The following is a 57,671-nucleotide window of genomic DNA, read 5'->3' as shown; positions in this document are numbered from 1 at the left end:
CTCCTCAGCCCCGCGGGCTCGTCTCGTTTCTGCCCTTCGGGAAGGAAAACAACCCGTAACTGTGAAGGTTCCGGAGTTGGCGGCGCGATAAAACTGTGTGGTTCTTCCGTTTGCCTTGGAACAGAACTACATCAACGAAATCCACGGAGGAGTGCATCGCAATGTCGGCGCCGCTGATCGTTTCGATACCCCATAGCCTCGGCCGCGACGAGGCGATGCGCCGCTTGAAAACGGGCCTGTCGCGCGCGACGGCGAACCTGCCGGTGCTGAGCGTCGACGAGGAGCGCTGGGACGACAACCGGATGAGCTTTCGCGTCCGGGCGCTGGGGCAGGTCGCGGCCGGGCATGTCGATGTCGAGGATGCCCATGTGCGGGTCGAAGTGACGCTGCCGTGGCTGCTGCAACGGTTCGCCGAGGTCGCGCAGGTGGCGATCCAGAAGCGCGGGAAATTGCTGCTGACCAAGCGCTGACGCATCAAACTAGAGCGTTTTCGAGCGAAGTGGACACCGGTTCGCGTGAAGAAAACGCGACAAAACAAGAATCTAGAGCTTCGGTTCTGATTCAATCAGAACCGAAAATGCTCTAGGCGTGTGAGCGCGCTCGCCTCGAGGTTGGTTTCGACGCCGTTGCGGCCTTGGCCTTTAGCACCGCGACCGGAAGATTGGCGAACAGCGCCGAGAGCTGAATCCTGGTTGCTCCATCCCTGAGTGCATATCCAGCCGCGTCGATTTCACCCTCAAAAGTTTCGGGGCGCGGCCAGCTGCGCCCGCCCTGCGTGAACGGGGCGAATGATCTTGCCACCGCAACGATGGCCGCCTCGCGGCCATGGCGCCGCGCGAAGGCAATGACGTGATCGCGGTGCGGGCCGCTGACCGCGAGCGGCACGTAGTCGCCGCTGGTGAACACATCGGCCATCTCGTTGCGGAGCCGCAGCAGATGCCGCGTCCATGCGAATTTGAGACGGCCGTCGCGCCAGTCTTGCGCCAGCGCATCCCAATCCGGCGTCTCCAGTGCGGCGAGCATTCCTGTCCGTTCGGCAAAGTCGACCGGGCGGCGGTTGTCCGGATCGACCAGCGAAAGATCCCAGCTTTCGGTGCCCTGGTAGAAGTCCGGCACGCCCGGCATGGTTGCCTTCAGCGTGATCTGGCTGAGCGAATTCAGCGCGCCGATCAACGCCGTGCGCTGCGCCAGCGTCCCCAGCGCATCGAGGAATTCCGGCGAGGTCTTGCGATCGAGGATCCGCTCGATAAAGGCTTTCACGCCGGCCTCGTAAGGCTGGTGCGGATTGAGCCAGCTTGTTTCCTGCTTGCCCTCGCGCGCTGCCTTCAGCGCGTAGGCCTGGATGCGGGCGACGAGCGAGGCATCGTCGGGATCCCAGGCGCCGAGCAGGGCCTGATACAGCATGTATTCGAACGTCGCCGATGGCGCGCGCATCTTGCCGTCGAGCACGAGATGCGGCGCATTCAGCACCTTCCAGCGCGCCACCGCGCTGGTCCATTCGCCGGGGATTTCCGCAAGCGCCATGATGCGGGCGCGGGCGTCCTCGCCGCGCTTGGTGTCGTGGGTCGCGGTCGCCGACATGCCGTGCGGCCATTCGCGGGTGCGGGCCTGCATCATGGCGTGGAAGGCCTCGGGTGCGATCGCGCTCGCCGCCGGATCGCCGCCAACCTCGTTGAGCGCCAGCAGCCGGTGATAGCGATAGAAGGCGGTATCCTCCAGCGACTTCGCCATCATCGGTCCGGTGAATTGCTGCACCTTCAGCGCGAAGCGCCGGACCCGCGGCGCGCCATGCGGCGGCCGGCCGGGCTGCAACAAGTCCATGGTCAAGGCGTCGCGCAGGAAATCGAAGATGCCTTCGTCGGCGGCGAACCAGTCGGCGCGGGCGCGCTCGATGGTCTCGCGGATCAGTGCGCGGTCATGCGCGGCTGGTCCCGAGGCGGTGAGATAGGTGCGATAGACCGGAAAGTGCAGCACATAGAGCTCGAGCGCCTGCCGCAGACTGTCGCCGGAGAAGTCGCGGGTCGAGTAGTGTCCGCTGGCAATGCGCGCGAGCAGCCGCGCCAGCACGGTAAATTCGCTGGTGAGCAGCGTCTCCAGCACGCGCTGCTTGGCCTCGCGCAACACCGGCGTCAGGTTCGGCGACTGGTTGCTGATCTGGCGCCAGATCTCGTTGAGCGGATCGAGGCCGCGACCGTCGACCAGTGCCTGGCTGATCGTGTTCATCCATTCATAGCCGGTGGTGCCGTGAACGCCGCTGAATCTCGGCAGCTTCTCGTCCTCGCCGAGGATCTTCTCGATCACCATGTAGAACGGTCTGGCTTTCGCGCCCTGCGCGGAGCGGATCAGGCGGCGCAGCCGCTGGAAGTACTGCGCGGGATCGCGCAGGCCGTCGATATGGTCGAGCCGCAAGCCCTGCAGCCGGTCCTCGGCGATCAGCCGCTTCACAAGGCTATGGCTCGCCTCGAAGGTGGCGGCGTCCTCGACCCTGAGGCCTGCCAGCGTGTTGACGTCGAAGAAGCGGCGATAGTTGATGTCGCTGGACGCCAGCCGCCAGTGGCCGAGCTTGTAGTGCTGGCGTTCCAGCAGATGATGCAGCGCCAGCGTCTGGGTCGGGCGGTCCTCGCCGGTGCGATAGGCATCGAGCCCGCGCCCGATGATGTCGGCGCCGCCCTCGATCGCCTTGATCGCAGCCTTCAGCGCCGGCGCCTCGACGCGATTGGGATGACGCAACCCCCGGTATTGCGCGGCGAGCTCGAGCATCGCGCGTCCGGCGGCGCTCTGTTCGGCAGCGGCCTCGCGGACGACGGTGCGCAGCACCTCGCCATAGCGCTCCGGCGCGATCGGCAGGCGGTGCTCGAAATACCAGGCCGAGAAGCTGCCTTCGTTCGCGTCATAGCGCAGCTCGATGTCGCCGCGCTCCAGTGCCTGGCCATAGGACGAGCCGAGGATCGGCAGCAGCACGCCGCCGCGCGCACGATAGGGCAACTGGTCCCAGTCGATGTCGAAGGAGACCGCGTGCGGCGACACCGGTCCCCATTCCAGCACGTCGAGCCACCATGGATTGTCGGCGAAGTGAACGCCGACATGGTTCGGTACGAAATCCAGGATCAGGCCGAGATCATGGCGCTTCAATGCGTCGCTCAGCCGCGCAAAGCCCGCTTCGCCCCCGAGCTCCGGGTTGAATTTGGTGTGGTCGACGACGTCATAGCCGTGGGTCGAGCCCTTGCGCGCCTTCATGAAGGGCGACGCATAGACATGGCTGATGCCGAGCGCCTTCAGATACGGCGCCACGCCGGCGGCGGCATCGAAGTCGAAATCGGCAGTGAGTTGCAGACGGTAGGTCGCGATCGGGATCGCCGGAGGCATTGTGCTATCCGATGTGCCAGCGCACCGCCCAGCCGGGGAGGTCGCTCGACAACGCGCCGCCCCAGATCGCAGTTCCCTTCGGCTCCGGTCCATCGGGGATATCGCGATCGGACAAATTGGCGGTCAGCCGCAGCGTGCCGCCGTCGCCCATCTGCCAATGCGCCGTCAACAGGTCGCCGGCCACGGTGGCGTCGCCGAAGCGGCACCCTCTGAGCCGGGGCATGATCTCCTGCCGGCGCACGGCGAGCAGGTCGCGCACCAGCGCAAGCCGTGCGCGCGCCGGATCATGGCCGAGCGCTGCCCAGTCGAGCACGGCCGAACGCACCGTCGCCTCGGCGAGCGGGTCGGGAATGTCGTCGCCATATTTGGCATAGGCCCAGGCGAATTCCTTGCGCCGGCCGGCGCGGACGGCATTGGCGAGGTCGCCCTTGAAATCGCAGAAGAACGGGAAGGGCGTCGTCGCGCCCCATTCCTCGCCCATGAACAGCATCGGCGTCGTCGGCGCGATCAGCGTCACCGCCTGCGCCGCCGCGACCGCCTCCGGCCGGGCAATGCTGACGAGACGATCGCCGAGCGGCCGGTTGCCGATCTGGTCGTGGTTCTGCAGGAAGTTGATGAAGCAGGTCGGCGATAGCATGCCGCTCGGTTCGCCGCGGGCCTTGCCGCCCCAGAACTCCGAGACTTCACCCTGGTATATGTAGCCGGACGACAGCGCGCGTGCGAGGTCCTGCTTCGGCGTCCGGTAGTCGCCATAGTAGCCCTGCGTCTCGCCGGTCAGCAGCACGTGCCAGGCGTGATGATAGTCGTCGTTCCACTGGCCGCGGAATTTGCCGTGCGGCGGATCCTCGGCGGCATCGAGCAGGCTTGCAATGTTGTCGCCGTTTTCGAGCACGAGGTTGATGTAGCGGCCGGTCTGGGTGGCGAGCTTGCCGGCGGCCTTGCTGAAGTCATGGATAACGGCGATCTCGCCGGCTTCGACGATGGTGTTGACCGCATCGAACCGCAGCCCGTCGAAGCGATAGTCGCGCAGCCAGCTCATCACGCTGCCGATCGCAAACGCACGCACCTCGGGCACGCGATAGTCGATCGCGCTGCCCCACGGAGTATGCGCGTCACTGAAGAAGGCGGGCGCATAGCGGCCGAGATAATTCCCTTCGGGGCCGAAATGGTTATAGACCACGTCGAGCATCACCATCAGCCCGCGCAGATGCGCTTCGTCGATCAGGGTCTTGAGGTCGTCGGGACGGCCATAGGCGCTGTCGGGCGCGTACCACAGCACCCCGTCATAGCCCCAGTTGCGCTTCCCGGCGAAATCCGCCAGCGGCATCAGCTCGAGCGCGGTGATGCCGGTCGCGACCAGATGATCGAGCTTGTCGATCATGGCGCGATAGGTGCCCTCTCGGGTGAAGGTACCGACATGGGCCTCGAGGACGACGGCCTCGTGCCAGGGACGTCCGCGCCAGTCAGTCGCGCGCCATTTGAAGGCCGCGTGGTCGATCACTTCGCTCGGGCCGAACACGTCGTCCGGCTGAAACGCGGAGGCGGGATCCGGCACATCGACCTCGTCATCGATGCGGAATCTATAGCGCGTGCCGGCGCGCGCGCCCGGGATCTCGGCGACGTACCAGCCGGCTGCATCGCGCGTGAGCGCATGCGCATCCCGGCTCCGCGTATGCGCATCGCGGCTTCGCGCATGCGGCTGGTCGATCAAGAGGTCGACGCGCTTGGCCGCCGGCGCCCACAGCCGGAAGCGCGTGCTGTCAGGTGTCAGCTCGGCGCCGAAATGCTGTCTATTCATGTGGAGCCTGCAAATGCCAGCACCGAGCGCGGGGGTGCCTTGGTATCGGCGCCGGATGCGAATTGCTCAGCCGTTTGCTCGGCCTTGGTTGTGTTCAGGACCTGCAGCCAGTTCCTGTATTCCGCCATCCTCGGCATCCTGAACACGATCTCCTGCGGTGCGGCATTGAGCACGATAAAGATCGGCGCCTGTCCTGGTTCCATCGGCCCCAGCACATAGGCGAGGAATCGGCTCTCCGGGAATTTCCAGTCGGATTCCTTCATCTCTTCCGCCGCGGGCGTCAGCCAGAGCACGCCGTAGCTGCCGTCGGTGCGGCGGCCGTCGAGCCAGCTCTGGCAGCGGATCTGGCCGAAGCGACGCCGCAGCGCGGTCAGGTGGCCGATGAAATCGATGGCGTCGTCGTCCGTGCCGAGGTTCTCCCAGCCGATCCAGCCGGTCTCGTTGTCCTGGCAATAGGCGTTGTTGTTGCCGTCTTGCGTGTTCGCGACCTCGTCGCCGGCGAGGATCAGCGGCGTGCCTTGCGCCAGCAGCAGGCAGGCCAGCGCATTCTTCCTGAGCTGGCGGCGCAGCGCGATGATGGCAGGATCGTCGGTCGGGCCCTCATGGCCGCAATTGTTGCTGTGATTGTCGTTGGAGCCGTCGCGATTGTCCTCGCCGTTGGCCTCGTTGTGCTTCTCGTTGTAGCTGAAGAGATCGGCGAGGGTGAAGCCGTCATGCACCGTGATGTGGTTGACGCTGGCGCGGGTCGCGCGGTTGTCGTGGTGAAACAGATCCGAGGACGCGGTCATGCGGCCCGAAATATCGCCGATCAGGCTGCCTTCGCCGCTCCAGTAGCGCCGCATCGCGCTGCGATAGCGGTCATTCCATTCCGACCATTGCGATGGAAACGCACCGACCTGGTAGCCGCCGAGACCGAGGTCCCAGGGCTCGGCGACCATCTTGGCGGTTGCCAGCACCGGGTCCTGGCGGATCGCGGTGAGGAACGGGTGGTTGCGATCGAACCCATTCGGCCCGCGCGCCAGGGTCGTGGCGAGATCGAAGCGGAAGCCGTCGACATGGCAGACCTCGACCCAGTAGCGCAGCGAATCCATCACCATCTGCAGCACGCGCGGATGGGTGAGGTTGACCGAGCTGCCGCAGCCGGTGAAGTCGTCGTAGAAGCGCGGGTTCTCGCGATTCAGCCAGTAATAGGAGGCGTTGTCGATGCCGCGGAAGCACAGCGTCGGGCCCATATGGTTGCCCTCGGCGGTGTGGTTGTAGACGACGTCGAGCAGCACCTCGATGCCGGCATCGTGCAGCCGCGCCACCGTGGTGCGGAACGAGTCGAGCGCATTGTCCTGGGCGTAGCGTGCCTCCGGCGCGAAGAAGGCGATGGTGTTGTAGCCCCAGTAATTCGCCAGCTTCTTCTCGACCAGGATGCGGTCATCGATCAGGCCGTGGATCGGCAACAGCTCGATGGTGGTGACGCCCAGCCGCTTGAGGTGGTCGATCATCGCCGGTGACGACAGGCCGCCATAGGTGCCACGCAGGTTCGGCGGCACGTCCTCGCGCTTCTGCGTCAGGCCCTTGACGTGGGCCTCATAGATGATGGTATCTTCCCAGGGAATGTGCGGCCGGATCTCGCGGCGGCCCCAGTTGAAGCTCTCGTCGACCACCACCGCCTTCGGCATGCCGCGGGCATTGTCGCGCCGGTCGAAGGAGAGGTCCTCGCGCGCGCTGCCGGTGCGATAGGCGAAATGCGCATCGCTCCACACCAGCCGGCCGGCGAGCCGCTTGGCGTAGGGATCGAGCAGCAGCTTGTTGGCGTTGAAGCGGTGGCCGCGCTCCGGCGCGTAGGGCCCGTAGACGCGATAGCCGTAGAGCTGGCCCGGCGAGACGTCGTTGAGGTAGCAGTGCCAGACGTCCTCGGTGCGTTCCGGCATCTCGATCCGCTCGAGCTCGCGGCGACCCTGGCCGTCGAACAGGCACAGCTCGACCTTCTCCGCATTCGCCGAGAACAGCGCAAAATTGGTGCCTCTGCCGTCCCAGCTTGCACCGAGCCGCGCGGACGTACCCCCGGTCAGTCGCATCAATCAGCTTTCCGGTACGAGGAAGATCGCAGCCAGCGGCGGAATCGTCAGGCTCAGTTCGGGCGTGGCGCCCTCCGACGCGCGGACCTCGCCGACATTGCCGACATTGGTGCCGCCGTAATGCGCGGAGTCCGAGTTGAACACCTCGTGCCACTTGCCCGCGAACGGCACCCGGACGCGATAGTTGCGGTAGACGTTGGGCGAGAAGTTCGCGACCACGAGGCAGCGTGCGCGCTCAGCATTGCCCTTGCGGATCCAGCCGAACACATTGTTATTGGCATCGTCGGTGATGACCCACTCGAAGCCGGCCTGGTCGCAGTCGAGCTCGTGCAGCGCCGGCAGCGCGCGATAAAGCTGGTTGAGGTCGCGGACCAGGTTCTGGATGCCGCTGTGCCTCGGCTGTTGCAGCAGATGCCAATCGATCGAATAGTCGTGATTCCACTCGCGCTCCTGGCCGAATTCGCAGCCCATGAACATCAGCTTCTTGCCGGGGTGACCGAACATGAAGCTGTAGTAGGCGCGCAGATTGGCAAAGCGTTGCCAGTCGTCGCCGGGCATGCGGCCGAGGATCGAACGCTTGCCGTGCACGACCTCGTCGTGGGACAGCGGCAGGATGAAATTTTCCGAGAAGGCGTAGTGCAGGCCGAACAGGATGTCGCCGTGATGGAATTTGCGGTGGATCGGATCCTTGCCGATATATTTCAGCGTGTCGTGCATCCAGCCCATGTTCCACTTGTAGCCGAAGCCGAGCCCGCCATATTCGACCGGGCGCGACACCTGCGGCCACGCCGTGGATTCCTCCGCCGCCGTGGTCGCCTGCGGGAAGTGCGCGAACAATTCGGTGTTGAAGCGGCGCAGGAAGTCGATCGCCTCGATGTTCTCCCGGCCGCCATATTTGTTCGGAATCCAGCCGCCGGCGGGACGGCTGTAGTCGAGATAGAGCATGGAGGCGACGGCATCGACGCGCAGCCCGTCAATGCCGTAGCGATCAAGCCAGAACAGCGCGTTCGACACCAGGAAGTTGGTGACCTCGGTGCGCCCGTAATTGTAGATCAGCGTGCCCCAATCGAGGTGACGGCCCTGCAGCGGATTGGCGTGCTCGTAGAGCGCGGTGCCGTCGAAACTGCCGAGCCCGTGCGGATCGTCGGGGAAATGCCCGGGTACCCAGTCGAGCAGCACGGCGAGCCCGGCGCCGTGGCAGGCGTCGATCAGCGTGGCGAAATCGTCCGGCGAGCCGAAGCGGCTGGTCGGCGCGAACATGCCGGTCGGCTGGTAGCCCCAGGAGCCGTCGAACGGATGCTCTGATATCGGCAGGAATTCGACATGGGTAAAGCCCATGTCGCTGGCATAGGCTGGCAGCTGCTCCGCCATCTCGCGATAGGTCAGCCACTCGTTGCGGCCCTTGCGCCGCCACGACCCGAGATGGACCTCGTAGATCGACATCGGCGAGTTCAGCGCATTGACGCGATCCGGCGCCGGGCGCGGATGCGGGATCCTGCGCTCGTCGATCACGATCGAGGCGGTCTTCGGGCGCACCTCGGCGGCGAACGCCAGGGGATCGGACTTCAGCGGCAGATGCTGGCCGTTGCGCCCGATGATCTCGAACTTGTAGTGGTCGCCGACCCGAGCACGCGGGATGAACAGTTCCCAGTAGCCCGGGCCGCGCACGCGCATCGGATGGCGCCGTCCGTCCCAGAAATTGAAGTCGCCGACCACGCTGACCCGCCGCGCATTCGGCGCCAGCACCACGAAGCCGATGCCGTCGACGCCGTCGAGCGTCATCGGATGCGCGCCGAGCGTATCGTAGACGCGCTGATGCGTACCCTCGCCGAGCAGATAAAGATCGAAATCGCTCAGGATCGGCGGAAAGCGGTAGGCATCCTCCAGCTCGACGACGTTGTCGCCGAAGCGGGCGCGGAGCTGGTAGCGCGTCGAGCCGTTCGGCAGGGGACCTGCGAACAGGCCGGCGTCATGGATCCGCGCCAGCGGCGCCGTCTCGCCATGCTCGCCGATCGCCTCGACATTACTGGCATCGGGCAGGAAGGCTCGCACGACGTTGCGATCGCCCTCGGGGTGAAGCCCGAGATAGTGGAAGGGGTCGGAGTGGCGGCCCTCGATGATGGCATAGGCCTCGGCGGGCAGTTTGCTCATGCAACCTCATGCGGTTGTTGCGCCAGGATCCTCAGCAGGCCGGTGAGCGGCACCCGCAGCCAATCCGGCCGGTTGGCCAGCTCATACTCGATCTCATAGAAGGCTTTCTCAAGCAGGAAAAAATTGAGCAGGCGATCGGCCGTCTTGGTGTCGGCGGGCCACAGCCGCTGGCCGGCCATCGTCTCGCGATAGGCCGCCAGCAGGGTATCCGCGGCCTGGTCGCGCCATTCGGCCAAGGCGAGGCTCAGCCGGCCGCTCTCGTCGGGGGAGACCTTGAGCGTGCGTTCCAGCGCGGCGGTCGCTGCATAGTCGATCGAACGGATCAGGCCGGCGACGTCGCGCGCCGGCGGTGCCTTGCGCCGCCGCTCGGCGATGGTGCGGCCCGGTCCGCCGTCGAAATCGATGATGAAGACGTCGTCCTTGACCACCAGCAACTGACCGAGATGCAGGTCGCCGTGATGGCGGATGTTGAAGCCGTCGGTCTCGCGCGGCAGCAGTGCCTTGAGCCGTTCCGGCAGCGTGTCGTGCTGGGCCTGCAACTGATCGGCCAGCAGCCGGTCGGCCTCCTTCAGGGAGCCGCGCCGCTGCTTTAGCGTATCGAACACGCGCTCGGCCCGCGCCATGATCTCGTCGGCCCAGCGCTGCAGGTCGTCGGGCTTGGTCGGCTCGGGCGCGAAGTCCGGCAGGTCGCGGTTGCTGGCGAGCGCGATATGCAGCTCGGCGAGCCGCTTTCCGCTATGCGACATGTGGCGCAGATAGGTCGCCTGGTCGCCGTTCTCCACGGGGTGCTCGCTCACCGTGAGCAGGCGCTGCCGTTCGACCAGGCGGTCGAGGTGTGCGCCTGCGATGGTCCAGAGGTCGCCCTGGTTGACGACCATCGTATGCAGGACGGCGATGGCACTGCGCTTGTCGCCCTCGATCAGCTCGGCGGTGCCGAGCAAGGCAGGGGTGTTCGGAAAATTGACCACTTCGGTGAGGAAGCGGCCCATCTCGATCTCCGGATTGATGCCGACCTCGAGCTTGCGGTAGATCTTGGTCACATATTCGTTGTCGACCAGCGCGGTCGAATGCGGCTGATCGTTCTCGAAGACCCGGATGCGCTCGGGCTGCCGTACCGGCCGGTCGGAGAAGCGGCTGGTCGGCCGGAATTCGAGCTTGAGGCCTTGCTCGCCTTCGTCGACCGTGAGGTTTTCCCGCAAGTTGCGCAGGAACAGGCCGGTGAAGATCTGGTCGGTGGCGACATCGAGCAATGTGCCCTCGCGCGCGCCCTGGCGCACGGCGGCGAACGCGCGCGGATTGTAGCGCTCGCGGTCGAAGCGCACCCACTCGATCTGCATCGGCAGCACGTAGCGGCTGGTGGTGCCGCGCTGCGTGGTCTCGAAGAAGGCAAGCCACGGCCGGTTGTCGCCGATGTCGCAGAACGGGATCGCGGAGACCAGCATCGGCTGGATCGCGCTGGCCGAGCGCTCCGGATACCAGCGCGTGCGGGCGAGATGACCGGGCAGCACGTCGTGCTCGAACACGCCGCGGGTGCGCGCCAGCGACATCCAGGTCGAATTCATCGGCACCACCAGCGTCTCGAATTCCGGCACCGCCCGCGGCGTCACCGGCTCGGACTTGTCGCGCTCCTGCAGCTGGAACCAGTAGAAACCGTAGGGCGCCAGCGTGATCATGTAGGGCAGCTCGCCGATCGCCGGGAAGCGCGTGCGCCCGAGCATCTCGAGCGGAATGCGGTCCTTGAAGGCGGAGAGGTCGAGCTCGGTGGCCTGCGCCGACCGCGACAGATTGGCGACGCACAGGATCGCCTCACCCTGGTACTGGCGCACATAGGCCAGCACCGAGCGGTTCTCCGGGCGGATGAAGGTCATGGTGCCGCGCCCGAAGGCAAGCGTCGATTTGCGCACCGCGATCAGCCGCTTGGTCGCCGAAAGCAGCGACGACAGGCTGCGCGACTGCGCCTCGACATTGACGGATTCATAGCCGTAGACCGGGTCCATGATCATCGGCGCGTAGAGCCGCGCCGGATCGGCGCGCGAGAAGCCGCCGTTGCGGTCCGGCGACCACTGCATCGGCGTCCGCACGCCGTTGCGGTCGCCGAGATAGATGTTGTCGCCCATGCCGATCTCGTCGCCGTAATAGATGATCGGCGTGCCCGGGAACGACAGCAGCAGCGAGTTCATCAGCTCGATCTTGCGCCGGTCGTTGTCCATAAGCGGCGCAAGGCGGCGGCGGATGCCGACATTGATGCGGGCGCGCGGGTCGTCGGCGTAGGTCGACCACAGATAGTCGCGCTCGACGTCGGTGACCATTTCCAGCGTCAGCTCGTCGTGATTACGCAGGAACAGCGCCCACTGGGCAGCGGCGGGAATGTCGGGCGTCTGCCGCAGGATGTCGGTGATCGGAAAGCGGTCTTCCTGGGCGATCGCCATGTAGATGCGTGGCATCAGCGGGAAGTGATAGGCCATGTGGCATTCGTCGCCATGGCCGAAATATTCCTGCACGTCCTCCGGCCATTGATTGGCTTCGGCCAGCAGGATCTTGCCCTTGGCATAGGCGTCGAGCTCCTGGCGCAGCCGCTTGATGATGGCATGCGTCTCCGGCAGGTTCTCGTTGTTGGTGCCGTCGCGCTCGCACAGATAGGGAATGGCGTCGAGCCGGAAGCCGTCGACGCCGGTGTCGAGCCAGCGCTTCATCACCTGCACGATGGCCCGCACTACGCGCGGATTGTCGAAATTCAGGTCCGGCTGGTGCGAGAAGAAGCGATGCCAGTAGAACTGACCGGCTTCAGGATCCCAGGTCCAGTTCGACTTCTCCGTATCCGTGAAGATGATCCTTGTATCGAGGTATTTCTGGTCGGTGTCGCTCCAGACATACCAGCTGCGCGCGCTCGAATTCGGCGGGCTGCGGCGCGCGCGCTTGAACCACGCATGCTGGTCCGAGGTGTGGTTGACGACGAGCTCGGTGATGACGCGCAGGCCGCGCCTCTTGGCCTCCTGGATGAAGCGCTTGAAGTCCTTCATCGTCCCGAAATCGGGATTGATGTCGCCATAGTCGCCGATGTCGTAGCCGTCGTCGCGGCCGGGCGAGGGATAAAACGGCAACAGCCACAGCGCGGTGACGCCGAGCTCCTGCAGATAGCCGAGTTTCTCCGTCAGCCCCGCGAAGTCGCCGATGCCGTCATTGTTGCTGTCGGCAAATGCCTTGACATGCAGCTGGTAGATGATCGCGTCCTTGTACCACAGCTGGTCCGCAGTCTCGGTTGCGACCTTCTCCTTGATGTCGACGTTGGAGAATACGTTCATGACGGCTCCTTCAGGCGATACAGCGTAGCAGCAACGCGGGATCGCGCGCAGGATCGATACGTAGGCGGATGCCTCCCCATTCGAGCGCGTGGCGCTCGCCGGTGACAAGGTCTTCCACTGCCGAGACGGGGCGGCGGGCATCGCCACGGCCGACCATGACGTCGCCGAGCGGCAGCCAGACGTCACGCAGCTCGGCTGACAATGCAATCGCGGCCGCGATCACATTGCTCTGATCGACCGCCTCCTTGATGAAACCGATCACGCCGCCGTCATCGACACTGATAAAGCGCAAATTGGCGAATTGTTGCAGGGCCGGATTGCCGCGCCTGATCCGGTTGAGAGCCGCGACATAGGGCTTGATGTTCCCCGGCTGCTCCCAGTTGCGAACCCTGATCTCGTACTTCTCGGAGTTGAGATATTCCTCGCGGCCAGGGACCGGCGTGTGCTCGAGCAATTCGAAGCCGCTGTAGATGCCATAGCTGCTTGAAAGCGTCGCGGCCAGCGCGAGACGCGACTTGAACATCCAGGATTCGCCGCTTTGCAGGTGGAAGGGCAGGATGTCCGGTGTGTTGACGAAGAAATTCGGCCGAAAGAAGTCACGCTCGGGATAGGAGGTCAACTCGCCGAGATATTGTTCGAGCTCGAAGCGCTGCGTCCGCCAGGTGAAATAGCTGTAGGATTGCGTGAAGCCGAGCTTGGCGAGGCCCTTCATCAGTTTCGGGCGCGCGAAGGCTTCCGCAAGGAACAGCACGTCCGCGTCGCGGTCCCGCACCTCGCGGATCAGCCATTCCCAGAACGCCAGCGGCTTGGTGTGCGGATTGTCGACCCGGAAGATCCTGACGCCCTGCTCGACCCAGAACAGCACGACTTCGCGCAGCGCGCGCCACAAGGCGCCGGCGTCTTCGGACCCGAAATCCGGATTGACGACATCATCCCAGCGCTGCGGTGGATGCTCGGCCGTGCGCATCGATCCGTCCGCGCGCCGCTTGAACCAGTTTGGATGCTCGTTCAGCCAGGGATGATCGGGGGAGCACTGCACGGCGAAATCGAGTGCGACCTCGAGGCCATGCGCCTGGCATGCCGCCACGAAGGCGCGGAAGTCGTCGAGCGTGCCGAGTTCCGGATGCACGGCGTCGTGGCCGCCCTCGGCTGCGCCGATCGCGTAAGGGCTGCCGGGGTCGCCCGCCTGTGCGATCGCGGCATTGTTGCGGCCCTTGCGGGGCTGCCGGCCGATCGGGTGGATCGGCGCGAGCAGGACGACGTCAAAGCCCATCGCGGCGATGTCGGGAAGCCGCGCGACGCAGTCGTTGAAGGTCGCATGCATGCCCGGTGTCTTGCCCTGGCTGCGCGGAAACATCTGGTACCATGCGCCGCTGCGCGCCCGCGGGCGGTCCGCGGTCAGCGGGTAGAGCTGCGATCGCATCAGATCGCGGCGAAGCTGGCTGCCGGCCATCGCCTCCCGCAATTCGGGCGCGAGCAGCGCGCCTGGTTCGCCGGTCTGCAGAAAGATTTCGCACTGCCTGATGATGACGGCGGCCGCTGCCGGGCTGCCGGCCTGCGCCTGGGTCAGCATGCCCGCGCCTTCGAGCGCGTCCAGCGTGTGGTCGCTGCCGTCGCGCGGCCTCTGCTCGAAGCGATGCCGCCAGCTGGCGAATTCATCGGTCCAGGCCTCGATCGCGAACGCGTAGCGGCCGGGCCTGTCGGGCACGAAGGCGCCGCCCCAGCGGTCGTCGCTGTGCGGCGTCATCGGCGCGACCTGCCATTCGCCGTCGCCCTCGCGCCGCCACACCAATGCCGCCGATATCACGTCATGTCCGGCACGGTAGATGTCGGCCCACACCTCGACAGGTTCGCCCACAATGCGCTTGACCGGAAAGCGGCCGCCATCAACCGACGGATAGACATCGGTGATATGAAAAGTGCCATGGGCACTCTCGACAGGCCGGAGGGTTTTGTTCACGGTGATGCCGCCATTAAAAATGCAAATGACGTCCCGGCGCCGGGAAGGAGGCGCGCCAGACCCATATAGAAAGCCGCTCGCCGGGCAATGGTTCCCGGCGGGAACGCCGGATAGGGTAGAGCGTTGAACATCAACTATCCCTTTCCCGTATCTGTACAATTTAGCAACGATACACCTACCGTTGCGAGCAGGCAGCGTGCCGAATGGACCTTTACGCCAAAGCCCAGACCCTGGGAATCCAGACCGAGTATATCGATGGCAGCGGTCACCGCCGTGTGACAACCCCCGAGGCGCTCACGGCGATCCTCGACGCGCTGCCGCCGCAGGCGCCCCGTCGGATCATCGCCGATCCCGTGGTGATCAGAGGCGGCCAGGCCGCGCAAACGCAACTCTCGGAGGCTGCCCGGCTTCCGGTGCAATGGAAGCTTGCGAATGGGACCGGGGTGCTCGCGCAGGGCGAGGCGCGTGAGCGCAGCGTGACGTGGCCGTCCGGTCTGCCCGAAGGCGTGCATCGGCTGCAACTGTCGGACGCATCGGGCGCCAGCGAGGAGCTGCCGCTGCTGGTGGCGCCGCACGGCGCCTTCGGCGGCGAGTTCGACCGCTGCTGGGTGATCGCGGTGCAGCTCTACGGCGTGCGGTCAGCGCGCAACTGGGGCATCGGCGACTTCACCGACCTGCAGCACCTGCTCGAATTCGCCCACCGGCTCGGCGCCGACGGCGTCGGGCTCAATCCGCTGCATGCGCTGTTCGACGATCGGCCCGGCGATTGCAGCCCGTATGCGCCGAACAGCCGCTTGTTCCTCAACGGGCTCTACATCGACGTCGAGCAGATTCCGGAATTCCGCGTCGATGCCGAGACCAGGGCCGCGCTGGCACAACTCCGCAGCCACGACATGGTCGACTATGTCGGCGTCGCCGCGCGGAAATGGCCCGCGCTGCGCGCGGCGTTCGCGGCCTTCAAGGCCAATCCCGGCCTCGGCCGTTGGCAGGATTTCGAGGCCTATCGCAACGAGCAGGGCACACTGCTGTCGCGCTTCGCCTGCTTCGAGGCGATGCGGCGCAAATTCAACACGCCGTGGTGGGAATGGCCGGACGAATGGCGGCAGCCGAGCGATACAGCTTGCGCCAAATTGCGCCGTGCGCGCGACTCGGCCGCCGAGGTCGAGTTCGTCGAATTCGTGCAATGGACCGCGGACCGTCAACTCGGCGCCTGCCAGGCGCTTGCGCACAAGCGCGGCATGCGGGTCGGGCTTTATCTCGACGTCGCCGTCGGCGTGCAGTCGGACGGGTTCGACGCCTGGAATGAGCAGATCGCGATCTCGCGCCATCTCGGCGTCGGCGCGCCGCCTGACCCGCTCAACACGGCGGGCCAGGACTGGGGGCTTGCCGGCTTCAATGCCGCGGGTCTTGAACAGCGCTCGTTCGAGCCGTTCAGGCAGATGCTGCGCGCCTCGATGCACCACGCCGGCGCGATCAGGCTCGACCACGCGTTCGGGCTGAAGCGGCTTTATCTGGTGCCGCGCGGCTTCGGCCCGGCCAATGGCGCCTATGTGCTGATGCCGTTCGAGGCGCTGCTGGCGGCGACCGCGCAGGAGAGCGTGGCGAGCCGCTGCGTCGTGATCGGCGAGGACCTCGGCACCGTACCTCCGGGGTTCCGCGAGCAGATGAACGGCTGGGGCATCTGGTCCTATCTCGTGATGATGTTCGAGACCGACGACCAGGGCGTCTTCCGCAATGCCGACTACTATTTGCCGGATGCGTTGGTGACCTTCAACACCCACGACCTTTCGACCTATGCGGGCTGGCGCTCGTTCAGCGACCTCAAGACCAAGCGTGCGCTCGGGATCGATCCCGGCGAGACCGACGAGGGCCGCTGGCACGCGCTCGGCCAACTCGACGACGTGCTGCGCCGGCACGACATCCACGCCAACGATTTCTATTCGGTGGCGAGCTTCCTGGCACGGACGCGGTCGCGGATGATGGCGGTGTCGATGGAGGACCTGCTCGGCATTGTCGAGCAGCCGAACATCCCCGGCACCGTCTACGAGCATCCGAACTGGAAGCGGCGGCTCCCGGTCTCGATCGAGCATCTCGCGTCGGCGATCGACGTCGACGCGCTCAAGCGCGCGACCCGCGAGCGCTCGCACACCGGGTAACGCGGAGCGCAGCGCGTGGCCTCTCGTATCGAAGACTATGGGCTGATCGGAGATTGCGAGACCGCAGCCCTGGTCGGCCGCGACGGCTCGATCGACTGGCTGTGTTGGCCCGCGTTCGATTCCGACCCCTGCTTCGCGGCGCTGCTTGGCACGTCGAGGAATGGCCGCTGGCTGCTGGCGCCCGCCGGAGAGATCAGGCAGACCGCGCGGCGCTACTGGGACGATACGCTGATCCTGGAGACCCGGTTCGAGGCGGAAGGCGGCGCGGTCGCACTGATCGACTTCATGCCGCCGCGCGGCAACGCCTCCGATGTGGTCCGCCTCGTTCGCGGCATCAGCGGCCGCGTCAAGATGCGCATGGAGCTGGTGATCCGCTTCGGCTTCGGGGTCGATGTCCCTTGGGTGCGGAAGAATCCGGATGGCGACGGGCTTCTGGCGATCAGCGGGCAGGACATGACCGTGCTGCGCACGCCGGTCGAAACCCGCGGCAAGGACCTGACCACGTTCGCCGATTTCGAGATCGGCGAGGGCGACACCGTGCCGTTCGTCCTGACCTATGGACCGTCCTATCACCCGGTGCCGGAGGCGATCGACCCTGAGGCTGCGCTGAAGGACACCGAGGAATATTGGCGGGAATGGTGCAGCCGTTCGACCTATGACGGCAGCTATCAACGCGCGCTCGTGATGCGCTCGCTGATCACGCTGAAGGCGCTGACCTACAGGCCGACCGGCGGCATCGTCGCGGCACCCACCACGTCGTTGCCGGAAAAGCTCGGCGGCGCGCGCAATTGGGACTACCGGTTTTGCTGGCTGCGCGACGCCACCTTTACGCTGCTGGCCCTGATGAATTCGGGCTACACCGAGGAAGCGGCGGCCTGGCACAACTGGCTGCTGCGGGCCGCAGCCGGCGCGCCGGCCAACATGCAGATCATGTACGGCATCCTGGGCCAGCGGCGCCTCCTGGAATGGGAGGCCGGGTGGCTGTCCGGCTATGAAGGGGCGCAGCCGGTACGCGCCGGCAACGCCGCGCATGCGCAGCTTCAGCTCGACGTCTATGGCGAGTTGATCGACGCCTTCCACCAGTCCCGCATGGCCAGGCTGAAGCTCGACGAAGAGAACTGGTCGCTGGAATGTACCGTCGTCACCCATCTCGCCGATGTCTGGGATCAGCCGGATCACGGCATCTGGGAGCGCCGCGGCACTCCCAGACACTACGTGTTCTCCAAGGTGATGTGCTGGGTCGCTTTCGACCGCGCCATCAAGAGCGCGGAGCGGTTCGGCTTCAAGGGGCCGCTGGTCAAATGGCGGGTGCTGCGCGAGGCCATTCATCGCGACGTCTGCCAACGCGGCTTCGACCCTGGCCTCAACAGTTTCGTCGAGAGCTATGGCTCAAAGCTGCTCGACGCCAGCCTGCTGCTGCTGCCGTCGGTCGGCTTCCTGCCGCCGGGCGATCCGCGCATCCGCGGCACGATCGACGCGGTCGAGCGGCACATGATGCGCGACGGGTTCGTGCTGCGGCACGATCCGCGCGAGGTGTCCGATGATGAGGTCCAGCCGATCGAGGGCGCGTTCCTGGCCTGCAGCCTGTGGCTTGCCGACGCTCATGTGCTGGCAGGAGATGTCGACAAGGCGCAGACCATGTTCGACCGCGTGGTCGCGGTCGCCAACGATCTCGGACTGTTGGCCGAGGAGTTCGATTCCGGCGCCGGCCGGCTGACCGGCAATTTCCCGCAGGCGCTGACCCATATCGCGTTGATCAACACCGCGCACAATCTCAGCGCCGCCAGGGCCGACGCCGAGAAGCCTGCGGTGCAGCGGTCGACCTAAACCACCGCGGCGATGCCGCCCTCCGTCTTTCGCTTGCGGGACCGCCGCAGGTCCGCGCCGCCAAAATATCGAAAACAACCCCATGCAAAGGAGCCGGCAGCTGCCAGCGTTCGACGAGTCAACTTGACATGTCGGGCAAATCAGGAGTATATTTCCAATATTCCGAAATCGTGCAGGCGGCGATCACGCTGCGGCCCGCGCTCGATCACGGGTGGGGCGATCGTCCGCACGCCTCAGCGAAGCTGCAACACCGTGTCCATCGCGCGTGCGAAACCGTCCTGCTCGTTGGTCTCGGTGACATGCGTGGCGCGCGCTTTCACGTCATCGCTGGCATTGCCCATCGCGAAGGAGACGCCGCTTCGCGCGAACATCGGCAGATCGTTCTGCATGTCGCCGATCGTGGCGACGTTCTCCAGCGGCAAGCCAAGGCGCTTCGCGATGCCCTCGACGAAGGTGCCCTTGTCGTGACCGGGCGGGGTGACGTCGAGATAGTAGGTCTGCGAGCGGACCGCGGTGGCATCGCGGCCGACCATCTGCTGCATCTCCGCCTCGCAGCGTTGCAGCAGGGCTGCATCCGAGCTCGCGCCGACGATCTTGCAGGCCTGGTCGAGATAGGGCGTGAAATCGCCGACGATGGTCGGATCATGCTTGATCGTGTGCTGCTCGTGGGCGGTGTACTCGCCGTCAGGGTTGCGCGTCAGCCAGCGATCGTTGGTAAACAGCCAGATATCGACGCCGCGCTCGTGCAGCATGTCGATGCAGCGTTTTGCGACCGCTGCCGGGATCAAATGCTGCTCGAGGGGCTTGAGCTGCGGATCGACGATCGAGGAGCCGTTGAAGGCACCGATCGGCTGCGTGATCGCGAGCGGCGCAATCAGGAAACCCATCCCGATCGTCGGCCGGCTGGAGACGATGGTGAAGCCGATGCCGGCCTCATGCAGCCTGCGCACCGCCGCCCTGGCGCCGTCGGTCAAGGTCTTGTCCTTGGTGAGCAGCGTGCCGTCGACATCGGATACGACAAGGGCGATGCGGGTCATGGGCGGTCCAGCTTCAGTTGAGTGACGATGTCTTCGACGATGATTTCGACCGGACGGTCGATTGCAACCGTGATCGGACGTTCCTCCGGTGTCGGCGGCTCCAGCGTCTTGAACTGGCTGGCGAGCAGCCCCGGCGGCATGAAATGGCCCTTGCGCGCGCCGAGCCGCGTGGCGATCAGCTCCTGCGAGCCGTCGAGGAAGACGATGCGGATATCGTCGCGGCCATGCACCAGGATGTCGCGATAGGCACGCTTCAGCGCGGAGCAGGCGATGACGGCGCGTTCGCGGACGCCGCAGGTACGGTCGATCTCGTCGGCGATCGCGCGCAGCCAGGGCCAGCGATCCTCGTCGGTGAGCGGTTGTCCCGAATGCATTTTGGCGACATTGCTTGGCGGATGAAAACTGTCGCCGTCCTCGAAGCGCCAGCCGATCCTGATCGCAAGGCGGTCGGCGATGGTGCTCTTGCCCGAGCCGGAGACGCCCATCACGACCAGTGCGCAGGGGGTTTGTCCGTCACCCACGAAAGTCCTCCGGCAGCGCGGCCTGATCGATCAGCCAGACGGTCTCGCCCTGCGATCGCGCGCGGTTTGCCGGCAGGTTCTCGCCTGCGAACAGGCGCGTCAAGATCGCGCGCTTGTTCTCGCCCGCCACCTCGAACAGCATCTCGCGGCACGAGGCGAGCGCGGGCAGGGTCAGCGACACGCGCGGCACGAACGGCTCGACATTGGCCTTGGGCACGCCGACCACCCAGCGCTGCGTTTCCTCGACCGCGGGATAACCCGGAAACAGCGAAGCTGTGTGGCCGTCGGGGCCGATGCCCATCAGCACCAGGTCGAACAGCGGCCGCTTCGGATCGAGCTGTTCGGCGCCGTAGAATGCCATCAGCTCGTTCTCGTACAGCGCCGCGCTGACGTCGGGATCCCTGAGATCGGCGGTGTCGGTCGCGATCGGATGGACATTCGCGGCCGGCGCACAGCGGTCGAGGAAGGCCTGGCGCGCCATGCTCATGTTGTGCAGCTTGTCCTTGCGCGGCACCAGTCGCTCATCGCCGATGAACCAGTCGATACGGTCCCACGGAATCCTCTGGCGATAGTCGGGCGTCGCCAGCAGCTGGTAGAGCGCCTTGGGGCTGGAGCCGCCGGTGAGGCACACGGCGATCCGGCCGCTGTTCTGGTCGATCCTGGCGATCATCCGCTCGGCGGCCGCCTGCGCCAGTGCCGCCGGATCGGCGACCGTGATGATCTGGCGCTCGCGGCTCGCGGTCATGTCAGCCCAGCTTCCGCCAGCTGCGGCCGTCGCGGGTGAGCAGCGCGTTGGCGGCCTCCGGGCCTTCGGTGCCGGCCTTGTAGGGCTGCAGGCCGCGGCTGCCGGCGCTCTTCCAGGCGTCGAGGAAAGGCTGCACCGCCTGCCACCCGGCCTCGACGCTGTCGGCTCGCTGAAACAGGATGTTGTCGCCGATCATGCAGTCATAGATCAGCGTCTCGTAGCCGGTCGACGGCTCGGCCTTGAAGTAGTCCTTGTAGCGGAACTTCATCTCGACGCCGTCGATGTTGATGGTCGGGCCGGGTACCTTGGTGTTGAACTGCAGCTCGATGCCCTCGGTCGGCTCGGTGGAGATGACGAGGTAGTTCTGCGAGAGGCGGTCGACCGCGGTGTCGCGGAACATCGCGAACGGCGCCTGCTTGAACTTGATCGCGATCTCGGTGCGCTTGGTGGTAAGCGCCTTGCCGGTGCGCAGGTAGAACGGCACGCCGGCCCAGCGCCAATTGTCGATGGTCAGCTTCAGCGCGGCGTAGGTCTCGGTCGAGCTGTCGGGCCTGACGTCGGGCGTCTTGAGAAAGTCCTCGATCTCGGTGTCGCCGATCCGGCCGGCGCGATACTGGCCGCGCACCGAATTGTGCAGCGCTTCCTGTTCGCTCTGGGTCTGGATCGCGCTCAGCACCTCGGCTTTTTCGGAGCGCACCGCATGGGCGTCGAACCGCGCCGGCGGCTCCATCGTCACCAGCGACAGCAGCTGGAACAGATGGTTCGGCACCATGTCGCGCAGCGCGCCGGTGGCGTCGTAGAAGCTGCCGCGATGACCGACGCCGAGCTTCTCGTCCACGGTGATCTGGATATGGTCGATGTGGTTGCGGTTCCAGATCGGCTCGAACATGCCGTTGGCGAAGCGCAGCACCAGGATGTTCTGGACGGTTTCCTTGCCGAGATAGTGATCGATCCGGTAGATCTGGTGCTCGTCCATCAGCTTCAGCAGCGCTGAATTCAGCGCCTTGGCCGATGCCAGATCGGTGCCGAACGGCTTTTCGATGATCAGCCGGCGCCAGGCGCCGTTCTCCTCCAGCATGCCGGTGCGCCCGAGCTGCTGGCTGATCGGCAGGAACGCTCGCGGCGGGGTCGCGAGATAGAACAGCCGGTTGCCTCCGGTGCCGCGCGCCGTCTCGAGCTTGTCGAGCCGTTCGTTCATGGCATCGAAGGAGGGCGGATCGCTCGGATCGGCCTCGATCGAGGTGACGCATTCGAACAGCCGCGTGACGACCGCCTCATCGAGCGGCCGGGTCGCGAACTTGCGCAGCCCTTGCATCAGGCTGTCCTTCATCTGGTCGCTCGACATGCCCTTGCGGGCGATGCCGACGACGCAGAATTTGTCCGGCAGCAGATTGCCGGCGGCGAGATTGTAGAGCGCCGGGATGACCAGCCGGTGCGTCAGATCACCGGTGGCGCCGAAGATGATGAAGGAGCAAGGATCGGGTTTCTTCTGCACGTGACCTTCCGCGGTTATCTCGAGAGCTCCGTTCCGATTGTATCGGAACGGAGCTCTCGATTCTTGTTTTGACGCGTTTTCTTCACGCGAACCGGTGCCCACTTCGCTTGAAAACGCTTTTTAAGTTTTTTTCGGCGGCTCCTTGTGGCCGCCGAAACCCGCGCGCATCGCCGAGAGGATCTTCTCCGCGAAGGTGTGATCCTTGCGCGAGCGGAAGCGCGTGTAGAGCGCGGCGGTCAGCACCTCGGCCGGCACGGCTTCGTCGACCGCGGCATTGACGGTCCAGCGGCCTTCGCCGGAATCCTCGACAAAGCCGGAATAGTTGTCGAGCGTGTGGTTCTGCGCCAGCGCCGATGCGGTGAGGTCGAGCAGCCAGGACGGGATCACGCTGCCGCGCCGCCAGACTTCGGCGATGTCGGCAATGTCGAGGTCGAAGCGATGCTCCGGCGGCAGCGCCTCGATATTGGCGTTCTTCAGGATGTCGAAGCCTTCGGCATAGGCCTGCATCAGGCCGTATTCGATGCCGTTATGGATCATCTTGACGAAATGCCCGGCGCCGATTGGACCGGCGTGGATGTAGCCTTGCTCGATGCGCGGATCGCGGCCCTCGCGGCCGGAGGTGCGCGGGATGTCACCGATGCCGGGCGCCAGCGTCTTGAAGATCGGGTCGAGCCGGTCGACGACTTTCTTGTCGCCGCCGATCATCATGCAGTAGCCGCGGTCGATGCCCCAGATGCCGCCGCTGGTGCCGACATCGACGTAATGCAGCCCGCGCTCCCTGAGCGCCTTGCCACGGCGGACGTCGTCCTGCCAGAAGGTGTTGCCGCCATCGATGATGACGTCGCCTGGCTGCATCAGCTTCGACAGCGCCTCGATGGTGGCTTCGGTGATCTTGCCGGCCGGCAGCATCACCCAGGCGGTGCGCGGCGCCTCCAGCTTGAGGACGAAATCCTCCAGCGACGAGGACCCGGTGGCATTGTCGGCGACGAGCGCCGCGACGGCCTTCGGATCCTTGTCGTAGACCACGGTGGTGTGGCCCTGGGTCATCAGGCGGCGGACGATGTTGCCGCCCATCCGCCCGAGGCCGATCATGCCGAGTTGCATCCCTCGCCTCCGTCAGTTCAGTGCAGCCGAGATCGCGGCGTCGAGCGCCGCGAGCCCGGAGCTGAGATCGCCTTTGAGGTGCACGCGCAGCGCCCGCCGGCCGCGCTCGGTGAGCACGTCGAAATCGCCGCGCGCCTGCGCCGCCTTGATCACGCCGAAGCTCGCCTTCTGGCCGGGCACCGGCAGGTCCTGCGTATCGTCGGTCGTGACCTGCAGGAACACGCCGCTGTCGGGCCCGCCCTTGTAGGCCTGCCCGGTCGAATGCAGGAAGCGCGGACCGAACTCGGCGCAGGTCGCAAGGTGCTTCGCGTCGCGCAGCTTCAGCCGCATCGCCTGCATCGCGTCGATGGTGTCGCCGTCGCGCTCGATATAGGCGAGCAGGGCGACATAGTCGCCGCGGCCGGACCGCGAAAGGTGCGCCTTGATCCAGGAATTGAGATCGCCGTTCGCACCGGCCTTGCGCAGCTCCTCGGCGTTCTGCGCGTCGGTGTAGAGATCGACCCCGTCCGCCGATACCACCGGCTGTTCGGTCGGCAGCGACCCGGTCTTCTCGAACGCGGCCGTCAGCTCGCGGGTCTTGATCTTGGCGGCTTCGACGTCGGGCTGGTTGAACGGGTTGATGCCGAGGATCGAGCCGGCCACCGCGGTCGCGATCTCGAAGCGGAAGAACTCCTGGCCGATATGGTCGATCGACTTCATCACGATCCGAACCACGGGATGGCCGGCGGCCTCGAGCGCCGCGAGTTTGGCCTCATGCGCGGCATCGTTCTCGCTATCGGTGCGCAGGTCGATGAAGAAGCGGTCGTTGCCGTAGACTGCCGCCTCGCCAAGCGTCTCGCCCTCGATCGGGATCAGGCCCTTGCCGTCCTTGCCGGTCGATTCCGCGATCAGCTGCTCGGCCCAGGCGCCGAAATCGGCAACGTCCGGCGAGGCGAAGATCGTCACCTTGTCGCGGCCTTCGAGGCCCGCGATCCCCATCGCGAGCCCGAGCTGCACGCCCGGGTTCTCCTGTGGCGGCACGTCGGCACCGCAGGAGCGCACCATGGCGAGCGTATGGCCGAGCAGGCTGCGGACGTCGATGCCGGCAGCGGCCGCCGGCACCAGGCCGAACGGCGACAGCACGGAATAGCGGCCGCCGATCGCCGGATCGCCGTAGAAGATGCGGGCAAAGCCCTGCTTGATCGCGACCTTCTGCAGCGATGAGCCTGGATCGGTCACCGCGATAAAGCGGTGGCCGGCCTTGTCCTTGCCGATCGCCTTCGCCACCCGATCGAAGAAATAGTCCTTCATCACGTTCGGCTCGGTGGTGCCGCCGGATTTGGAGGAGACGATGAACAGCGTCCTTGCGATGTCGACATACTCCTCCATCGCGCGCACCTGCGCCGGATCGGTGGAGTCGAGCACGTGCAGCCGCGGGAAACCGGACCGGTGCGGGAAGGTCTGGGCCAAGACCTCAGGCCCGAGGCTCGACCCGCCCATGCCGAGCACGACGGCGTCGGTGAAGTTCTGCCCCTTCACGCGCTGGGCGAAGTCCTCGTAGTCGGCGACGTTCGCGGTGGCCGCGCTGGTGAGCCAGCCCAGCCATTTGTCCTCGTCGTCACCGGTCCAGACCGATTTGTCCTTGTGCCAGAGCCTTCGGATCCTGGCCGAGGCGCGCCATTCCTCGGTGCTCTTCTCGACCGCCTTCTCGATGGCGGCGCCGAGCGCGAGCTTCTGGCGGTCGATGCCGCCGCCGAGCGAGGTGGCGCGCTTGTGGGCGACCGCGCCGTAGAGCTTGTCGGCCGCGTCGGCGAACAGCTTGACGCCGTCCTTGACCAGCTCCTCGGTGATCGCATCGAGCGAGATGCCGGACTTCTCCAGTTCCTCCAGCACATGACGGGCGTCCTCGACATTCTCCTCGAGGCTGTCGCGGACCTTGCCGTGGTCGCGGAAGGCGTCGAGCGTCGCCGGCGGCACGGTGTTGACGGTGTCGGGGCCGATCAGCTCCTCGACATAGAGCACGTCGCTATAATCCTTGTTCTTGGTGCCAGTGGACGCCCACAGCAGCCGCTGCGGCCTGGCGCCCTTGGCGGTGAGCTTGTCCCAGCGCGTGCCCGAGAACAGCCGCTTGTAGTCCTGGTAGGCAAGTTTGGCATTGGCGATCGCGACCTTGCCCTTCAGCGCGGCAAGCCGCTCCTTTTCGGAGGGATCGTTGGCGCGCGCGATCTTCTCGTCGAGCTGCTTGTCGACCGCGCTGTCGATCCGGCTGACGAAGAAGCTCGCGACGCTCGCGACATGGGAGGGATCGCCGCCCTTGCCGACGTATTTCTCCAGGCCCTTGAGATAGGCCTCGGCGACCTGGCGATAGACCTTCTGCGAGAACAGCAGCGTGATGTTGATGCTGATGCCTTGGCCGATCAGGTACTCGATCGCCGGCAGGCCCTCCGGCGTCGCCGGCACCTTGACCATCAGGTTCTTGCGGTGGACGTCTTTCCAGAGCCGTTCGGCTTCCGCGATCGTGCCCTTGGTGTCCATCGCGAGATAGGGCGACACCTCGAGGCTGACGAAGCCGTCGCCGCCGTGGCTCTGGTCGTAGACCGGGCGCAGCACGTCGGCGGCGTGCTGGATGTCCTCGACCGCAAGGTGCTCGAACAGGTCGGCGACCGAGCGGTCGCCGTTCTTGAGGGCCTTGCCGATCGCCCCGTCATATTCGTCGGAGCTGCCGATCGCCTTCTCGAAGATCGAGGGGTTGGACGTCACGCCTTTGACGCCGTCGGTCTCGATCAGCCGCTTCAGGTCGCCGTTGGCGACGAAGCCGCGGGCGAGGAAGTCCAGCCAGACGGCCTGGCGGTGATTTTCGAGTGCTTTGACGGGGTTCATGGGTGCCTGTTCTCGTTCGATCGAGGGTCGATTTTTGGGTTCCCGGGCAGCTTTCGGGGGCGGAAGGGGATTGTCAACATGGCTGGAGCCCCGGGCGGAATATCAGCATTTCCAAGGGATAACGCCATTCACAACAGTTCGATCCCCTCGGATGCGGTCCGAGCAGACCCTGATCTCGGCACATTTTTATGACGCGTTGCGGCGCAGGACCGCGCGTCAGGGCCGCAGGTAGAGGTAACCCTGGGATTGCAGCTCGGCGAGGCGGACCACCCCGCCGCGCTCGGCGGCGACGAAGCCGGGGAGCAAGTCGGCGAGGCCGATGTTCTGCGATTTCATGGTGTTGCCGCAGGCGGCGAACTCGATCCCATCCCTGGTGAATTGCCTGACATGTTTTGACAGGTCGGGATTGGCGGCGGCTGAATGAAACGCCTTCAGCGCCTGGCCGTGCACCACCACCGCAATCGTGACATTGCCGGGGCCGCGGACGCCGTCGAGATGGTTCTGGATGTTGCCGATCACGAAATTGACCTTGTTGAGGTCATGGAGGTGATAGACCACCTTCAGCTTTTGCGGCGGCGCTTCGGTGGCGGCGTCGGCTCGTGACGCTGCGAAGACGGCGCCGATCGCCGACACGGTGCCCCACAGGATGCTGCGTCGGTGCATGGCGTCCCTCGCGCAACTATTGTTGATCCAGGTTGTCCCTTTGGGCAAACCTATCATTTGTGCCGGAGCGCAGCGAGTTCCTTGCGGTCGGTCACAAGTTCGGCGCATTCGCCTAAGTCCACGCGATCGACGCGAAAGATCTTGTCGTCGGCGCCGGCCAACAGCGCTTCGCCCGCATCGTCGTCGCGATGGCGTGATTGCAGTAGCCGCTGGAGTCGAAATTGCCGGAGCGGTGGCGGTATGTGACGCCGAGCCGGAATGAATAGTTGGTGGCCCTGTCCTCCGGCGCGTCTTCCGCCGCCACCAGAAGCTTCATCGCGCTGACCTTCTGCTTTGGATGCTGCGCCAGATGATTTGCATCGTACCGCCGCACAAAGCAGGCATAGGCTTTCGCGCCGGGCGGGCCGGCGAACATCCTGTTGTCGAAGGCGGCCGCCGCGGCCTTGTCGACGCCTTCCTGCGCCTGGGCGGCTAACGGCGCGCCGGTACAGGCGGCGGCTGCGAGTGCGACAATAAGGAACGCCTGCTTCATGGCCGGCCTCGGGAATAGCCGGCGCCTCCAAGGTGTCATCTTTAAAGCGCGGCAATGGTGCCGCGCGGAACTGCGCGGGCTCGTTGCCTTAGTCGCGGCGACACGGAGGCACGTTCAACGGCGGCTGAACGTTTGTTCATGCGAGTCTGTGACGCGCGCATCTTGACGCCACGGCTGAACGGTCACACTTTTTCAGGGAAGCCCAACGTCCATCGCCGGACGGGAAGTTGCCCGCTCGGATGTCCGCTTCGGAGGACTGGGCCCCGGTAAACCACGGATGTGGCGAGGGGGTTACAGCCACCAAAAACAAGGGGATATTGATGAACCATTAAGCTTCCTGCCTGTTGATAAGGCAGAGGCTGCACGCGCCGTGCATTGCCGAACTGAGTCGGTCGAGTGTCCAATAGACCCAGCGTGCCGACGCTGATTCGATCCTAGGACGCTCTTGTTACGACTCGTGTCAGTCGTGCGGCGATACATATCGTGGAGAGAGGGATCATGTACAACGATTCTTTGTTCAACGCCTTCGCAAGGTCGTTTGAAGCGCGAAGCCAGACCGACATGTCGATGGCCGAGTATTTGGAGTCGTGTCGAAGTGATCCGATGCGATATGCAAATGCGGCCGAGCGGTTATTGGCGGCAATCGGTGAGCCCCAGATGATCGACACGGCCAAGGACCCACGCCTTGGCCGTATCTTTTTGAACCGTACGATCAGGTCGTATCCGGCCTTCGCCGGCTTCTACGGCATGGAGGACACGATCGAGCGCCTCGTCGGCTTCTTCCGTCACGCCGCGCAGGGCCTCGAAGAGCGCAAGCAGATCCTCTATCTGCTCGGGCCGGTCGGCGGCGGCAAGTCGTCGCTCGCCGAGCGCATCAAGGCGCTGATGGAGATTCATCCGATCTACGTACTGAAGGCGGGCGACGAGCTGTCGCCGGTGTTCGAGAGCCCGCTTGGGCTGTTTGATCCCGAGACGCTTGGCCCGATGATCGAGGAGAAGTACGGCATTCCGCGCCGCCGGCTGAGCGGGCTGATGTCGCCCTGGGCCTACAAGCGGCTCGAAGCCTTCGGTGGCGACATCTCGCAATTCCGCGTCGCGCGCATCCAGCCTTCAAGGCTGCGCCAGATCGCGGTTGCCAAGACCGAGCCCGGTGACGAGAATAACCAGGACATCTCCTCGCTGGTCGGCAAGGTCGACATCCGCAAGCTCGAGACCTACGCCCAGAACGATCCCGACGCCTACAGCTATTCCGGCGGCCTCAACCGCGCCAACCAGGGCGTGCTCGAGTTCGTCGAAATGTTCAAGGCACCGATCAAGATGCTGCACCCGCTGCTGACCGCGACGCAGGAGGGCAACTACATCGGCACCGAGAATATCGGCGCGATTCCGTTCACCGGCATCATCCTCGCGCACTCCAACGAGGCGGAGTGGCAGAGCTTCAAGACCAACAAGAACAACGAGGCCTTCATCGACCGCATCTGCGTCATCAAGGTCCCGTACGTCCTGCGGGTCACCGAGGAGCAGAAGATCTACGAGAAGCTGATCCAGGGCTCCGAGCTTGCCGCAGCACCTTGCGCTCCGGCGACGCTGGAGACGATGGCGCGCTTCTCGGTGATGTCGCGGCTGCGCAAGCACGAGAACTCGACGCTGTTTGGCAAGATGCGGGTCTATGACGGCGAGAGCCTCAAGGAATCCGACCCGAAGGCGCGCAGCGTTCAGGAGTACAAGGACGCGGCCGGCGTCGACGAGGGCATGGACGGCGTCTCCACCCGCTTTGCCTTCAAGGTGCTGGCCTCGACCTTTAACCATGACACCACCGAAGTCGGCGCCGATGCGGTGCACCTGATGTATGTGCTGGAGCAGGCGATCCGCCGCGAGCAGCTGCCTGACGAGACCGAGAAGCGCTATCTCGAATTCATCAAGGCCGATCTCGCGCCGCGCTACGCCGAGTTCATCGGCAACGAGATCCAGAAGGCCTATCTGGAATCCTACGCCGACTACGGCCAGAACCTGTTCGACCGCTATGTCGACTACGCCGATGCCTGGATCGAGGATCAGGACTTCAAGGATCCGGACACCGGCCAGCTGATGAACCGCGAACTCCTGAACCAGGAGCTGACCAAGATCGAGAAGCCGGCCGGCATCGCCAACCCGAAGGACTTCCGCAACGAGGTCGTCAAGTTCTCGCTGCGTTCGCGGGCGCACAACAATGGCAAGAACCCGAGCTGGACCTCCTACGAAAAGGTCCGCGACGTGATCGAGAAGCGGATATTCTCGCAGGTCGAGGATCTGCTTCCGGTGATCTCGTTCGGTTCCAAGAAGGACGGCGAGACCGAGAAGAAGCACGGCGAGTTCGTCGAGCGGATGGTGGAGCGCGGTTATACCGAGCGTCAGGTCCGCCGGCTCGTCGAGTGGTACATGCGGGTGAAGCAGGCCGGCTAGTGCGCGATCCGGAAAGCCGGCAGCGGCTTTCCGTCTCGTTCGGTCCCGTCTCGTCCCGTCCCGTCGAAGAAAAATGCGATGCGACTTTCATGATCGCATCCGGTGAGGCAGATGCAACGTGGTCATGCATATCGTCGATCGGCGGTTGAATCCGGGTAGCAAGAGCCTGGAGAACCGGCAGCGCTTCCTGCGGCGCGCCAAGGCGCTGGTGCAGGGAGCTGTCAAGAAGTCGTCGCAGGACCGGGACATCAAGGATGTCCTGGAGGGCGGCGAGGTGACGATCCCGCTGGACGGCATGGACGAGCCGCGGTTCCGGCGCGAGGGCGGCACGCGCGACATGGTGCTGCCCGGCAACAAGAAGTTCGTCGAGGGCGACTGGCTGCAGCGCCCGAACCAGAGCGGTGCCAAGGGCTCCGGCGCTGGCGAGGGCGACAGCGAGGACGCCTTCCGCTTCGTGCTCAGCCGCGAGGAGTTCGTCGACCTTTTCCTCGACGACCTCGAATTGCCCGACCTTGAAAAGCGCAAGCTCGCGGAAACCGAGAGCGAGGGCCTCCGGCGCGCGGGTTATGCGACATCGGGATCGCCCGCCAACATCTCGATCAGCCGCACGGTGAGCCGGGCGCTGGCGCGGCGTGTGGCGCTGCGCCGGCCGCGCAAGGACGAGATCGAGACGCTCGAGGCCGAGCTTGCGGAATGCGAGGACGATACGCGCCGCCGCGAACTGCTGGCGCAGCTCGACGCACTGAAGGCGAAGGTCAAGCGGATCCCATTCATCGATCCGATCGACATCCGCTACCGCCGGTTCGAGACGGTGCCGAAGCCGGTGGCGCAGGCCGTGATGTTCTGTCTGATGGACGTCTCAGGCTCGATGTCCGAGCACATGAAGGATCTGGCCAAGCGGTTCTACATGCTGCTCTACGTGTTCCTGAAGCGGCGCTACAAGCACGTCGAGATCGTGTTCATCCGCCACACCGACCGCGCCGAAGAGGTCGACGAGGACACCTTCTTCCACGGGCCGGCTTCCGGCGGCACGCTGGTGTCGAGCGCACTGGTCGCGATGCACGATATCGTCCGCACCCGCTTCCGTCCGGCCGACTGGAACATCTATGCCGCCCAGGCCTCGGACGGCGACAACATGACCTCCGACAGCGCGCTGACCGGTCACCTCCTGACCGACAAGATCCTGCCGGTCTGCCAGTTCTTCGCCTATCTCGAGGTCGGCGAAGCCGCCAACTACACCTTCGACATGCCGGACTCCTCACTCTGGACCCTCTATGAGCGCCTGCGCAACGAGGGCGAGCCGCTGTCGATGCGCAAGGTGAGCGAGCGCGGCGAGATCTTCCCGGTGTTCCAGGACCTGTTCAAGCGCCGCAGCAAGCAGGAAAGGGTGTAGCGTGATGGGTTCTTCCGGGGAGCGGCTGTTCGAGGGCGCCGATTGGGATTTCCAGACCTTGCAGCGGGTCCACGACGCCTGCGAGAAAATCGCGCGCACCGAGCTCGGACTCGACGTCTATCCCAACCAGATCGAGGTGATCACCGCCGAGCAGATGCTCGACGCCTATTCCTCGGTCGGCATGCCGCTATTCTACAAGCACTGGTCGTTCGGCAAGCAGTTCGCGTTCCAGGAAGCGTCCTATCGCAAGGGCCTGATGGGCCTCGCCTATGAGATCGTGATCAATTCCTCGCCGTGCATTTCCTATCTCATGGAGGAGAACACGGCGACGATGCAAACGCTGGTGATCGCGCACGCGGCGTTTGGGCACAATCACTTCTTCAAGAACAACTATCTGTTCAAGCAGTGGACCGATGCCGACGGCATTCTCGACTATCTGGAATTCGCCAAGGGCTACATCTCGGTCTGCGAGGACCGCCATGGCCGCGAGACGGTGGAGCGAACGCTCGATGCCGCGCATGCGCTGATGTCGCATGGCGTCGACCGCTATCCCGGAAAGAAGACGCTCGATTTGCGTGCCGAGGAGAAGCGGGCCGGCGAGCGCCGGCAGCACGAGGAAAGCGTGTTCAACGATTTGTGGCGAACGGTGCCGAACACCAAGGCCAAGAGCAAGGCTACGCTCACGGCCGAGCGCCGCCGCGCGCTGCTCGGCTTGCCGCAGGAGAATATCCTCTATTTCCTCGAGAAGACCGCGCCGCGCCTTGCACCCTGGCAGCGCGAACTCATCCGCATCGTTCGCCACATCGCGCAGTATTTCTACCCGCAGGGCCAGACCAAGGTGATGAACGAGGGCACCGCGACCTACGTCCACTACCGCATCATGAGCCGGCTGCATCAGCAGGGCCGGATCACCGACGGCAATTTTCTCGAATTCCTGCAGTCGCACACCAATGTGGTGTTCCAGCCCGAATTCGACGACCGCCGCTATTCCGGCTTCAATCCCTACGCGCTCGGCTTCGCCATGATGCAGGACATCGAGCGGATCGTGAAAAGTCCGGAGGACGAGGACCGCGCGTGGTTCCCCGACATCGCCGGCAAGGGCGACGTCGAGGGCGTGCTGCGCGAGATCTGGAGCAACTACCGCGACGAGAGCTTCATCAACCAGTTCCTCAGCCCGGCGCTGATCCGGCGCTTCCGCATGTTCCACTTGCACGACGACCCCGCGGAAAGCCAGGGGATCAAGGTCGACGCGATCCACGACGAGCGCGGCTACCGCAGGGTCCGCCGCGAGCTGGCGCGGCAATACGACGTCGGCTTCGTCGACGCCAATATCGAGGTCGTGGATGTCGATCTCGACGGCGATCGCCGGCTGATGCTGCGTCACACCACCGTGAAGGGCGCGCAGCTCAACGAGACCGACGCCCGGCGCGTGTTGCAGCATCTCGCCGATCTCTGGTCCTACGACGTGGCGCTGACCGAAATCGACGGCACCGACAAGGTGCTGAAGGAATATGTCGTCAGCCCGCGCGCGGCGGCGGTCGCGGCTTGAGGATCATGCTCTCGCTGACATGAGCGCGGCGCAGGCCGCCGTGCGGAATGCGAGTCTTGCTCGGTGAACCTTCGTGACTATCGAAGGCTCACATCATGAACATCGCGGCAACAATCCGGATCTTGAAAGCGCATGATGTTCGGCGAGCGAATGTGATTGCCGGCATGCGGAAATCTCATTGCAGTCTTCTTCGCGATTGCCTGCGCGGGCGCGATTGATAAGGTGCGCCGCGTCAAGAAAACCAAGAAAAGGATATGCTCTTGTCAACTCGCTCTTGCCTGGCGGGCCTCCTCGCCGTCACCGCGCTCACGGTCTCCTTGATCTCGCCGTCCGCGGCAGCCGATTCCGTAATCAAGATCGGAAACACCGCACCCTATAGCGGCCCGGCGTCCGCCTACGGCACGATCGCGCGTGCCGAAGCTGCGTATTTCCAGATGCTCAACGATCAGGGCGGCATCAACGGCCGCAAGATCGACTTCGAGAGTCTCGACGACGCCTATTCGCCGTCGAAGACGGTCGAGCAGACCCGCAAGCTCGTCGAGCAGGACGAGGTGGTTGCGATCTTCAGCGCGGTCGGCACCGCGCCGAACATCTCGGTGCAGAAGTACCTCAACATCAAGCACGTGCCGCAGCTGTTCGTGTCCTCCGGCGCGACGCGCTGGAACGATCCGAAGCAGTTTCCGTGGACGGTCGGTTTCAATCCGACCTACGAGCTCGAAGGCCGGCTCTACGCAAAATACATCCTGAAGACCAAGCCGGATGCGAAGATCGCCGTCATCACGCCGAACGAGGATGCCGGCAAAGACTATCTCAGGGGTTTCAAGGACGGGCTCGGCGAGCATGTCGGCCAGATCGTCGCGGAGACCACGTATCTCACGACCGATCCCACCATCGATTCCCAGATGGTGACGATGCGCGAGTCCGGCGCGGACGTCTTCTTCGCCGAGGCGACGCCGAAATTCGCGGCCCAGGCGCTGCGCAAGGCGGCGAGCATGGGCTGGAAGCCGCTGACCATCCTGCCGACCGTTTCCAACTCCGTCTCCGCGGTGCTTGAACCGGCCGGCCTCGAGAACGTCATCGGCGTCGTGACCGGCCTCTATCTGAAGGATCCGACCGATCCGCGCTGGGCCGACGATCCCGCGCAGAAGGAGTTTGCGGCCTGGATGAAGAAGTACCAGCCGAATGCGAGCCCGGGCGACCTCTTCAACGTGCAGGGCTACACGGTGGCGCAGGTCATGACGGCGGTGCTGAAGAACTGCAACGGTGATTACAGCCGCGACAACATCATCAAACAGGCGAGCAATCTGAAGGCGCTCGAATTGCCGATGCTGTTGCCCGGCATCAAGGTGCAGACCGAGCCCGACAATGTGACGCCGATCCGGCAAATCCAGATGGCGCGGTTCGACGGCAAGTCGTGGGCGCTGTTCGGCGACGTACTGAGCGACAAGTAGCCGTCACCAACTCCGTCGTTGTGGTCCCTGCCTAGTGCGCAATTGCGCACGGGAGCAGGGACCCATACGCCGCGGCTTCTGTTGTGAACGGGACTCGTCGTCCCGGCGTAGCCAGGCAATCTGCATCGGTGGTTATGGGTCCTACTTTCGCAGGGACGACACAGAGTTTGTTGCACATCCTTGCCACGTCATTGTGACGGCGAGAATGAGTGCTCAGCGCAGGCTGGCGTTGATCTTGTCGAGCACCGCTGAGCCCGGGCACAGCGCCTGCTCGTCCAGCGTGTTGAGCGGCGTCTCGACAGTGTCGAGATGGGTGTGCAGATCCTCGGCATCCGGATCGACATAGAGCAGACCGGTGACGATCTGGCCCTTGGCCGCGTGCTTCTGCAGGAAGGTCATCGCGCCGAGGCGATCATGCGGATCGTAGTCGGCGTCGAGCTTGCGCAGCGCGAGCCGCGAGCCGTCATGCTGCTCGACCACCTGCACGGTGCCCGGCGCATAGTCGACGCTGATCGGATCGCGGCCGACCAGCACGTCGAGACGGTTCACCGCGTCATTGTGATCGCGGACATAGTCAAAACTCTTGGTCGAGCCGGCGTGGTTGTTGAAGGCGATGCAGGGGCTGATCACGTCGATGAAGGACGCTCCCTTGTGGCGGATCGCAGCCGCGATCAGCGGCACCAGCTGGGTCTTGTCGCCGGAGAAGCTGCGCGCCACGAAGGTGGCGCCGAGTTGCAGCGCGATCGCGACCAGGTCGATCGCATTGTCGGTGTTGGTGACGCCCTTTTTCGACTTCGAGCCGCGGTCGGCGGTGGCCGAGAACTGGCCCTTGGTCAGGCCGTAGACCCCGTTGTTCTCGACGATATAGGTCATGTTGACGGCGCGCCGGATCGAATGCGCGAACTGGCCGAAGCCGATCGAGGCGGAATCGCCGTCGCCGGAGACGCCGAGATAGATCAGGTCGCGGTTGGCGAGGTTGGCGCCGGTCAGCACCGACGGCATGCGGCCATGCACCGAGTTGAAGCCGTGCGAATTGCCGAGGAAGTAGTCCGGCGTCTTCGACGAGCAGCCGATGCCGGAAATCTTCGCCACCCGGTGCGGCTCGATCGAGAGCTCGTAACAGGCCTCGATGATCGAGGCGGTGATCGAATCGTGGCCGCAGCCGGCGCACAGGGTCGAGATCTTCCCCTCATAGTCGCGGTGGGTATAGCCCAGCTCGTTCTTCTTCAGGCCGGGATGATGGAACTTCGGCTTTGCAATGTAGGTCATGTCACGGCCTTGCGGAGAGGGGTCACCTTGAGATGATCCTGGTGGTCGCCGATCGCGCCTGCGATGAAGCGCGCGGTGATCGGCGTGCCGTCATAGTGCAGGATCGGCACCAGCCTGACGGGGTCGATGCCGTTCTCGTTGACGATCAGCTGGCGGAGCTGCGCGTCGCGATTCTGCTCGACCACGTAGACGAAGTCGTGGTCGGCGATGAAGCTCGCGACGCTGGAGTGGAATGGGAAGGCGCGGATCCGCATGCGGTCGAGCTGATGGCCGCGCGCCTCCAGGATCCCGATCGCCTCGTCCATCGCGGGCGAGGTCGAGCCGAAATAGATCACGCCGTATTTGGTCGGCCTGGCCGCATTGGCCTGCAGCGGCCGCGGCACCATGTCCTGCGCGGTCTCGAACTTGCGCACCAGGCGCTGCATGTTGTCGGCGTAGACCGCGCCTTCCTCGGAATAGCGCGCGTAGCGGTCGCGCGAGGTGCCGCGGGTGAAGTAGGAACCCTTGGTCGGATGCGTGCCCGGATAGGTGCGATAGGGGATGCCGTCGCCGTCGACGTCGAGATAGCGGCCGAAGTCGCGGCCTTCCTCGAGCATCTCCGCCGTCATCACCTTGCCGCGGTCGTATTGCTTCGCGTCGTCCCACTTCAGCGGACGGCACAGCCGGTGGTTCATGCCGATGTCGAGATCGAGCATCAGGAAGATCGTGGTCTGCAGCCGCTCGGCGAGGTCGAAGGCGGCCGCGGCGAACTCGAACGCCTCCGCCGGATCCTCCGGGAACAGCAGCACGTGCTTGGTATCGCCATGCGAGGCATAGGCGCAGGCGATCACGTCGCATTGCTGGGTGCGGGTCGGCATGCCCGTCGAGGGGCCGGCGCGCTGGATGTTCATGATCACAGCCGGGATCTCGGCGAAATAGGACAGGCCGATGAACTCGGTCATCAGCGAGATGCCGGGACCCGAGGTCGCGGTGAAGGCCCGTGCGCCGTTCCAGGAGGCGCCGATCACGATGCCGATCGAGGCGAGCTCGTCCTCGCCCTGCACGATCGCGTATTTCGCCTTGCCGGTCTCGGGATCGTGGCGGTACTTCTTGCAGTGGCTGGTGAAGGCTTCCGCCACCGATGATGACGGCGTGATCGGATACCAGGCGCACACGGTGGCACCGCCATAGACGGCGCCGAGCGCGGCCGCGCTGTTGCCTTCGACGAAGATGCGGTCGCCGACCTTGTCGGATTTTTTCACCCGCAGCCCGAGCGGGCATTTCAGGTTCTGCAGCGCCCAGTCGCGGCCGAGGTGCAGCGCATGGACGTTGGAGGAGAGCAGCTTCTCCTTGCCCTTGTACTGCTCGCCGATCAGCTGCTCGACCAGCTTGGGATCGAGGTCGAGCAGGGCGCAGAGCGCGCCGAGATAGATGATGTTCTTGAACAGCTGGCGCTGCCTGGGATCGGTGTAGGTCGAGTTGGTGATCGCGGTCAGCGGCACGCCGATGACGGTAATGTCCTCGCGGAATTTCGACGACGGCATCGGCTTGGTCGAATCGTAGAACAGATAGCCGCCGGGCTCGATCGAGGCGACGTCCTTGTCCCAGGTCTGCGGGTTCATCGCCACCATCAAGTCGACGCCGCCGCGCGCGCCGAGATGGCCGTCCTCGGTGACGCGCACCTCATACCAGGTCGGCAGGCCCTGGATGTTGGAGGGGAAGATGTTGCGTGGTGAGACCGGCACGCCGTGGCGCAGGATCGAACGCGCGAAAAGTTCGTTGGCGGAGGCCGAGCCCGAACCGTTGACGTTGGCGAAGCGGACGACGAAGTCGTTTACGCTGCTGATCGGGCTTTGGACTGACATGTTGATCCCGCTTGAACCATATCGATGAGGTACTTCTGCATGTCCCAGGCGCCGGTCGGGCAGCGCTCGGCACACAGTCCGCAATGCAGGCAGACGTCTTCGTCCTTCACCATGACGCGGCCGGTCTTGAGGTCGCCGGAGACGTAGAGCGCCTGGTCGTGATGCGGTGAGGGCGCTTTCAGCCGCTGCCGCAAATCATCCTCCTCGCCGTTCTCGGTGAAGCTGATGCAGTCCATCGGACAGATGTCGACGCAGGCGTCGCATTCGATGCAGAGCGGCGTCGAGAATACCGTCTGCACGTCGCAATTCAGGCAGCGTTGCGCCTCGCCGAGCGCGAGCTTGAGGTCGTAACCGAGCTCGACCTCGGCGCGGATGTCTTTCAGCGCGACCACCTTGTCGCGATGCGGCACCTTGAAGCGCTTGTCGGCGGAGATGTCGTTGTCGTAACTCCACTCGTGGATGCCCATCTTCTGCGAGGAGACCTGCACCTCGGGCAGCGGGCGCTCGTTGATGTCTTCGCCGGACAGCATGCGGTGGATGGAGAGCGCGGCATCGTGGCCGTGCGCCACGGCCCAGATGATGTTCTTCGGCCCGAACGCCGCATCGCCGCCGAAGAACACCTTCGGATTGGTCGAGACGAACGTCTTGGGATCGACCTTCGGCATGTGCCACTTGTCGAATTCGATGCCGCAATCGGCTTCGATCCAGGGGAACGCGTTCTCCTGGCCGACCGCAACGAGCACATCGTCGCAGGACACGGTCTCGTCAGGCTCGCCCGAGGGCACCAGATTGCGGCGGCCCTTGGCGTCGTACTCCGCCTTCACCTTCTGGAAGGTGACGCCAATCAGCTTGCCGGCGACATGCTTGAACGCCACCGGCACCATGTAGTTGAGGATCGGGATGTCCTCGTGAAGCGCGTCTTCCTTCTCCCACGGCGAGGCCTTCATTTCCTCGAAGCCGGAGCGGACGATCACCTTGACGCTCTCGCCGCCGAGGCGGCGCGCGGTGCGGCAGCAATCCATCGCGGTGTTGCCGCCGCCGAGCACGATGACGCGGCGGCCGATCTTGTCGACGTGGCCGAACGAGACGTTGGCCAGCCACTCGATGCCGATATGGATGTTGGCGGCGGCCTCCTTGCGGCCGGGGATGTCGAGCTCGCGGCCGCGCGGCGCGCCGCTGCCGACAAAGATCGCGTCATAGTTCTCGGCGAGCAGCTGCTTCAGGCTGTCGACGCGCTGGCCGCCCTTGAACTCGACACCGAGGTTCAGGATGTAGTCGGTCTCCTCGTCGATCACGCTGTCGGGCAGGCGGAATTTCGGAATCTGGCTGCGCATCATGCCGCCGGCCTTGGGATCGCCGTCGAACACGGTGCAGTGATAGCCGAGCGGCGCGAGATCGCGCGCCACCGTGAGCGAGGCGGGGCCGCCGCCGACCAGCGCGACGCGTTTGCCGTTCTTCGGTCCCGGCTTCGGCAGGCGATGCTTGATGTCGTCCTTGAAGTCCGCTGCGACGCGCTTCAGGCGGCAGATCGCGACCGGATTGTCCTCGACCCGGCCGCGGCGGCATGCCGGCTCGCATGGACGGTCACAGGTGCGCCCGAGAATGCCGGGGAACACGTTGGACTTCCAATTGATCATGTAGGCGTCACTGTAACGCCCCTCAGCAATCAACCGGATGTACTCGGGAACAGGGGTGTGTGCGGGGCAGGCCCATTGGCAGTCGACTACTTTATGAAAGTAATCCGGCGCCGAGATATCAGTCGGTTTCATTCCTACCTTTGACCCGCGCGAAAATGCCAGACCCGCGCGGCCTTATCGTTGACGACGAACGCTCACGTGGCGTTGTTCTGGTTTTTGAATTGGATCATAGGCTTATCTTATTAGAGCCGTTCCAGAGAAGGCAAAGGCTAAATTGTCCGATCATCAGCTTTCGCGCGGCTGATGCGCGTGTAGCGTTAATCTCGATTGCGTTATGTGGCGGTGCAACATGATCTGCACCGCCACGCTTGCTTGAGAGGATGTTTTTCGGAAAAGCGCATCGCACGTTTCCCGATCGTGCTTTACGGGCGCGGAAGGTCGCTCTTCGCGATATCCCACAACAGCCTGTAGACGCCGCTGGTGACCACGAGCGGCTTCAAGGCGGCATTGCCGGTGATGCCCGCAGCGGCTTTGGGGACCGCGCTGACGTCGGTGGCGTCGATCATCACGAACCAGTCACCGGCGCCGGGATCGGCTTTCTCCGCATCCGGCGTGAGCGGTTTCGACAGGTCAGGGTCGTTCTCCAGGAGGTGCATCGAGATGATGCCGTCGCGCGAAGCTGGATCGAGTTGCTCCCGCAATGCAGCGCGAAGTTTGTCCGCGCCTTCGGCAGGCGGGCGCAGGCGGATGATGCCGAGCGCTGCGCCCCTGCCGACGCCGCGGCTGATCGTGATGCGCGCGACCCCGCGGATCATGTTCTGAAAGCGCGCGATATTGGCCTTCGACCAGTCGGTCTGGTTGGCGAGCGCCTTGCGATAGGCCGGGCTCTCGAGCACGTCGAAGGTCGCGGTCGAGTAAAGGCTGAGATATTTCGGCTTGCCGTCATGGGCGACGTAGCGGCGGGCTTCCAGGAAGCCGTCGATGGCGACCCGTTCTTCGAGATGCTCGCGGTCGTACCAGCGATTGAATTCAGCTTCGTGCAAGCTGTCGATATCCATCGAGGTCAGCAGCATGCCTTGTCCGGCGATTGGCATCGAGTGCTCCTTTTTGCCTGTTTTATCCGCGCAATATCGCCTGATCGCGCGGACCAGGGAAGCCGGTTCCCGGGAGCTCAGACCAAGGATTGCCACAATTGCTGCAATCCTGTTCAGCACCGGTTCACAGAGGTAGCATTTCATTCGCTACACTAACTCTCGAGAAGAAAAGGGACGGCCACCATGGCACGCATTCTGTGGGCATTGATCGTCGGTCTGGTGTCGTTCGCCTCGCTTCCCGTGCATGCGCAGGATCAGGAAAAGCGTCTCGCACTTGTCGTCGGCAACGGCGCCTATGAGGCCGGCGCGTTGCAGACCGCCGCGAACGATGCCGGCCTGATCGCGCAGACCTTGCAGGCCGCCGGATTCGACGTGATCGGCGCACGCGATCTCGACGGCGAGACGCTGCGCAAATCGTTCCGCGATTTCATCCAGAAGGTGCAGGAGGCGGGGCCCAATGCCGTCGCTTTCGTGTATCTCGTCGGCTACGGCGTGCAGCTCACCGGCGAGAACTATTTCGTGCCGGTCGACGCCAAGATCGCCCGCGACACCGACGTGCCGGTCGAGGCGATCCGCATTTCCGACTACAGCCATCAACTCTCGGCGCTGCCGATCAAGGCCGGCGTGATCGTGCTCGATGCGGCGCGCAGCAATCCCTTCGCCAAGGAAGGCCAGCCGCTGGCCGGCGGTCTTGCGCTGGTCGATCCCGATCCGAAGATGCTGATCGGCTTCAATTCGGCGCCCGGCACCGTCGCCCCTGACGGTGCGCCGCCTTACGGGCCTTACGCGCAAGCGTTGGCGGAAATGATCCGCACCGGCGGCCTGACCTTGCCCGAGGTGTTCGACCGCGTCCGGCTGCGCGTCAACGAGATGACCAAGGGCGCCGAGATCCCGTGGGATGCGCACAAGGTCGACGCGCCCTTCATGTTCTTCGAGCGCAAGCCGGACGCCCCGCCGCAGCAGGTCGATGCCGGGCTGCGCACCAAGCCGATCCGCGATTTCTCGGCGCAGGATGCCTACGCCGCGGCGCTGGAGCGCGACACGCTGCAAGGCTATGAGGACTACCTGCAGGCCTATCCGAACGATCCGCTGGCGAGGCGCGTGCGCGCGATCGTGGCGGCGCGGCGCGAGGCGATCACCTGGCGGCGCACCTACAACGCCGACACGCCTGATGCGTACTGGTCGTACCTGCGGCGTTATCCGCGCGGGCCGCATGCATACGATGCCCGGCGCCGGCTGGCCTATCTGTCGGCCGCGCTCGAGCCGCCGCCGCAGTTCACCGTGCTCGACTATGACGTGCCGCCGCCGCCGCCCGACGAGGTCGTCTATGTCGACCGTCCGGTGCTGTACTACAGCGATCCGGTGTTCGACTTCGCGCCGCCCCCCCCGCCGCCGGTGGTCTTCCTGCCGCCGCCGCCGCCGGACTTCGTCGTGCTGCCGCCACCGCCGCCGCCGATCGGCCTGTACGTGCTGCCGACGCCGATGTTCGTGGCGATGCCGGCCTATGTCGCCGCACCGGCCTATGTCGTGCCGCCGCAGAACAACATCGTGTTCAACAACATCCACAACACCACTGTCATCAACACGGTGATCAACAATCCCAACCCGACGCCGGCGCAGCTCCATGCGGCCGGGGTGACGGCGGCGATGGGCGGCGCGCCGGTGACGGCGGCACCGCGACTGCCGGCTGCGGCAATGCAGCGCGCCAACCTGCCGGGCGCTCCGCAAGGCGTGACGCCCGCGCAAGGTGCGGCGATGGGAGCTCCACGCGCCGCACCAAACGCTGCCGCGGCACCGAACGCTGCTGCCACTCCGAATGCTGCCGCCGCTCCGAATGCGATGGGCGCACCGGGCACACCGGGTGCCCATACCCTGCCGGGTGCGAAAAATGGACCGCCGCTGCCGCAGTCAGCGACCGCACCCGCCAATGCCATGCAGCATGGCGCTGTGCCGCCGGGAGCCGCACAACCCGGCGCCGCGCAACCTGGGGCAAAGCCGAATACGGTGGCGCCAGGCAAGCCGGCGACCGCGATGGCGCCTGCCAATGCGCAGCCTGCTCCTCCGGCCAAGCCCGGTGCCGCCCCGGCGACAAACGCGCCCGCCTCACCCGCGGCCGCCGGCAAGCCGGGCGCGCAACCGCTCCCGCATGCCGCGACCGCTCCGACCGCAAACGTGAAGCCCTCGACGGCGCCGTCGCCGGCGAACCGCGCGATGTCGACACGGCCGACGCCGGCCGCGCGCGCGGCACCCGCCCGCGCCGCGGTGTCGCCGCCGCCGGTCTCCCGGCCCGCGCCGGCGCATGCGGCAGCTCCGCCAGTCCATGCCGTAGCTCCGCCAGTGCGGGCTGCGGCTCCGCCGCCGCGGCCGGTTGCCCCGCCACCTCGTGCTGCGGCTTTGCCGCCGCGTCCCGCCCCGGCGCCGGCACCGCGCGCTGCGCCGCCGCCACGGCCGGCGATGCAGGTGCAACACGCCGCGCCGCCACCGCGGATGGCGGCGCCGCCAAGGCCCACGGCCGCGCCACGGGCAGCGCCGGCATGTCCTCCCGGCAAGTGCAAACATTGAGGGAAGCAAGGGAGCCGGTCGAGTTCTTTACCGGCTCCTGATGTCGAAGGTGTTCCTGCGGCGGCTTAGCCCTTGGCGGCGAGGTCGGCGATCGCCTTCATCACGGCGTTGCGGATGCCGGGATCATAGAGGATATGGCCTGCGCCATCGACGATGCGGACCTCGCTGCCCGGCCAGCGCGCAGCGAGCGCGTGCGATGTCGCTGGCGGGCACAACAGATCGTAACGGCCCTGGACCAGGATGCCGGGAATGCCGGCGAGCCTGCCGGCCTCGTCCATCAATTGATGCGGCCGCATGAAGCAATCGTTGGCGAAGTAATGCGCCTCCATGAACGGCGTCGAGGGCAGGGCGCCTGAGGCTTTGAGGTCGAGCCGCGTCTGCTTCGGCGTGTGCTCCGACAACGCGCGTTCGGTGTCGTGCCAGGCGCGCGCGGCCGGCGCATGCACGGCGGCGTCGGGATCGAGGATGCGGCGATAATAGGCCGCAAGCGGCGCTGCACGCTCGCTCTCGGGCAGGAAGTTGAGGAAGTCCTCGGAGAGGGCGGGATAGAAGCGCGGCAAGGCGCGCAGGAAAACATCGTCCAGCTCCTCGGCTGTGCCGAGAAACGTCGCGCGAAGCACCAGCCCGCTGACCCGTTCGGGATGGGCTTGCGCATAGGCCAGCGCCAGCGTCGCGCCCCAGGAGCCGCCGACCACCATCCAGCGCGCGAAGCCGAACCGCTCGCGGATCTTCTCCATGTCCGCGATCATGTGCTGCGTCGTGTTGTTGTCGCGGCTGCCCTTCGGCCGGCTGCGACCGCAGCCGCGCTGGTCGAACAGCACGGCGTGAAAGCGCTCGGGATCGAACAGCCGGCGATGATCGGGCTGGCAGCCGCTGCCGGGGCCGCCATGCAGATAGACCGCGGGAATGCCGCCCTCGCGCCCGACGCTCTCGACATGGAGATCGTGGCCATCGCCGACGTCGAGCCATTCCGACGTCAGCGGCGCAAAGGGATCGGCACGCCTCGCGGCCTTGCCGACATCGGCGTCAGGCGCCATTGCGCTTGTCCTGGGATTCGTTCCGGGGTTCGTCCGTCTCCAGCGTGCCGCCGGCGAAGTTGCGATACAGGAAGCGGTTCTGCGTGCCGGCGGATTCCCGCTCGGCCTGCTTGAAGATCTCCTCGTGTCGCGGCGACAGCGCGCAGGCCGGGTCGGTGTTGCCGGCATCGCCGGTCAGCGCAAAGGCCTGGCAGCGGCAACCGCCGTAATCGACCTCGCGGAATTCGCAACTCTTGCACGGCTCCGGCATCCAGCCTGTGCCGCGATAGCGGTTGAAGGCCTCGGAGTTCTGCCAGATCCAGGCGATCGAATGGTTCGAGCGCACCGACTCGAATTCGAGCCCGGTGATGCTCTCGGCGGCGTGGCACGGCAGCACCTTGCCGGCCGGCGAGATGTTGAAGAACTGGCGGCCCCAGCCGCCCATGCATTTCTTCGGCCGCAGCGCGTAGTAGTCGGGAACAACATAGTCGATCGCGAGCGTGCCCTTCAGGCGCACCTGGGCTTCCTCGACGATGCGGCTGGTCTCCTCGATCTGCGCGATCGTCGGCATCAGTGCGGCGCGGTTCTTCAACGCCCACCCGTAATACTGCACGTTGGCGACCTCGAGCCGGTCGGCGTCGAGGTCGACCGCCATCTGGATGATGTCGGGCAGCTGATGCAGGTTCTGCCGGTGCATCACCGCATTCACCGTGAGCGGCAATTCCACCTCGCGCGTCCATTTCGCGACCTCGAGCTTCTTGCGATGCGCATCCTTCAGACCTGCGACGCGGTCCGCCACAACGGGCTCATTGCCCTGGAAGCTGATCTGCACATGGTTGAGGCCGGCATCGGCCAGCGCCGAAAGCTTGTCCCTGGTCAGCAGCACGGCGGAGGTGATCAGGTTGGAATACAGCCCGACATCGGTCGCGTGCTGCACCAGCTCGACGATATCCTTGCGCGCGGTCGGCTCGCCGCCGGAGAAATGGACCTGCAGCACGCCGAGCTCGGCAAGCTCGCTCAGCACCTTCTTCCATTCCTCGGTGGTGAGCTCGGTCGAGCCGCGGTCGAGCTCGACCGGGTTGGAGCAATAGGGACATTGCAACGGGCAGCGGTGGGTGATCTCGAGCAGCACCGCGAGCGGGATGCCGTAGGTCTCAGCCGCCGAGCGCGTTTGCTCGAGCACCGCGAGCCCGTCGGTCGGGCCTGGCGCTGTCATCTTGTTGTCGGCGAGTGTGTCACTCATGCTGTGCTCTCGCGCGCTTCGGTGAGAAAGCCCTTGTCGGCCAGATCCTGCAACATGGCGATCACGTCGGTCGCGATCGCTTCGCGCGGGGCGGCATATTTCTCCGCAAGCTGGTCCACCATCGCGGCGACGCTGCGCACGCCGTCGCAGAGTTGCAGCACCTCGACCGCGATGTCATCCGGCGCCAGCACGCGCTCCGGCGCCAGGATCACCCAGACCTGCCGCGTCTCGTCGAATTTCAGCTTGGTATGGCGCGGCAGTTTCGGCCGGCTGGTCTCGCTGACGCTGATGTTGCGGCTGGCCATGATCGTGTCTCTAACCTGTCTTCGGCACGAAGGCGCCGGGCGGAATCTGGCCGTCGACATACGCATGATACAGCGCGTCGAGCTGCACCCACAGCACGTTGGTCTTGAAGATCAGCGCGTTGCAGACCGCCTCGCGCTCGGCCGGCGTCCTGGCGTGCTGCTTGACGTAGTCGAGCGCGAAGCCGGCGTCGCGCGGCGCCTGGGTCAGGCGGCGGCTGAAATAGCTCATGATGTCGGGATTGACGAAGTCGTAGTGCTTCAGCATCCCCGAGATGCGCTCCTCGTGCAGGTTCGGCGCGAACAATTCGGTGAGCGAGGAGGCGATCGCCTCCAGTGGGGTGCGGTCGCGGCAGAAATGCACATAGGCTTCGACCGCAAAGCGCGTCGCCGGCAAGATGCCTTCGGTGGACTCCACATAGGCGGTATCCAGTCCGAGGCCTTCGGTCAGCTTCAGCCAGCGCTCGATGCCGCCCTCATTGCCGAGATCGCCGTCGTGATCCTCGATGCGGTGGCGCCATTCGATCCTTGTGTTGCGGTCGCGGAAGCGCGAGATCACCATCGCGTCCTTCAGCGGGATCGTGCTCTGATAGTAATAGCGGTTCAGCGCCCAGGCCTGGACCTGGCCCTTGTTGAGCTTGCCGCCGTGCAGCAGGCGGTGGAACGGGTGCAGGCTGTGATAGCGCGTGGCACCGATCGTGCGCAGCGTCGCCTCCATCTCCTCGGCACTGTCGAGCGTGATGCCCTTGCCGATCGAGAGCGCGGTCATTCCGGTGGTAGGCACGACATTCACAGCACGATCTCCGTTCCGTCGGAGGGAATCTGCCAGCCCGCCTGTTCGGCCGCCTTGCGTTCGGCCGAGGTCCCAAGCAGCGCCGGGTTGGAGTTATTGATATGCAAAAACACTTTTCGTCCGATGTCGAGCCCGGCGAGGCTGGCGATCGCACCCTGATCGCCCGACATCGCGATATGGCCCATGCCCTGGCCGGTCTTGTTGCCAAGGCCCGCCGCGATCAGTTCGTCGTCGCGCCACACCGTGCCATCGAAAAACACCAGCGGGGCGCCCTTGAGCCGCATTTTCAGGTCGTCAGTCACCCGGGCGCAGGCGGCCACAAAGTAGAAGTATTTGCCGCTGCGCTTGTCCGCAATACGCAGGCCGAGCGTATCGCCGACGCTGTCGGCGCCCGCCGGATGCGCCTTGCCCTCGAGATACCACGCGCCCTTGCCGGGAACCTCGAACGGCAGCACCTCGAGCCCGGACGGCGATCCGTCGGGCAGGGCCGGTTCGAAGGCCTGGTCGACCGCGATCGGCCGGCGGTCGACATTTTTGTCGCTGAGCACGTTGAAGATGCTGTTCGAGCGCAGGATCGCAAGCACCCGCTCATGCGCGTAGATCGTGAACGGCGAGCCCTCACGCATCGAGAGCAGCCCGGCGACCGCGTCGATCTCGCCATTGGTGAGGATGACGCCCGCAATTGGGCTATGGCGCAGCGCGCCGTGCTTCGGATGCAACTGCGGCGTGGCAATCAGCTGCTGGCGCAGATCCGGGGACGCATTGACCAGGAACCAGTGCACGCCATCGCCGCTGACGGCGATCGAGGCTTGCGTGCTCTGCAGTTCGGGGTGGTCGCTTCGCGCCGTCCTGCAGACGGCACAGCCGCAGTTCCACTGCGGAACGCCGCCACCCGCCGCGGCACCCAGGACGACGACACGAAGCATGATCCGTCCCCTGGAGAAGCTTGGCCCTGGAGAAGTCTGTTGGACCCAAAAACGTTACGAGGTGGACCCCGGATTTGAAACACACTCCCTTGCTCGGGAGCGCGTTACGCCCGGATGTCCACCTGCGCTAAAACGCTAAACGTGTATGGGGCGCTGCCGCTTACTTGCGGGTTGCGCACATATACATGTTGATTTCCATGCCGACCGACACTTCCACGATCTTCGGTGCTTTCCAGGCCATTTGGCTCTCCTTGTTGCAACCGGACGAACTTTCCGCCCTGCAGAGTAAAGTACTGTGGTTGGAAAAGTTCGCCAGTTAAATTTTCTGTAAGGTGCCGCCTCGCAAGGTATGCTGCACTGCGGCAGGCAACTTCTGCCCACTCACAAATTTGTGCGCGTGTTTCCCGTCAAAAGCCCGTGGCATCAGACCTTTTTCCTGTTGTTCGCCACACGGTGAATGGTGATCTTGGAATAAGTAAACAGGGCCCTGCGGTCCTCCGAAGGTCCTGTGACGATCCTGTGCTCTCCCCTGACGGGAAGCGACTAACCTAGCCGAGTTCAGCCGATGCCACGCTACTTCTTCAATACCCGTATCGGCGACGAGCTGATCTCCGATCCCGACGGCGAAATCCTGCGGGATCCGGATCGTGCGTGGGAAATGGCGCGCGCGATGATTCGCGAACTGCTCAAGACCGAGGGCGCCGACGGCGCGCTGCTCAGCGCCGTGATCGAGGTGACGGACGACGAGGGCGAGATCGTTCTGGAGTTTCCATTCACGGAGGCGATTCTCGATCGTCCGGACCGCTCGATGACAAGGCACTGACGCGCGCTGGCCCGCCGCGTGGTCACAACCATGCGTTGGCCGATGTCAGCATGTTTCCGATTGCAATTGTCCGGACAAATTCACAAGACTATGAACGGAAAGCCGAACGGCGCCGGGCGACGTCAATGGCGCAATCAACAACGGCTTCCACCCAGGGGAGATCATCAATGAAAAAACACTCGTTCGCACCGCGCAGCCTGCTGCTCGCGGGGGCCATGCTCGGGGCGTTCACGCTCTCTGCTGCGGCGCAACAGCCAGCCGCGCCGGCGGCAGGTGCCGCCCCCGCCGCCCAGCCGCTGCCGCCTGGCTCGCCCTTGCTCGGGCGTCCGGACAATGAAGCCGCCGCCAAGCTCGCGCCGGTGGCGCCGCCGCCGCTGCCGTCCGCGCCCGACAAGCTTCCGCTCGCCAAGCTCAAGGCGCCGGCCGGCTTCAATGTCGAGGTCTATGCGGCCGGCATGGCCAATGCGCGCTCGCTGGCGCTCGGCGACAAGGGCACGGTGTTCGTCGGCAGCCGGCTCGTCGACAAGGTCTATGCGATCGTCAACAAGGACGGCAAGCGCTCGGTCAAGGTGATCGCCTCCGGTCTCTATCGACCGAACGGCGTCGCCTTCAAGGACGGCACGCTCTACATCGCCGAACTCTCGAAGGTCTCCAAGATCGACAAGATCGAGGACAATCTGGACAACCCGCCGAAGCCCACCGTGATCTACGACAAGCTGCCGAAGGACGAGGCGCATGGCTGGAAGTTCATCGCCATCGGTCCCGACAACAAGCTTTATGTTCCGGTCGGACAGCCCGGCAACAATGTGCTGCATGACGCCGACCACGGCCAGATCCGCCGCATGAATCTCGATGGCTCCGGCGCCGAGGTCTACGCGCTCGGCGTGCGCAACACGGTCGGCTTCGACTGGAATCCCGAGAACAAGCAGATGTACTTCACCGACAACGGCCGCGACTGGCTGTCGGAGACGGTGCCGGAAGACGAGCTCAACCGCGTCACCAAGGCGGGCGAGGATTTCGGCGCGCCGTACTGCTACCAGGGCAACATCATCGACCAGGAACTCGGCTGGGGCAAGAATTGCAAGGATTACACCGCGCCGGTCGGCCTGATGGGCCCGCATACCGCGTCGCTCGGCATGCGCTTCTACACCGGAAGCCAGTTCCCGAAGACCTACAAGAACGTGATCTTTGTCGCGCGTCACGGCTCCTGGAACAAGTCGCAGAAGCAGGGTGGTGACGTGGTCGCCGTCAGGCTGAACAAGGACGGCACGGTGAAGTCGATGGAGCCGTTCCTGACCGGCTTCCTCGAGGACAACAAGTATGTCGGCCGCCCGGTCGACGTGATGCTGCTGAAGGACGGCTCGCTGCTGGTCTCCGACGACTGGAACGGCGCGGTCTATCGCGTCAGCTACGGCAAGCCGAAGGTCGCCAATCAGTAAGTTGAAAGTCTAGTCACCGTCATTGCGAGCGAAGCGAAGCAATCCATTCCGCCACTTGCGGAGCAATGGATTGCTTCGTCGCTTCGCTCCTCGCAATGACGGCTCATGCCGGAGTGGCCAATGTATAAAACCATCACCACCGCCTTGGCGCTCGCGTGCATCGCCTTCTCCGCAAATGCCGAGACCATCCAGGAGCGCGCCGCGGCGTGCTTTGCCTGCCATGGCGAGCATGGCACGTCGGAAACCGAGAACACGCCGTCGCTCGGCGGCCAGACGGCGCCCTATGCGCTGATCCAGCTCTTCATGTTCCGCGAGAAGCTGCGGGTGTTCGAGCCGATGAACGAGATGGCGAAGCCGCTGACCGACGACGATTTGCGCAGCTTCTCGGATTTCATCGCGACCTTGCCGAAGCCCAAGCCGCCCGCTGACGCCGGCGATCCCGGGCGGATGGCGCGCGGCCAGGCGCTGGCGCAGCAGAACCGCTGCAACAGCTGCCACAACACCGATTTCTCCGGCAAGGACAACGTCCCGCGCATCGCCAACCAGCGCGAGGACTACCTCGCCAAGACGCTGGCCGAATACAAGGACAACAGCCGCCACGGCTATGACGCCACCATGGCTGACGTGATGCAGACGGTCACCAAGGAGCAGATCGGCGATCTTGCCTATTACATCGCGCATGTCCGCTGAAACATCGGGCGGCGGGCCGCTGGTCATGTTCTCCGCGCGGCGCTAAAACGCAGCGTCACACGGAGTTGCACATGCAGGATATTTGGCGTCTGTCGGCGGCCGAGCTCGCCAGCCTCATCAAATCGAAGAAGGTGTCGGCGAAGGAGGCGGCGGAGGCCGGGCTCGCCCGGCTCGACGCGGTCAACCCGAAGCTCAACGCGGTGGTCGATCACCGGCCGGACGACGTGCTGGCGCAGGCCGCCAAGGTCGATGCGGCCATCGCGCGTGGCGAGGCGGTGGGGCCGCTCGCCGGCGTGCCGGTCACCATCAAGGTCAATGTCGACCAGGAGGGCTACGCTACCACCAACGGGTTGAAGGCGCAGCGCGACGTCATCGCCAAGGTCGACAATCCGGTGGTCGCCAATCTGCGCAAGGCCGGCGCGGTGCTGCTCGGCCGCACCAATTGTCCGGCGGTGTCCTATCGCTGGTTCACCACCAATCTCATTCACGGCGACACCAAGAACCCGCGCGATCCCGGGATTACACCGGGCGGCTCGTCGGGCGGTGCGGGCTCCGCGGTCGCGGCCGGCATCGGCCATATCGCGCATGGCACCGATATCGCGGGCTCGGTCCGCTATCCGGCCTATGCCTGCGGCGTGCACGGCCTGCGGCCGAGCATGGGCCGCATCCCGGCCTTCAATTCGGCTTTGCCGGAGCGTCCGATCGGCCCGCAGATCAGCGCGGTGTCGGGCCCGCTGGCGCGCACCGTCAACGACCTGCGCATCTCGCTCGCAGCGATGTCGGCGCCGGATTATCGCGACCCCTGGTATGCGCCGGTGCCGCTCGACGGCCCGCCGCGCGAGAAGCGCGTTGCGATGTGCCTCAATCCCGATGGTCTCAACCCGGTGCCGGAAGTGGTCGCCGCGGTCGCCGACGCCGGCAAGCGATTGCAGAACGCCGGCTGGATCGTCGAGGAAATCGCCGACACGCCGTCCTTGCGCGAGGCGGCCGAGATCCAGACCCGGCTCTGGCTCGGCGACGGCTATGAGGCCCAGCTCGCCTTCGCCGAGCGCGAGGGCGATCCCGGCGCACTGGCTTGCCTGCGCGGCGTCCGCGCCCGCGTGCATCCGTTCGACCTGTCGCAGGCGCTGACCCGCCGCGCGACCTTGACGCGCGAATGGTTCGCCTTCTTCGAGAAATATCCGGTGCTGCTGATGCCGGTGTCCGGCGAGCTGCCGTTCCCCGACCATCTCGACCGCAAGGACGAGGCGTCGTTCGCGCGGGTGTGGCACGCGCAGCTGCCGCAGATTGCGATCCCGTTCATGGGGCTTCCCGGGCTCGTGGTCTCGACCGGTCTCGTGGGACGGATCCCGGTCGGCGTGCAGCTGGTGGCCGGACGCTACCGCGAGGATCTCTGCCTTGCCGCCGGCGAGGCGGTCGAGGCCGGCGGCACGCCGTCGTCGCCGATCGATCCGGTACTCTAGCGCATGATGCGGAAAAGTGGGTACCGGTTTTCCCTCGCGACAAACGCGGAACGCGTTTGCGCGGAGATCATGCGCAAGTGAGGTGAACGATGGCGACCGTTTACGATTTCACCGCCAAGTCGCTCGCCGGCGACGAGGTGCCGCTGCAGCGGTTCGAGGGCCAGGTGCTGCTGATCGTGAACACGGCGAGCGCCTGCGGGTTCACGCCGCAATACAAGGGCCTCCAGGAGCTGCATGCCGGCCTCTCGGCGCGCGGCTTTGCCGTGCTCGGCTTCCCCTGCAACCAGTTCGGCGCGCAGGAGCCGGGCGATGCGAGGCAGATCGCTGCGTTCTGCGAGACCAACTATGCGGTGACGTTTCCGATGTTCGCCAAGATCGACGTCAATGGCAGCGGCGCGCATCCATTGTATGAGCACCTGAAACGTGAGAAGTCGGGCCTGCTCGGGCCCGCGATCAAATGGAACTTCACCAAGTTCCTGGTCGATCGCGTCGGCAAGGTCGTGGCGCGGCATGCGCCGACCGCCCGGCCCGAAGGATTGAGGAAGGAAATCGAGGCGCTGCTATGAGCGACGACAACGACACCAACGACCAATTCCCCGACCGCCTCTCGGTCGATCCGAACAGCCCGTACTACAATGCGGATATTCTCGCCCGCGATGTCGGCATCCGATTCAAGGGTGCCGAGAAGACCAATGTCGAGGAGTACTGTATCAGCGAAGGCTGGGTCCGCGTCACCGCGGGCAACGCCAAGGACCGTTACGGCAATCCGCTCACCATCAAGGTGCACGGGCCGGTCGAGCCGTATTTCCGGGATAAGAAGTAGGACGCAGTCATTCCGGGGCACGCGAAGCGTGAACCCGGAATCTCGAGATTCCGGGTCTGGTGCTTGCGCACCATCCCGGAATGACGCGGCAAGTAACCTGAAAGCGAATCCCCATGTCCGTTCGCATCGTCGACGTCCGCGAGGTCACAAAACCGATCTCCTCGCCGATCCGCAATGCCTATATCGACTTCACCAAGATGACCTCGAGCCTGGTGGCCGTGGTCACCGACGTGGTGCGCGACGGCAAGCGGGTGGTCGGCTACGGCTTCAATTCCAACGGCCGCTACGGGCAGGGCGGTCTGATCCGCGAGCGCTTTGCGCCGCGCCTCAAGGAAGCCGATCCGAAATCGCTGCTCGATGCCGATGGCGGCAATCTCGATCCGGACAAGGTCTGGTCGACGCTGATGTCGAACGAGAAGCCGGGCGGCCATGGCGAGCGCTCGGTCGCGGTCGGCACCATCGACATGGCGGTGTGGGACGCGGTGGCGAAGATCGCCGGCAAGCCGCTGTTCCGGCTGCTCGCCGAGCGCCACGGGCTATCAGCCAATCCGCGCGTCTTCGTCTACGCCGCCGGCGGCTACTATTATCCTGGCAAGGATCTCGGCGCGCTGCGCAAGGAGATGCGCGGCTATCTCGACCGCGGCTACAACGTCGTGAAGATGAAGATCGGCGGCGCGCCGCTCGCCGAGGACCGCGAGCGCATCGAGGCGGTGCTGAAGGAGATCGGCAGCGCGGCGCAGCTCGCGGTCGACGCCAACGGCCGCTTCGATCTGGAGACCGCGATCGCCTACGCCAAGATGCTGCGCGAGTACCCGCTGTTCTGGTACGAGGAGGCCGGCGATCCCCTCGACTACGCGCTGCAGGCCGCGCTGGCCGAGTTCTATCCCGGCCCGATGGCGACCGGCGAAAACCTGTTCAGCCACCAGGATGCGCGGAACCTGATCCGCTACGGCGGCATGCGGCCGGACCGCGACTGGCTGCAATTCGATTGCGCGCTGTCCTACGGGCTCTGCGAATATCAGCGGACGCTCGAGGTGCTGAAGACCCACGGCTGGTCGCCGAGCCGCTGCATCCCGCATGGCGGCCACCAGATGTCGCTGAACATCGCGGCCGGCCTCGGCCTCGGCGGCAATGAGAGCTACCCCGACCTGTTCCAGCCCTATGGCGGCTTCCCGGACGGGGTGCGCGTCGAGGGTGGCCACATCGTGATGCCCGACCTTCCCGGCATCGGCTTCGAGGGCAAATCCGATCTCTACAAGGAGATGAAGGCGCTGGCGGACTAAGTTCGGCCAGCGACTGCCGATCTGCTGGGCGCGGGGCGGGCTTGCGTTCGCTTGCAAAATTTTGTGAGCGTTGCTCAGGAAATTATTGAACGTTGCTCATTTCCGGATATACTCATGAGAACAGGGCGTCTTTCTCCCAGATGATCGGGAGCAGGCGCGGAACCGGCCGTGAGGAGTGCCGCATGCCATATTCAGCCAAGGAACTCCGGGAAGCCGCCGATGCCGGGGTGATCAGCCCGGCCGATCTGGAACGGTTGCTCACTTTCCTGGGGAGCAACGCAGGGCAGGGTCCGGCGGGCGATGCAAGTCCCGCCGCCAAGTTCGATGCCGCGCATGTGCTCTGGTACGCCGGTGCGCTCATCGTGATCGGTGCCATGGGCCTGTTCTCGACCCTGGCCTTCACCCAGATGGGCGGCCGGGCGCTCACGGCCTGCGCGATCGCCTATGCGGTCGGGTTCAGCGTGGCGGGTCATCACCTCTGGCACGACAAGAATCTGCGGGTTCCCGGCGGCCTGCTGATCGCGATCGCGGTCTCGATGGCGCCGCTCGCGGTCTACGGCATCCAGGACGAGCTTGGCTGGTGGGGCAAGTTCGGCAAGCCGGGAACCGTGCAGGACTTCTACGTCTGGGTGAAGGGCAGCTGGATCTTCATGGAGATTGCGACGATCGCCGCCGGCATCGTCGCGCTGCGCTACTACCGCTTCGCCTTCATCGTCGCGATCATCTCGGTCGCGCTGTGGTTCATGTCGATGGATCTGGCGCCGTGGTTCAGCGGCATGGCTCACGCCGATTTCGAGATGCGCCGCAGGGTCTCGATCTGGTTCGGGCTTGCCGTGCTCGCGGTGGCGTGGATCGTGGACTACCGCAGCCGCAACGGTGACTTTGCGTTCTGGCTGCATCTGTTCGGCCTGATGGCGTTCTGGGGCGGAATTAGCGCGTCCGAAGGCTCAACCGAATTGAGCAAGGCGGTGTACTGCCTGCTCAATGTCGGGCTGATCGTAATCGCCGTGATCCTGATGCGGCGCGCCTATGCGGTGTTCGGCGCGTTCGGCATCTGCCTCTATCTCGGCCATCTCGCCGACGTCGTGTTCAAGGACTCGCTGTGGTTTCCGTTCTCGCTGTCGCTGATCGGCATTGCCGTGATCGCCGCCGGCCTGCTCTACCATCGCAACGAGCGTGCGATCACCGGCTGGATCGACGCGCATCTGCCGGCGGGGCTGCGGCCGCGGTCCGCAACCGCGTGATCGCGACGTCCTGATCGCTTTAGAATCGCTACAATCTGGAATCTCTACAAGAAGGGCGGCGCGCGAGTACCGCTCTTCTTTTCTCGGCGCCAATCCGGAAGTCGACAGAAACCATTTGCATCCTTGACTTTTCCAACCCTGCGCTCGCCGCGAACTGAACCCGCGCCCATTCGTCGCGATTTTATTCCGTCGTCACGCAAAAATTCTCCCAAGTCCGTCGTCTGGACGCACAGCGCCTCACCTCTCTAGAGGACGACGCATCGCCTTCAGAAGGCGAGAGTTGCTTGGGGACGACATCATGACATCACGATCACAAGCCAATCGTCGCACTGTCTTGCTTGCGAAGCTTGCGTTGCTCACGGCGAGCTATCTCGCGCTGAGCGTTCCGCTCGCAACATCTGCTGCGCGCGCGCAATCGGCGTCGGCGCCGGCCGGCGCATCGTCGCTGCCGCCGGTGACCGTCACGGCGCCGGCCACGCAACGCCGCCGCAGCGCGCCGAAGGCCGCGCGCAACACCGCCGCCGCACGAGGCCGCCGCACCCAGACGGCGCGGCGGATCGCGCCCGCGGCGACGGCAAAACCCTTCGCGGAATCGCAGGACGCCCGCACCGGCACATCGGGCTATTTCGCCAACAGCACGTCGGTTGCGACCAGGACCAACACCGCCATCGTCAACATCCCGCAATCGCTCAACGTGATCACGCGGGAGCAGATCCGCGACCAGAACTACCAGGGCCTCACCGACGTCACCCGCTACGTCCCCGGCGTTGCCGTGCACCAGGGCGAGGGCAATCGCGACGAGCTCGTGATCCGGGGCGTCGATTCCAGCGCCAACTTCTTCGTCAACGGCTTTCGCGACGATGTGCAGTATTTCCGCGACATGTACAACGCCCAGAGCATCGAGGTGCTGAAGGGGCCGAGCGCGCTGACCTTCGGCCGCGGCGCCGGCGGTGGCCTGCTCAACCGCACGCTGAAGGAAGCCGACGGCAACCGCGTCTACGAGGCGACGGCGCAGACCGGCTCGTGGGGCGATCGCCGCGTCAGCCTCGATGCCGGACAGGCGATCAACGACAACGTCGCAGCAAGGCTCAACGTGTTCTACGAAGGCGCCGATGCCTTCCGCGATTTCAATCATCTGGAGCGCTACGGCATCAATCCGACGGTGACGCTGAAGCCCGACGACAACACTAAAATCAAACTGAGCTACGAGTACTTCCACGACGAGCGCACCGCCGATCGCGGCAATCCCTCGCAGGGGCTGCCGGGCGGCGCGACCCGCTTCAACCCGACGACGCCGTTCGCGCCAAACGGCGACTTCTCGACCTTCTTCGGCAGCCCAAGCCTGAACACCGCGCAGGCGACGGTGCAGACCGGGATGGCCATTATCGAGCACGATTTCGAGAACGGGCTTACGGTGCGCAACGGCACCATCGCCGCCGACTATCAGAAATTCTATCAGAACGTCTATCCAACCGGCGGACCACTCGCCGGCGCGGTCAACCCGGCTGACACGGCGGTCAATCTCGGCGCCTATCAGCACACGACCAACCGCGACAACGTCTTCAACCAGACCGATTTCACCTACAAGACCTGGACCGGGCCGCTGTTCCACACCGTCGGCTTCGGCACCGAGTTCGGCCGGCAGACCGGCGTCGACATCCGCAACACCGGCGTGTTCCCGAACGGCACCAACACCATCGTGCAGAACCCGTTCGCGCCGACCTATTTCGGCCCGGTGACGTTTCTTCACCACTTCACCGGCACCAACAGCGACGGCGTCACCACGCCCGATTCGAACAGCCGCTATGCGCTGAACATTCAGTCCGGCTATCTCAGGGACACCATCGAGATTTCGCGCGCCGTGCGGATCATCGCCGGCGCGCGGTTCGATCGCTACGACATGTCGGCCACCGACATGAACACCAACATCAATCGCAATCGCGTCGACAATCTGGTGTCGCCGCAGGGCGCCCTCATCATCAAGCCGATCGATTCGATGTCGGTCTACACCGCCTACAGCGTCTCCTTCCTGCCGGCCTCGGGCGACCAGTTCAGCGCGCTGAACGACGGCACCCTGATCCTGCAGCCGCAGCGCTTCGAGAATGTCGAGCTCGGCATGAAGTGGAATGTCAATCCGAAGCTGCTGTTCTCGACCGCGGTCTACAATCTGAACCGCACCAACCAGCCGATCGCCGACGGCAACAATCCCGGCTTCTTCTTTCCCTCAGGCAGCACGCTCACGCGAGGCGTCGAGGCGAGCCTGACCGGCTATGTCACCGAACAGTGGCAGTCGTCGCTGGCCTATGCCTACACCGATGCGAAGATCACCGGCGCGACCTCGGCGACCGTCGTGCCCGGCAACCGCGTCCAGCTGGTGCCGTACAATCAGTTTGCCTGGTGGAACAAGTATCAGTTCACGCCGATGTGGGCGGCCGCGCTCGGCGTGATCTATTTCGGCGATTCCTTCGCCTCGTCCGACGACACGGTGCGGCTGCCGGGCTTCGTGCGCTTCGATGCGGCGATCTATGCCAAGATCGACGAGACCTGGAGCGCCCAGCTCAACGTCGAGAACATTTTTAACAAGGGCTATTGGGCGTCGGCCGACGGCAACAACAACATCTCGCCGGGGCAGGGCCGCACGGTGCGGCTGATGGCGCGGGCGAGGTTTTAGGGGCGGGGAGCGTCGACCGCCGTGCCGTCATTGTTGTCGATGTTCACTGCCCCGTCATCCTGAGAGACCGTGAATGTATGACTCTCGATGACGCAACATACTCGATGTCGTCCCGGCCTAGTGCGCAAT

General features: G+C 64.9%; 40 protein-coding genes and 1 pseudogene. 17 read left to right on the top strand and 24 right to left on the bottom strand.

Going from position 1 to position 57,671, the window contains the following annotated elements; translation table 11 throughout:
- The first annotated feature begins 161 nt into the window (after positions 1–161).
- Entirely contained in the window at positions 162–470 is a 309-nt protein-coding gene (locus tag QJT82_RS28970) for a polyhydroxyalkanoic acid system family protein (protein ID WP_016846775.1), read from the top strand.
- A gap of 112 nt (positions 471–582) precedes the next feature.
- On the opposite strand, the gene treY is transcribed toward QJT82_RS28970, so the two are convergent.
- From treY to QJT82_RS28940, 6 genes are read right to left on the bottom strand one after another with little or no spacing between them, the layout of a single operon-like run.
- Positions 583–3,366 carry a malto-oligosyltrehalose synthase gene (treY, locus tag QJT82_RS28965; RefSeq protein WP_028342448.1) on the bottom strand — a complete coding sequence of 928 codons (2,784 nt, stop codon included), beginning with the start codon at positions 3,364–3,366 and terminating at the stop codon, positions 583–585.
- Between the two features lie 4 nt (positions 3,367–3,370).
- Positions 3,371–5,164 carry a malto-oligosyltrehalose trehalohydrolase gene (treZ, locus tag QJT82_RS28960; protein ID WP_028342447.1) on the bottom strand — a complete coding sequence of 598 codons (1,794 nt, stop codon included), beginning with the start codon at positions 5,162–5,164 and terminating at the stop codon, positions 3,371–3,373.
- Positions 5,161–7,233 (bottom strand): glycogen debranching protein GlgX, encoded by a 2,073-nt coding sequence (glgX, locus tag QJT82_RS28955; protein WP_028342446.1) that lies wholly within the window; start codon positions 7,231–7,233, stop codon positions 5,161–5,163. The genes treZ and glgX overlap by 4 nt, the downstream gene beginning before the upstream one ends.
- A gap of 3 nt (positions 7,234–7,236) precedes the next feature.
- Positions 7,237–9,384, bottom strand: a complete 2,148-nt coding sequence (glgB, locus tag QJT82_RS28950; RefSeq protein ID WP_028342445.1) for a 1,4-alpha-glucan branching protein GlgB — start codon at positions 9,382–9,384, stop codon at positions 7,237–7,239.
- Positions 9,381–12,686, bottom strand: a complete 3,306-nt coding sequence (treS, locus tag QJT82_RS28945) for a maltose alpha-D-glucosyltransferase (protein WP_028342444.1) — start codon at positions 12,684–12,686, stop codon at positions 9,381–9,383. The genes glgB and treS overlap by 4 nt, the downstream gene beginning before the upstream one ends.
- Before the next feature lie 10 nt (positions 12,687–12,696).
- Positions 12,697–14,646: an alpha-1,4-glucan--maltose-1-phosphate maltosyltransferase gene (locus tag QJT82_RS28940; RefSeq protein ID WP_028342443.1), complete on the bottom strand. Its 1,950-nt coding sequence runs from the start codon at positions 14,644–14,646 to the stop codon at positions 12,697–12,699.
- A gap of 203 nt (positions 14,647–14,849) precedes the next feature.
- On the opposite strand from QJT82_RS28940, the gene malQ reads away from it, so the two are divergent.
- Positions 14,850–16,802, top strand: a complete 1,953-nt coding sequence (gene malQ / locus QJT82_RS28935) for a 4-alpha-glucanotransferase (RefSeq protein ID WP_028342442.1) — start codon at positions 14,850–14,852, stop codon at positions 16,800–16,802.
- 15 nt (positions 16,803–16,817) lie between these two features.
- Positions 16,818–18,629 carry a glycoside hydrolase family 15 protein gene (locus tag QJT82_RS28930; RefSeq protein WP_028342441.1) on the top strand — a complete coding sequence of 604 codons (1,812 nt, stop codon included), beginning with the start codon at positions 16,818–16,820 and terminating at the stop codon, positions 18,627–18,629.
- A gap of 233 nt (positions 18,630–18,862) precedes the next feature.
- Here QJT82_RS28930 and QJT82_RS28925 read toward each other — a convergent pair whose 3' ends face one another.
- The 8 genes and pseudogenes from QJT82_RS28925 to QJT82_RS28890 all read right to left on the bottom strand — a co-directional run bounded on the left by QJT82_RS28925 (position 18,863) and on the right by QJT82_RS28890 (position 27,585).
- Positions 18,863–19,666 carry a Cof-type HAD-IIB family hydrolase gene (locus QJT82_RS28925; protein WP_028342440.1) on the bottom strand — a complete coding sequence of 268 codons (804 nt, stop codon included), beginning with the start codon at positions 19,664–19,666 and terminating at the stop codon, positions 18,863–18,865.
- Complete coding sequence (locus QJT82_RS28920; RefSeq protein WP_035632157.1) at positions 19,663–20,187, bottom strand: gluconokinase; 525 nt, start codon at positions 20,185–20,187, stop codon at positions 19,663–19,665. The genes QJT82_RS28925 and QJT82_RS28920 overlap by 4 nt, the downstream gene beginning before the upstream one ends.
- Positions 20,180–20,932, bottom strand: coding sequence for a 6-phosphogluconolactonase (pgl, locus tag QJT82_RS28915; protein ID WP_028342438.1), 753 nt, complete (start codon positions 20,930–20,932; stop codon positions 20,180–20,182). Before pgl ends, QJT82_RS28920 begins: the two co-directional genes overlap by 8 nt.
- 1 nt (position 20,933) lies before the next feature.
- On the bottom strand, positions 20,934–22,427 hold the full coding sequence (zwf, locus tag QJT82_RS28910) for a glucose-6-phosphate dehydrogenase (protein ID WP_245288802.1): 1,494 nt from the start codon (positions 22,425–22,427) through the stop codon (positions 20,934–20,936).
- Between the two features lie 120 nt (positions 22,428–22,547).
- Positions 22,548–23,531: a phosphogluconate dehydrogenase (NAD(+)-dependent, decarboxylating) gene (gnd, locus tag QJT82_RS28905; protein ID WP_028342436.1), complete on the bottom strand. Its 984-nt coding sequence runs from the start codon at positions 23,529–23,531 to the stop codon at positions 22,548–22,550.
- Positions 23,532–23,543: 12 nt separating this feature from the next.
- Entirely contained in the window at positions 23,544–26,390 is a 2,847-nt protein-coding gene (locus QJT82_RS28900; RefSeq protein ID WP_028342435.1) for a bifunctional transaldolase/phosoglucose isomerase, read from the bottom strand.
- 216 nt (positions 26,391–26,606) lie between these two features.
- A complete protein-coding gene (locus tag QJT82_RS28895) occupies positions 26,607–27,053 on the bottom strand; it encodes a DsrE family protein (protein WP_028342434.1) in 447 nt (148 codons plus the stop codon).
- Between the two features lie 53 nt (positions 27,054–27,106).
- A pseudogene (locus tag QJT82_RS28890) lies at positions 27,107–27,585 on the bottom strand (hypothetical protein).
- Positions 27,586–28,083: 498 nt separating this feature from the next.
- Here QJT82_RS28890 and QJT82_RS28885 point away from each other — a divergent pair.
- The 4 genes from QJT82_RS28885 to QJT82_RS28870 all read left to right on the top strand — a co-directional run bounded on the left by QJT82_RS28885 (position 28,084) and on the right by QJT82_RS28870 (position 34,420).
- Entirely contained in the window at positions 28,084–30,027 is a 1,944-nt protein-coding gene (locus QJT82_RS28885; RefSeq protein ID WP_028342433.1) for a PrkA family serine protein kinase, read from the top strand.
- Positions 30,028–30,151: 124 nt separating this feature from the next.
- Complete coding sequence (locus tag QJT82_RS28880) at positions 30,152–31,420, top strand: YeaH/YhbH family protein (RefSeq protein WP_028342432.1); 1,269 nt, start codon at positions 30,152–30,154, stop codon at positions 31,418–31,420.
- 4 nt (positions 31,421–31,424) lie between these two features.
- Positions 31,425–32,969 carry a SpoVR family protein gene (locus QJT82_RS28875; RefSeq protein WP_028342431.1) on the top strand — a complete coding sequence of 515 codons (1,545 nt, stop codon included), beginning with the start codon at positions 31,425–31,427 and terminating at the stop codon, positions 32,967–32,969.
- A 254-nt stretch (positions 32,970–33,223) separates the two neighbouring features.
- Complete coding sequence (locus QJT82_RS28870) at positions 33,224–34,420, top strand: ABC transporter substrate-binding protein (protein WP_028342430.1); 1,197 nt, start codon at positions 33,224–33,226, stop codon at positions 34,418–34,420.
- Positions 34,421–34,633: 213 nt separating this feature from the next.
- On the opposite strand, the gene QJT82_RS28865 is transcribed toward QJT82_RS28870, so the two are convergent.
- From QJT82_RS28865 to QJT82_RS28850, 4 genes are all read right to left on the bottom strand, one after another.
- A complete protein-coding gene (locus QJT82_RS28865; protein ID WP_028342429.1) occupies positions 34,634–35,689 on the bottom strand; it encodes a 2-oxoacid:ferredoxin oxidoreductase subunit beta in 1,056 nt (351 codons plus the stop codon).
- Entirely contained in the window at positions 35,686–37,533 is a 1,848-nt protein-coding gene (locus QJT82_RS28860; protein WP_028342428.1) for a 2-oxoacid:acceptor oxidoreductase subunit alpha, read from the bottom strand. The genes QJT82_RS28865 and QJT82_RS28860 overlap by 4 nt, the downstream gene beginning before the upstream one ends.
- Positions 37,503–39,302, bottom strand: coding sequence for an FAD-dependent oxidoreductase (locus tag QJT82_RS28855; RefSeq protein WP_028342427.1), 1,800 nt, complete (start codon positions 39,300–39,302; stop codon positions 37,503–37,505). The genes QJT82_RS28860 and QJT82_RS28855 overlap by 31 nt, the downstream gene beginning before the upstream one ends.
- Before the next feature lie 290 nt (positions 39,303–39,592).
- The gene (locus QJT82_RS28850; RefSeq protein WP_028342426.1) at positions 39,593–40,264 is read right to left on the bottom strand and encodes a DUF4286 family protein; all 672 of its coding nucleotides are present in this window, start codon (positions 40,262–40,264) and stop codon (positions 39,593–39,595) included.
- A 183-nt stretch (positions 40,265–40,447) separates the two neighbouring features.
- Between QJT82_RS28850 and QJT82_RS28845 the strand changes: the two genes are divergently transcribed.
- Positions 40,448–42,826 carry a caspase family protein gene (locus QJT82_RS28845; RefSeq protein ID WP_028342425.1) on the top strand — a complete coding sequence of 793 codons (2,379 nt, stop codon included), beginning with the start codon at positions 40,448–40,450 and terminating at the stop codon, positions 42,824–42,826.
- 65 nt (positions 42,827–42,891) lie between these two features.
- Here QJT82_RS28845 and pip read toward each other — a convergent pair whose 3' ends face one another.
- From pip to pqqA, 6 genes are all read right to left on the bottom strand, one after another.
- Positions 42,892–43,863 carry a prolyl aminopeptidase gene (gene pip / locus QJT82_RS28840; protein ID WP_028342424.1) on the bottom strand — a complete coding sequence of 324 codons (972 nt, stop codon included), beginning with the start codon at positions 43,861–43,863 and terminating at the stop codon, positions 42,892–42,894.
- Entirely contained in the window at positions 43,853–45,085 is a 1,233-nt protein-coding gene (gene pqqE, locus QJT82_RS28835) for a pyrroloquinoline quinone biosynthesis protein PqqE (protein WP_028342423.1), read from the bottom strand. Before pqqE ends, pip begins: the two co-directional genes overlap by 11 nt.
- Positions 45,082–45,390, bottom strand: coding sequence for a pyrroloquinoline quinone biosynthesis peptide chaperone PqqD (gene pqqD, locus QJT82_RS28830; protein WP_016839838.1), 309 nt, complete (start codon positions 45,388–45,390; stop codon positions 45,082–45,084). Before pqqD ends, pqqE begins: the two co-directional genes overlap by 4 nt.
- Positions 45,391–45,400: 10 nt before the next feature.
- The gene (gene pqqC / locus QJT82_RS28825) at positions 45,401–46,156 is read right to left on the bottom strand and encodes a pyrroloquinoline-quinone synthase PqqC (RefSeq protein ID WP_028342422.1); all 756 of its coding nucleotides are present in this window, start codon (positions 46,154–46,156) and stop codon (positions 45,401–45,403) included.
- Positions 46,157–46,176: 20 nt separating this feature from the next.
- The gene (gene pqqB, locus QJT82_RS28820; RefSeq protein ID WP_028342421.1) at positions 46,177–47,106 is read right to left on the bottom strand and encodes a pyrroloquinoline quinone biosynthesis protein PqqB; all 930 of its coding nucleotides are present in this window, start codon (positions 47,104–47,106) and stop codon (positions 46,177–46,179) included.
- Positions 47,107–47,266: 160 nt separating this feature from the next.
- Positions 47,267–47,347, bottom strand: coding sequence for a pyrroloquinoline quinone precursor peptide PqqA (gene pqqA / locus QJT82_RS28815; RefSeq protein WP_035635412.1), 81 nt, complete (start codon positions 47,345–47,347; stop codon positions 47,267–47,269).
- Between the two features lie 324 nt (positions 47,348–47,671).
- On the opposite strand from pqqA, the gene QJT82_RS28810 reads away from it, so the two are divergent.
- From QJT82_RS28810 to QJT82_RS28770, 9 genes are all read left to right on the top strand, one after another.
- On the top strand, positions 47,672–47,929 hold the full coding sequence (locus QJT82_RS28810; RefSeq protein ID WP_016839844.1) for a hypothetical protein: 258 nt from the start codon (positions 47,672–47,674) through the stop codon (positions 47,927–47,929).
- A gap of 167 nt (positions 47,930–48,096) precedes the next feature.
- The gene (locus tag QJT82_RS28805) at positions 48,097–49,368 is read left to right on the top strand and encodes a PQQ-dependent sugar dehydrogenase (protein WP_028342420.1); all 1,272 of its coding nucleotides are present in this window, start codon (positions 48,097–48,099) and stop codon (positions 49,366–49,368) included.
- 120 nt (positions 49,369–49,488) lie between these two features.
- Entirely contained in the window at positions 49,489–50,058 is a 570-nt protein-coding gene (locus QJT82_RS28800; protein WP_028342419.1) for a c-type cytochrome, read from the top strand.
- A gap of 71 nt (positions 50,059–50,129) precedes the next feature.
- On the top strand, positions 50,130–51,521 hold the full coding sequence (locus tag QJT82_RS28795; RefSeq protein ID WP_028342418.1) for an amidase family protein: 1,392 nt from the start codon (positions 50,130–50,132) through the stop codon (positions 51,519–51,521).
- Positions 51,522–51,610: 89 nt separating this feature from the next.
- Complete coding sequence (locus tag QJT82_RS28790; RefSeq protein ID WP_028342417.1) at positions 51,611–52,087, top strand: glutathione peroxidase; 477 nt, start codon at positions 51,611–51,613, stop codon at positions 52,085–52,087.
- A complete protein-coding gene (locus tag QJT82_RS28785) occupies positions 52,084–52,344 on the top strand; it encodes a DUF3297 family protein (protein WP_028342416.1) in 261 nt (86 codons plus the stop codon). The genes QJT82_RS28790 and QJT82_RS28785 overlap by 4 nt, the downstream gene beginning before the upstream one ends.
- A 113-nt stretch (positions 52,345–52,457) precedes the next feature.
- Positions 52,458–53,627, top strand: coding sequence for a mandelate racemase/muconate lactonizing enzyme family protein (locus tag QJT82_RS28780; RefSeq protein ID WP_028342415.1), 1,170 nt, complete (start codon positions 52,458–52,460; stop codon positions 53,625–53,627).
- Positions 53,628–53,809: 182 nt separating this feature from the next.
- Entirely contained in the window at positions 53,810–54,871 is a 1,062-nt protein-coding gene (locus QJT82_RS28775; RefSeq protein WP_028342414.1) for a hypothetical protein, read from the top strand.
- Between the two features lie 298 nt (positions 54,872–55,169).
- A complete protein-coding gene (locus tag QJT82_RS28770; RefSeq protein ID WP_245288801.1) occupies positions 55,170–57,542 on the top strand; it encodes a TonB-dependent siderophore receptor in 2,373 nt (790 codons plus the stop codon).
- The last annotated feature ends 129 nt before the right edge of the window (positions 57,543–57,671 follow it).

Source organism: Bradyrhizobium sp. Mp19 (assembly GCF_029952935.1).
Classification (GTDB): domain Bacteria; phylum Pseudomonadota; class Alphaproteobacteria; order Rhizobiales; family Xanthobacteraceae; genus Bradyrhizobium; species Bradyrhizobium elkanii.
This window is presented reverse-complemented; position numbering and strand designations above follow the sequence as displayed.

Excerpts from the sequence above, each read along its gene's own strand:
- QJT82_RS28785 (WP_028342416.1), top strand. The coding sequence starts at position 52,084 with ATGAGCGACGACAACGACACCAACGACCAATTCCCCGACCGCCTCTCG.
- malQ (WP_028342442.1), top strand. The coding sequence starts at position 14,850 with ATGGACCTTTACGCCAAAGCCCAGACCCTGGGAATCCAGACCGAGTAT.
- QJT82_RS28800 (WP_028342419.1), top strand. The coding sequence starts at position 49,489 with ATGTATAAAACCATCACCACCGCCTTGGCGCTCGCGTGCATCGCCTTC.
- QJT82_RS28895 (WP_028342434.1), bottom strand. The coding sequence starts at position 27,053 with ATGCACCGACGCAGCATCCTGTGGGGCACCGTGTCGGCGATCGGCGCC.
- QJT82_RS28900 (WP_028342435.1), bottom strand. The coding sequence starts at position 26,390 with ATGAACCCCGTCAAAGCACTCGAAAATCACCGCCAGGCCGTCTGGCTG.
- QJT82_RS28925 (WP_028342440.1), bottom strand. The coding sequence starts at position 19,666 with ATGACCCGCATCGCCCTTGTCGTATCCGATGTCGACGGCACGCTGCTC.
- glgB (WP_028342445.1), bottom strand. The coding sequence starts at position 9,384 with ATGAGCAAACTGCCCGCCGAGGCCTATGCCATCATCGAGGGCCGCCAC.
- QJT82_RS28790 (WP_028342417.1), top strand. The coding sequence starts at position 51,611 with ATGGCGACCGTTTACGATTTCACCGCCAAGTCGCTCGCCGGCGACGAG.
- treY (WP_028342448.1), bottom strand. The coding sequence starts at position 3,366 with ATGCCTCCGGCGATCCCGATCGCGACCTACCGTCTGCAACTCACTGCC.
- gnd (WP_028342436.1), bottom strand. The coding sequence starts at position 23,531 with ATGCAACTCGGCATGATCGGCCTCGGGCGGATGGGCGGCAACATCGTC.
- treZ (WP_028342447.1), bottom strand. The coding sequence starts at position 5,164 with ATGAATAGACAGCATTTCGGCGCCGAGCTGACACCTGACAGCACGCGC.
- pqqA (WP_035635412.1), bottom strand. The coding sequence starts at position 47,347 with ATGGCCTGGAAAGCACCGAAGATCGTGGAAGTGTCGGTCGGCATGGAA.
- pqqB (WP_028342421.1), bottom strand. The coding sequence starts at position 47,106 with ATGCTTCGTGTCGTCGTCCTGGGTGCCGCGGCGGGTGGCGGCGTTCCG.
- pgl (WP_028342438.1), bottom strand. The coding sequence starts at position 20,932 with ATGACCGCGAGCCGCGAGCGCCAGATCATCACGGTCGCCGATCCGGCG.
- QJT82_RS28775 (WP_028342414.1), top strand. The coding sequence starts at position 53,810 with ATGCCATATTCAGCCAAGGAACTCCGGGAAGCCGCCGATGCCGGGGTG.
- QJT82_RS28865 (WP_028342429.1), bottom strand. The coding sequence starts at position 35,689 with ATGACCTACATTGCAAAGCCGAAGTTCCATCATCCCGGCCTGAAGAAG.
- QJT82_RS28770 (WP_245288801.1), top strand. The coding sequence starts at position 55,170 with ATGACATCACGATCACAAGCCAATCGTCGCACTGTCTTGCTTGCGAAG.
- glgX (WP_028342446.1), bottom strand. The coding sequence starts at position 7,233 with ATGCGACTGACCGGGGGTACGTCCGCGCGGCTCGGTGCAAGCTGGGAC.
- QJT82_RS28870 (WP_028342430.1), top strand. The coding sequence starts at position 33,224 with ATGCTCTTGTCAACTCGCTCTTGCCTGGCGGGCCTCCTCGCCGTCACC.
- QJT82_RS28805 (WP_028342420.1), top strand. The coding sequence starts at position 48,097 with ATGAAAAAACACTCGTTCGCACCGCGCAGCCTGCTGCTCGCGGGGGCC.
- QJT82_RS28795 (WP_028342418.1), top strand. The coding sequence starts at position 50,130 with ATGCAGGATATTTGGCGTCTGTCGGCGGCCGAGCTCGCCAGCCTCATC.
- treS (WP_028342444.1), bottom strand. The coding sequence starts at position 12,686 with ATGAACGTATTCTCCAACGTCGACATCAAGGAGAAGGTCGCAACCGAG.
- pqqE (WP_028342423.1), bottom strand. The coding sequence starts at position 45,085 with ATGAGTGACACACTCGCCGACAACAAGATGACAGCGCCAGGCCCGACC.
- QJT82_RS28810 (WP_016839844.1), top strand. The coding sequence starts at position 47,672 with ATGCCACGCTACTTCTTCAATACCCGTATCGGCGACGAGCTGATCTCC.
- QJT82_RS28860 (WP_028342428.1), bottom strand. The coding sequence starts at position 37,533 with ATGTCAGTCCAAAGCCCGATCAGCAGCGTAAACGACTTCGTCGTCCGC.
- QJT82_RS28875 (WP_028342431.1), top strand. The coding sequence starts at position 31,425 with ATGGGTTCTTCCGGGGAGCGGCTGTTCGAGGGCGCCGATTGGGATTTC.
- QJT82_RS28850 (WP_028342426.1), bottom strand. The coding sequence starts at position 40,264 with ATGCCAATCGCCGGACAAGGCATGCTGCTGACCTCGATGGATATCGAC.
- QJT82_RS28845 (WP_028342425.1), top strand. The coding sequence starts at position 40,448 with ATGGCACGCATTCTGTGGGCATTGATCGTCGGTCTGGTGTCGTTCGCC.
- pip (WP_028342424.1), bottom strand. The coding sequence starts at position 43,863 with ATGGCGCCTGACGCCGATGTCGGCAAGGCCGCGAGGCGTGCCGATCCC.
- QJT82_RS28780 (WP_028342415.1), top strand. The coding sequence starts at position 52,458 with ATGTCCGTTCGCATCGTCGACGTCCGCGAGGTCACAAAACCGATCTCC.
- QJT82_RS28855 (WP_028342427.1), bottom strand. The coding sequence starts at position 39,302 with ATGAAACCGACTGATATCTCGGCGCCGGATTACTTTCATAAAGTAGTC.
- pqqC (WP_028342422.1), bottom strand. The coding sequence starts at position 46,156 with ATGACCGCGCTCTCGATCGGCAAGGGCATCACGCTCGACAGTGCCGAG.
- QJT82_RS28880 (WP_028342432.1), top strand. The coding sequence starts at position 30,152 with ATGCATATCGTCGATCGGCGGTTGAATCCGGGTAGCAAGAGCCTGGAG.
- QJT82_RS28885 (WP_028342433.1), top strand. The coding sequence starts at position 28,084 with ATGTACAACGATTCTTTGTTCAACGCCTTCGCAAGGTCGTTTGAAGCG.
- QJT82_RS28970 (WP_016846775.1), top strand. The coding sequence starts at position 162 with ATGTCGGCGCCGCTGATCGTTTCGATACCCCATAGCCTCGGCCGCGAC.
- pqqD (WP_016839838.1), bottom strand. The coding sequence starts at position 45,390 with ATGGCCAGCCGCAACATCAGCGTCAGCGAGACCAGCCGGCCGAAACTG.